The organism is Thermus caldifontis, assembly GCF_003336745.1.
Classification (GTDB): Bacteria; Deinococcota; Deinococci; order Deinococcales; family Thermaceae; genus Thermus; species Thermus caldifontis.
On sequence record NZ_QGMX01000002.1, the window covers coordinates 54,534 to 108,457 of the forward strand.

At 64.3% G+C, this 53,924-nt stretch carries 54 protein-coding genes, 3 tRNA genes and 1 pseudogene (2 of these 58 cut by a window edge); 14 read left to right on the forward strand and 44 right to left on the reverse strand.

The annotated features are described in order from the left end of the window. From DK874_RS04020 to DK874_RS04045, 6 genes are all read right to left on the reverse strand, one after another. Window positions 1-66, reverse strand: the beginning of a protein-coding gene (locus DK874_RS04020) for a CBS and ACT domain-containing protein (RefSeq protein WP_114312754.1). It extends 561 nt beyond the left edge of the window; the window shows 66 of its 627 coding nt (coding positions 1-66); it begins with the start codon at window positions 64-66; the stop codon falls past the left edge of the window. Window positions 67-114: 48 nt separating this feature from the next. Further along, on the reverse strand, window positions 115-1,098 hold the full coding sequence (locus tag DK874_RS04025) for an ABC transporter ATP-binding protein (protein WP_114312755.1): 984 nt from the start codon (window positions 1,096-1,098) through the stop codon (window positions 115-117). Continuing rightward, on the reverse strand, window positions 1,095-2,114 hold the full coding sequence (locus tag DK874_RS04030) for an ABC transporter ATP-binding protein (RefSeq protein WP_114312756.1): 1,020 nt from the start codon (window positions 2,112-2,114) through the stop codon (window positions 1,095-1,097). The genes DK874_RS04025 and DK874_RS04030 overlap by 4 nt, the downstream gene beginning before the upstream one ends. Before the next feature lie 72 nt (window positions 2,115-2,186). Then, window positions 2,187-3,542 carry an ABC transporter permease gene (locus DK874_RS04035; RefSeq protein WP_114312757.1) on the reverse strand — a complete coding sequence of 452 codons (1,356 nt, stop codon included), beginning with the start codon at window positions 3,540-3,542 and terminating at the stop codon, window positions 2,187-2,189. 8 nt (window positions 3,543-3,550) lie between these two features. Beyond that, window positions 3,551-4,534 (reverse strand): ABC transporter permease, encoded by a 984-nt coding sequence (locus DK874_RS04040; protein WP_162798715.1) that lies wholly within the window; start codon window positions 4,532-4,534, stop codon window positions 3,551-3,553. A gap of 56 nt (window positions 4,535-4,590) precedes the next feature. Continuing rightward, window positions 4,591-6,342, reverse strand: coding sequence for an ABC transporter substrate-binding protein (locus tag DK874_RS04045; protein WP_114312759.1), 1,752 nt, complete (start codon window positions 6,340-6,342; stop codon window positions 4,591-4,593). 122 nt (window positions 6,343-6,464) lie between these two features. On the opposite strand from DK874_RS04045, the gene DK874_RS04050 reads away from it, so the two are divergent. The 4 genes from DK874_RS04050 (at window position 6,465) to DK874_RS04065 (ending at window position 10,279) form a co-directional block, all read left to right on the forward strand. After that, window positions 6,465-7,496 (forward strand): zinc-binding dehydrogenase, encoded by a 1,032-nt coding sequence (locus DK874_RS04050; protein ID WP_114313001.1) that lies wholly within the window; start codon window positions 6,465-6,467, stop codon window positions 7,494-7,496. Window positions 7,497-7,630: 134 nt separating this feature from the next. After that, window positions 7,631-8,638: an NAD(P)/FAD-dependent oxidoreductase gene (locus DK874_RS04055; protein WP_114312760.1), complete on the forward strand. Its 1,008-nt coding sequence runs from the start codon at window positions 7,631-7,633 to the stop codon at window positions 8,636-8,638. A 69-nt stretch (window positions 8,639-8,707) separates the two neighbouring features. After that, a complete protein-coding gene (locus tag DK874_RS04060; RefSeq protein WP_114312761.1) occupies window positions 8,708-9,256 on the forward strand; it encodes a LabA-like NYN domain-containing protein in 549 nt (182 codons plus the stop codon). Window positions 9,257-9,259: 3 nt separating this feature from the next. Then, the gene (locus DK874_RS04065; RefSeq protein WP_114312762.1) at window positions 9,260-10,279 is read left to right on the forward strand and encodes a hypothetical protein; all 1,020 of its coding nucleotides are present in this window, start codon (window positions 9,260-9,262) and stop codon (window positions 10,277-10,279) included. Here DK874_RS04065 and DK874_RS04070 read toward each other — a convergent pair. Both DK874_RS04070 and DK874_RS04075 read right to left on the reverse strand, forming a co-directional pair. Continuing rightward, entirely contained in the window at window positions 10,276-10,809 is a 534-nt protein-coding gene (locus tag DK874_RS04070; protein WP_114312763.1) for a ribonuclease FAU-1 family protein, read from the reverse strand. The genes DK874_RS04065 and DK874_RS04070 overlap by 4 nt on opposite strands. Window positions 10,810-10,839: 30 nt before the next feature. After that, window positions 10,840-11,031, reverse strand: coding sequence for a YgaP family membrane protein (locus DK874_RS04075; protein ID WP_114312764.1), 192 nt, complete (start codon window positions 11,029-11,031; stop codon window positions 10,840-10,842). Between the two features lie 86 nt (window positions 11,032-11,117). Between DK874_RS04075 and DK874_RS04080 the strand changes: the two genes are divergently transcribed. Continuing rightward, window positions 11,118-11,194, forward strand: a tRNA-Ile gene (locus DK874_RS04080). Between the two features lie 81 nt (window positions 11,195-11,275). Further along, entirely contained in the window at window positions 11,276-11,605 is a 330-nt protein-coding gene (locus tag DK874_RS04085; protein ID WP_114312765.1) for a tRNA-binding protein, read from the forward strand. Here DK874_RS04085 and DK874_RS04090 read toward each other — a convergent pair. After that, complete coding sequence (locus DK874_RS04090) at window positions 11,602-12,633, reverse strand: SIS domain-containing protein (protein WP_205387557.1); 1,032 nt, start codon at window positions 12,631-12,633, stop codon at window positions 11,602-11,604. The two genes, DK874_RS04085 and DK874_RS04090, sit on opposite strands and share 4 nt — an antisense overlap. 74 nt (window positions 12,634-12,707) lie before the next feature. Between DK874_RS04090 and uvrA the strand changes: the two genes are divergently transcribed. After that, complete coding sequence (gene uvrA / locus DK874_RS04095; RefSeq protein ID WP_114312766.1) at window positions 12,708-15,566, forward strand: excinuclease ABC subunit UvrA; 2,859 nt, start codon at window positions 12,708-12,710, stop codon at window positions 15,564-15,566. Here uvrA and DK874_RS04100 read toward each other — a convergent pair. The 9 genes and pseudogenes from DK874_RS04100 to DK874_RS04140 all read right to left on the reverse strand — a co-directional run bounded on the left by DK874_RS04100 (window position 15,563) and on the right by DK874_RS04140 (window position 23,611). Continuing rightward, on the reverse strand, window positions 15,563-16,201 hold the full coding sequence (locus DK874_RS04100; RefSeq protein WP_114312767.1) for a TetR/AcrR family transcriptional regulator: 639 nt from the start codon (window positions 16,199-16,201) through the stop codon (window positions 15,563-15,565). The two genes, uvrA and DK874_RS04100, sit on opposite strands and share 4 nt — an antisense overlap. Before the next feature lie 25 nt (window positions 16,202-16,226). Beyond that, entirely contained in the window at window positions 16,227-16,721 is a 495-nt protein-coding gene (locus DK874_RS04105) for a hypothetical protein (protein ID WP_114312768.1), read from the reverse strand. 9 nt (window positions 16,722-16,730) lie between these two features. Next, window positions 16,731-17,297 (reverse strand): annotated as a pseudogene (locus tag DK874_RS04110) (FAD-dependent oxidoreductase); the annotation flags it as partial. 10 nt (window positions 17,298-17,307) lie between these two features. Continuing rightward, entirely contained in the window at window positions 17,308-18,162 is an 855-nt protein-coding gene (locus tag DK874_RS04115; protein WP_114312769.1) for an NAD(P)H-dependent flavin oxidoreductase, read from the reverse strand. A gap of 19 nt (window positions 18,163-18,181) precedes the next feature. Next, window positions 18,182-19,585: a glycosyltransferase family 2 protein gene (locus DK874_RS04120; RefSeq protein ID WP_114312770.1), complete on the reverse strand. Its 1,404-nt coding sequence runs from the start codon at window positions 19,583-19,585 to the stop codon at window positions 18,182-18,184. Next, window positions 19,582-20,721 carry a HEAT repeat domain-containing protein gene (locus DK874_RS04125; protein WP_114312771.1) on the reverse strand — a complete coding sequence of 380 codons (1,140 nt, stop codon included), beginning with the start codon at window positions 20,719-20,721 and terminating at the stop codon, window positions 19,582-19,584. Before DK874_RS04125 ends, DK874_RS04120 begins: the two co-directional genes overlap by 4 nt. Further along, window positions 20,705-21,067, reverse strand: a complete 363-nt coding sequence (locus tag DK874_RS04130) for a response regulator transcription factor (protein ID WP_240307603.1) — start codon at window positions 21,065-21,067, stop codon at window positions 20,705-20,707. The genes DK874_RS04125 and DK874_RS04130 overlap by 17 nt, the downstream gene beginning before the upstream one ends. A 9-nt stretch (window positions 21,068-21,076) precedes the next feature. Further along, window positions 21,077-23,251: an ATP-binding protein gene (locus DK874_RS04135; RefSeq protein WP_114312772.1), complete on the reverse strand. Its 2,175-nt coding sequence runs from the start codon at window positions 23,249-23,251 to the stop codon at window positions 21,077-21,079. Between the two features lie 42 nt (window positions 23,252-23,293). Beyond that, window positions 23,294-23,611, reverse strand: a complete 318-nt coding sequence (locus DK874_RS04140; protein ID WP_114312773.1) for a cupin domain-containing protein — start codon at window positions 23,609-23,611, stop codon at window positions 23,294-23,296. Between the two features lie 57 nt (window positions 23,612-23,668). Between DK874_RS04140 and DK874_RS04145 the strand changes: the two genes are divergently transcribed. Next, window positions 23,669-23,745, forward strand: a tRNA-Pro gene (locus tag DK874_RS04145). A gap of 70 nt (window positions 23,746-23,815) precedes the next feature. Here the strand turns inward: DK874_RS04145 and fba are convergent. The 7 genes from fba to glpX form a co-directional block, all read right to left on the reverse strand. Next, window positions 23,816-24,739, reverse strand: a complete 924-nt coding sequence (fba, locus tag DK874_RS04150; RefSeq protein ID WP_114312774.1) for a class II fructose-1,6-bisphosphate aldolase — start codon at window positions 24,737-24,739, stop codon at window positions 23,816-23,818. Then, on the reverse strand, window positions 24,720-25,388 hold the full coding sequence (gene rpe, locus DK874_RS04155; RefSeq protein WP_114312775.1) for a ribulose-phosphate 3-epimerase: 669 nt from the start codon (window positions 25,386-25,388) through the stop codon (window positions 24,720-24,722). Before rpe ends, fba begins: the two co-directional genes overlap by 20 nt. A gap of 9 nt (window positions 25,389-25,397) precedes the next feature. Continuing rightward, window positions 25,398-26,363, reverse strand: coding sequence for a phosphoribulokinase (locus DK874_RS04160; protein ID WP_114312776.1), 966 nt, complete (start codon window positions 26,361-26,363; stop codon window positions 25,398-25,400). Beyond that, window positions 26,353-27,249: a CbbX protein gene (gene cbbX, locus DK874_RS04165; RefSeq protein WP_114312777.1), complete on the reverse strand. Its 897-nt coding sequence runs from the start codon at window positions 27,247-27,249 to the stop codon at window positions 26,353-26,355. Before cbbX ends, DK874_RS04160 begins: the two co-directional genes overlap by 11 nt. A gap of 63 nt (window positions 27,250-27,312) precedes the next feature. Next, complete coding sequence (locus tag DK874_RS04170) at window positions 27,313-27,738, reverse strand: ribulose bisphosphate carboxylase small subunit (RefSeq protein ID WP_114312778.1); 426 nt, start codon at window positions 27,736-27,738, stop codon at window positions 27,313-27,315. An 18-nt stretch (window positions 27,739-27,756) separates the two neighbouring features. Further along, window positions 27,757-29,196 carry a ribulose-bisphosphate carboxylase large subunit gene (locus tag DK874_RS04175; RefSeq protein ID WP_114312779.1) on the reverse strand — a complete coding sequence of 480 codons (1,440 nt, stop codon included), beginning with the start codon at window positions 29,194-29,196 and terminating at the stop codon, window positions 27,757-27,759. Between the two features lie 14 nt (window positions 29,197-29,210). After that, a complete protein-coding gene (gene glpX, locus DK874_RS04180; protein WP_114312780.1) occupies window positions 29,211-30,185 on the reverse strand; it encodes a class II fructose-bisphosphatase in 975 nt (324 codons plus the stop codon). 70 nt (window positions 30,186-30,255) lie between these two features. On the opposite strand from glpX, the gene DK874_RS04185 reads away from it, so the two are divergent. Beyond that, window positions 30,256-31,161, forward strand: a complete 906-nt coding sequence (locus tag DK874_RS04185) for a LysR family transcriptional regulator (protein WP_114312781.1) — start codon at window positions 30,256-30,258, stop codon at window positions 31,159-31,161. Here DK874_RS04185 and DK874_RS04190 read toward each other — a convergent pair. Genes DK874_RS04190 through tkt form a run of 8 tightly spaced genes read right to left on the reverse strand, consistent with a single transcriptional unit; the run spans window position 31,139 to window position 36,615 of the window. Continuing rightward, window positions 31,139-31,579 (reverse strand): phosphate-starvation-inducible PsiE family protein, encoded by a 441-nt coding sequence (locus DK874_RS04190; RefSeq protein ID WP_114312782.1) that lies wholly within the window; start codon window positions 31,577-31,579, stop codon window positions 31,139-31,141. The genes DK874_RS04185 and DK874_RS04190 overlap by 23 nt on opposite strands. Window positions 31,580-31,583: 4 nt before the next feature. Continuing rightward, window positions 31,584-31,853, reverse strand: coding sequence for a hypothetical protein (locus DK874_RS04195; protein WP_114312783.1), 270 nt, complete (start codon window positions 31,851-31,853; stop codon window positions 31,584-31,586). Window positions 31,854-31,862: 9 nt separating this feature from the next. After that, a complete protein-coding gene (locus tag DK874_RS04200; RefSeq protein ID WP_114312784.1) occupies window positions 31,863-32,135 on the reverse strand; it encodes an annexin VII in 273 nt (90 codons plus the stop codon). After that, window positions 32,123-32,431, reverse strand: coding sequence for a Dabb family protein (locus DK874_RS04205; protein ID WP_114312785.1), 309 nt, complete (start codon window positions 32,429-32,431; stop codon window positions 32,123-32,125). Before DK874_RS04205 ends, DK874_RS04200 begins: the two co-directional genes overlap by 13 nt. After that, window positions 32,416-33,171, reverse strand: a complete 756-nt coding sequence (locus tag DK874_RS04210; RefSeq protein WP_114312786.1) for an HAD-IA family hydrolase — start codon at window positions 33,169-33,171, stop codon at window positions 32,416-32,418. The genes DK874_RS04205 and DK874_RS04210 overlap by 16 nt, the downstream gene beginning before the upstream one ends. Next, on the reverse strand, window positions 33,156-33,965 hold the full coding sequence (locus DK874_RS04215; RefSeq protein WP_114312787.1) for a class II fructose-bisphosphate aldolase: 810 nt from the start codon (window positions 33,963-33,965) through the stop codon (window positions 33,156-33,158). Before DK874_RS04215 ends, DK874_RS04210 begins: the two co-directional genes overlap by 16 nt. A gap of 8 nt (window positions 33,966-33,973) precedes the next feature. After that, on the reverse strand, window positions 33,974-34,663 hold the full coding sequence (locus DK874_RS04220; protein ID WP_114312788.1) for a 2-phosphosulfolactate phosphatase: 690 nt from the start codon (window positions 34,661-34,663) through the stop codon (window positions 33,974-33,976). After that, window positions 34,660-36,615, reverse strand: a complete 1,956-nt coding sequence (gene tkt, locus DK874_RS04225) for a transketolase (RefSeq protein WP_114312789.1) — start codon at window positions 36,613-36,615, stop codon at window positions 34,660-34,662. Before tkt ends, DK874_RS04220 begins: the two co-directional genes overlap by 4 nt. A gap of 196 nt (window positions 36,616-36,811) precedes the next feature. On the opposite strand from tkt, the gene DK874_RS04230 reads away from it, so the two are divergent. Then, a tRNA-Arg gene (locus tag DK874_RS04230) sits at window positions 36,812-36,888 on the forward strand. A gap of 51 nt (window positions 36,889-36,939) precedes the next feature. Here the strand turns inward: DK874_RS04230 and DK874_RS04235 are convergent. From DK874_RS04235 to proS, 5 genes are all read right to left on the reverse strand, one after another. Continuing rightward, window positions 36,940-38,505 carry a DEAD/DEAH box helicase gene (locus DK874_RS04235; protein ID WP_114312790.1) on the reverse strand — a complete coding sequence of 522 codons (1,566 nt, stop codon included), beginning with the start codon at window positions 38,503-38,505 and terminating at the stop codon, window positions 36,940-36,942. Window positions 38,506-38,581: 76 nt separating this feature from the next. Next, window positions 38,582-39,796: a molybdopterin molybdotransferase MoeA gene (locus tag DK874_RS04240; RefSeq protein WP_114312791.1), complete on the reverse strand. Its 1,215-nt coding sequence runs from the start codon at window positions 39,794-39,796 to the stop codon at window positions 38,582-38,584. A gap of 29 nt (window positions 39,797-39,825) precedes the next feature. Next, window positions 39,826-40,980, reverse strand: coding sequence for an MFS transporter (locus tag DK874_RS04245; RefSeq protein ID WP_114312792.1), 1,155 nt, complete (start codon window positions 40,978-40,980; stop codon window positions 39,826-39,828). 45 nt (window positions 40,981-41,025) lie between these two features. Then, entirely contained in the window at window positions 41,026-41,682 is a 657-nt protein-coding gene (gene nth, locus DK874_RS04250) for an endonuclease III (RefSeq protein ID WP_114312793.1), read from the reverse strand. 15 nt (window positions 41,683-41,697) lie between these two features. Next, window positions 41,698-43,131 carry a proline--tRNA ligase gene (gene proS / locus DK874_RS04255; protein ID WP_114312794.1) on the reverse strand — a complete coding sequence of 478 codons (1,434 nt, stop codon included), beginning with the start codon at window positions 43,129-43,131 and terminating at the stop codon, window positions 41,698-41,700. 69 nt (window positions 43,132-43,200) lie between these two features. On the opposite strand from proS, the gene DK874_RS04260 reads away from it, so the two are divergent. The 3 genes from DK874_RS04260 (at window position 43,201) to DK874_RS04270 (ending at window position 46,560) form a co-directional block, all read left to right on the forward strand. Next, on the forward strand, window positions 43,201-44,715 hold the full coding sequence (locus tag DK874_RS04260) for a S8 family serine peptidase (protein ID WP_114313004.1): 1,515 nt from the start codon (window positions 43,201-43,203) through the stop codon (window positions 44,713-44,715). A gap of 63 nt (window positions 44,716-44,778) precedes the next feature. Beyond that, complete coding sequence (locus DK874_RS04265; protein ID WP_114312795.1) at window positions 44,779-45,999, forward strand: 2,3-bisphosphoglycerate-independent phosphoglycerate mutase; 1,221 nt, start codon at window positions 44,779-44,781, stop codon at window positions 45,997-45,999. A 21-nt stretch (window positions 46,000-46,020) separates the two neighbouring features. After that, window positions 46,021-46,560: a Uma2 family endonuclease gene (locus tag DK874_RS04270; RefSeq protein ID WP_114312796.1), complete on the forward strand. Its 540-nt coding sequence runs from the start codon at window positions 46,021-46,023 to the stop codon at window positions 46,558-46,560. Here the strand turns inward: DK874_RS04270 and DK874_RS04275 are convergent. The 6 genes from DK874_RS04275 to aroA are packed head-to-tail and all read right to left on the reverse strand — an operon-like array spanning window position 46,557 to window position 51,324. Next, window positions 46,557-47,534, reverse strand: coding sequence for a DHH family phosphoesterase (locus DK874_RS04275; protein ID WP_114312797.1), 978 nt, complete (start codon window positions 47,532-47,534; stop codon window positions 46,557-46,559). The genes DK874_RS04270 and DK874_RS04275 overlap by 4 nt on opposite strands. Window positions 47,535-47,560: 26 nt before the next feature. Further along, on the reverse strand, window positions 47,561-48,265 hold the full coding sequence (gene tmpR / locus DK874_RS04280) for a bifunctional dihydropteridine reductase/dihydrofolate reductase TmpR (RefSeq protein ID WP_114312798.1): 705 nt from the start codon (window positions 48,263-48,265) through the stop codon (window positions 47,561-47,563). Continuing rightward, window positions 48,262-48,672 carry an NUDIX domain-containing protein gene (locus DK874_RS04285; RefSeq protein WP_114312799.1) on the reverse strand — a complete coding sequence of 137 codons (411 nt, stop codon included), beginning with the start codon at window positions 48,670-48,672 and terminating at the stop codon, window positions 48,262-48,264. Before DK874_RS04285 ends, tmpR begins: the two co-directional genes overlap by 4 nt. Continuing rightward, window positions 48,636-49,409 carry a CDP-alcohol phosphatidyltransferase family protein gene (locus DK874_RS04290; protein WP_114312800.1) on the reverse strand — a complete coding sequence of 258 codons (774 nt, stop codon included), beginning with the start codon at window positions 49,407-49,409 and terminating at the stop codon, window positions 48,636-48,638. The genes DK874_RS04285 and DK874_RS04290 overlap by 37 nt, the downstream gene beginning before the upstream one ends. Before the next feature lie 2 nt (window positions 49,410-49,411). Then, on the reverse strand, window positions 49,412-50,050 hold the full coding sequence (gene cmk, locus DK874_RS04295) for a (d)CMP kinase (RefSeq protein ID WP_114312801.1): 639 nt from the start codon (window positions 50,048-50,050) through the stop codon (window positions 49,412-49,414). Further along, entirely contained in the window at window positions 50,035-51,324 is a 1,290-nt protein-coding gene (gene aroA / locus DK874_RS04300) for a 3-phosphoshikimate 1-carboxyvinyltransferase (protein ID WP_114313005.1), read from the reverse strand. Before aroA ends, cmk begins: the two co-directional genes overlap by 16 nt. Before the next feature lie 67 nt (window positions 51,325-51,391). On the opposite strand from aroA, the gene DK874_RS04305 reads away from it, so the two are divergent. Next, a protein-coding gene (locus DK874_RS04305; RefSeq protein ID WP_114312802.1) for an AfsR/SARP family transcriptional regulator crosses the window boundary here: on the forward strand, window positions 51,392-53,924 show its 5' portion. Its footprint extends 83 nt past the window's final position; the window shows 2,533 of its 2,616 coding nt (coding positions 1-2,533); its start codon is at window positions 51,392-51,394; its stop codon lies off the right edge, out of view.

Sequence of the window (53,924 nt, forward strand, 5' to 3'; positions counted from 1 at the left end):
CTCCTCGAGGGTCACCCTGGGCTCCACCGTGATCACGGGGAAGCGCATCACATCCTTGACCAGCATGGAAAGAGTATACCCCGGCGGGATCCGCCGGGGCCTTCGCCCAAAAACCTACAGGATATCGTCCCGGATACAGGCCTTGAAGTGGCCCGGGGCCACCTCCTTAAGCTCGGGAACCACCTGAGCGCACTCGGGTATGGCGTAGCGGCACCGGGTGCGGAAGACGCAGCCCGAGGGGGGGTTGATGGGGGAGGGAATGTCTCCCTGAAGGACGATCCTCTCCCGCTTTACCGTGGGGTCGGGGATGGGCACCGCCGAGAGCAAGGCCTCGGTGTAGGGGTGCTTGGGGTTCCGGTAAAGCTCCCTCGAGGAGGCGATCTCCATCACCTTGCCCAGGTACATCACCGCCACCCGGTCGGAGATGTACTCCACCACCGCCAGGTCGTGGGCGATGAACAGCATGGTGAGGCCCAGCTCCTCCTTGAGGTCCTGGAGTAGGTTCACCACCTGGGCCTGGATGGACACGTCCAGGGCGGAAACCGGCTCATCGGCCACAATGAACTCCGGGGCCACCGCCAGGGCGCGGGCGATGCCGATCCTTTGCCGTTGCCCACCGGAAAACTCATGGGGGTAGCGGCGCATGTGGTCCGGGGAAAGCCCCACCAGCTTTAAGAGCTCCGCCACCCTCTCCGTGCGCTCCTGGGGCGTCTTGCCCAGGCCGTGGATGATGAGGGGCTCGGCGATGATATCCCCCACGGTCATGCGGGGGTTCAAGGAGCTAAAGGGGTCCTGGAAAATGATCTGCATCCGCCGGCGGTAAGGGCGGAGCTTGTCCTTGGGCAGGTCGGTGATGTCCTGGCCGTCAAAGAGGATCCGCCCCCCCGTGGGCTCAATGAGGCGGAGCAGGGTGCGGCCCACCGTGGTCTTGCCGCTTCCCGACTCCCCCACCAGGCCCAAGACCTCCCCCTTCTTGATGGCAAAGGAAACCCCATCCACCGCCTTGACATTTCCCACCACCCGGGAGAGGATCCCACCCCGGATGGGGAAGTGCTTTTTCAGATCCTGGATCTCCAGGAGGACATGGTTTTCCCTCATGCCCGCACCTCCCGGATCTCCCGCCAGCGCAGGCACCGCACCTGGCGGCCGTCACCCGTGTCCTCCAAGGGAGGGACCTCCCGGTCGCAAAGGCCCTCCACATAATGCTTGCACCGCGGGTGGAAGGCGCACCCCGGGGGGAGGTACAAGGGGTTGGGTACGTTGCCGGGGATGGCCTCGAGGCGCTCCCTATGCTCCGCCGCCAGGTCCAAGCGGGGCACGGAGTGCAAAAGCCCCCGGGTGTAGGGGTGCAAGGGGTCCTTAAAGAGGGGTACCACGTCCGCCTCCTCCACCGCCCGCCCCGCGTACATCACCACCACCCGGTCCGCCATCTCCGCCACCACTCCCAGGTTGTGGGTGATGAAGAGGATGCTCATGCCGATCTCCTCCTGGAGCTTCTTCATCAGCTCCAGGATCTGGGCCTGAATGGTCACGTCCAAAGCCGTGGTGGGCTCGTCCGCAATGAGAAGGGAGGGATTACAGGAAAGGGCCATGGCGATCATCACCCGCTGCCGCATACCCCCAGACATCTGGTGGGGATAGTTGGCAAGCCGCTTCTTGGGCTCAGGAATCCCCACCAGCTCCAGCATGTGGGCGGCAAGCTCCATGGCCTCCTTGCGGCCTTTGCCCTGGTGGAGCATGATGGCCTCGGCGATCTGGTCCCCCACCGTGTACACGGGGTTTAAGGAGGTCATGGGCTCCTGGAAGATCATGGCGATGTCGTTGCCCCTAATCCTCCGCATCTCCGCCTCAGAAAGCCTGGCCAGGTCCCGCACCTCCCCGTCCTTGCCGCGGAAGAGGATCTCCCCACCCACGATCCTTCCCGGGGGCGTGGGGATGAGCCGCATGATGGAAAGAGCCGTTACGCTCTTCCCCGAACCCGATTCCCCCACCACCGCCAGGGTTTCCCCTTTGTCCACATGGAAGGAAACCCCGTCCACCGCCTTCACCACCCCATCATCGGTGAAGAAGTGGACCCTAAGGTCTCTCACCTCCAGTAGCCGTTTTTCGTCCATGCGCACTCCTTCGGGCAGAACCCTCTAGACACCTCACCCGTTATACGCCATACCCAGTCAAAAGAGAAGGGGCTACCGCCTCCGCCTGGGGTCGAAAGCATCCCGCAAACCATCCCCCACGAAGTTCCAGGCCATGATGGAAACAAAGATGAAAAACCCCGGCCAAAGCACCCAGGGGCGGTCCACAAAACTGGCAAACCCCCCCTGCTGTGCCGCTTGCAGGAGAAGCCCCCAGCTGGTGTAAGGCTCCGTGACCCCTAGCCCCAGGAAGGAGAGCCCGCTTTCCCCCAGGATGAAGCCAGGGATGGCCAAGGAGAGGCTGACGATGATGTAGCTGGCGGTGGCCGGCAACACGTGACGGGCAATGATCCGGGTATCGGAAGCCCCCAAGGCCCTTGCCGCCTGCACATAGTCCATCTCCCGCACGGAAAGCACGATCCCCCGCACCACCCGGGCCAAGCCCCCCCAGCCGATGAACCCCAATAGGCCCACCACCAGGTAGAAGGTGAAAAGCGGGTCAACGTTGGTGGGGAAAACCGCCCGCAAGGAGATGAGAAGGAAAAGGGTGGGGATAGCGGCGATGATCTCCACCAGGCGCATGATCAGGTTATCCGGGTCAAGGAGAAGGGGGCGGAAAGGCAGGGTCCGGGCAAGGAAAAAGGCAAACCATAAAGCGGCCAATGCCGCCAAGATCTGGAGAACCCCAAGGCCGGTAAGGGCGTAGTAGGCCCACGCTAGGTACAAGGCCCCAAAGGCCAGCCCGCCCCAGACGGCCCAGGAAAGAGGCCCCCAAACCAAGCCCCACCCGCGCCATGCCCGAAGGGGCAAGGAAAGGGCAAAAGGCCGGCCAGAAAAGTACCCGGCAATCCCTCCCAGCACCAGACCCAAAACAAAGGAGACCAGGGCGGAAAGGATGCCAATGGTCAGGGAAACCTGCCCCCCATAGACCAGGCGGCTATAGAGGTCACGGCCAAAGTTATCCGTGCCCATCAAGAAGATGTGGCCTGGGGGATCCACCCCGAAAAGGCGCAAATCGGAGCGGAACACCCTGAGGATGGTGTAGGGTTGGTCAGGGGTGCGCACGAAAAACCGCAGGTAGAACTTGCCCTGGGAAGGATCCTCCTCGTAGCGGGGCTGAAGGGAAACGGGGTCTATGCTGCGCTTGGTGGCATAGACAAAGGGCCGGCTAAGCTTTCCCGTCTCCGGATCCACAAAATGGATGGGGGTGGGCGGGTGGTGCCCCTTAGGGGGGTAAAGCTCGTAATAGTTGGGATCGTAAGGGGTAAAGAAGCCGGCAAAAAGGGCAAAGGTGTAGAGCACCAGGAGGATCCTGAGACCCCAAACCGCCAGCGGGTGCTTGCGGAACTGGCGCAAGGCCACCTGGGTGAGGCTTTGCGATTGGTGGGTTTTGGCAGCAGATGCCCGCATAGAGCCCTCTACTCGTAACGAATCCTGGGGTCCACCCAGGTCAAAAGGAGGTCGGAAAGCAGATTGCCCACCATCAGGAGGACGAGACCTATGGTGAGGAAGCCGGCCACCATGTAAAGGTCTTGCTGCTGCAATGAGTCCAGAAGGAGCGGGGTGATCCCAGGCCAGGCCATGACCACCTCCACCAGCCCCGCCCCTGAAATCAGCCCAGGCAAAATGCCCCCTATGTTGGCCACAAAGGGGATGACGGCGTTCCTAAGGGCATGCTTGTAGACCACCACCCGCTCCGCCAAGCCCTTGGCCCGTGCAGTGCGGATGTAATCCTGGGAGAGCACCTCCAGCATCTGCCCCCGCATGACCCGGGAAAAACCCGCGATGTCGCTGGTGGTTACCACGATGATGGGAATCACCGCATGCCAAGCGATATCCAGGATCTTTTTCCAGGGGTCAAACTGCTCAAAGCCGCTGCTGGTCATGCCCGACACCGGGAACACCATCACCCCCGTGCGGAAGTAGACCTGAAGGATCAGGTACATGAAGATCAGGGCCAGGAAAAAGTTGGGGATGGCCAAGCCGATGTAGGCCAGAAAGGAGATCACCCGGTCCCCCAGGGAATATTGGCGCAAGGCGCCATAGATTCCCACGGGAATGGCCACCAGGAAAAGGAGGAGGGTGGAGGGCACCACGATAGCCATGGAGTTAACCACCCGGGGCCAGACGATATCCAGCACCGGGGCCTGGTAGGCAAAGGAGTAGCCCAGATTGAGGTGCAAAAGGTTATGCATCCACAGGAGGTACTGCTCATGGATGGGCCGGTCCAGGCCAAACTGGGCCCTTAGGCGGGCGATGGTCTCCGGGGTCACCTTGGGGTCCAGCTCCAGCTGGGTCAGGTAGTCCCCAGGAGCCAACTGGATGATGAGGAAGGCCAAAAAGGTGGCCCCAAAAAAGGTGGGCACCAGGTAGAGGATGCGGCGAAGGATGTATGCGGTCATGGCTTCCCAAAGCATCCCCGGGGCCCAAGGACCCCGGGGATATCCCAGAACCTAACTCATTTCTTGATGAAGGTCAGCTCCAGTTCCCGCTGGCCCCAGATGCTGCTGATGATGGCATCGGGGTGCTCCCCACCCAGGCGGTTGTTCCAGGCGGGGTGGTAGTTGGGGCCGGCGATGTAGATGACGGGAAGAAGCTGGGCCTCAATCTCCTGCATGCGGTAACCGATCTCCACCCGCTTCTTGAAGTCAAGCTCGGTACGGCCGCGGGAGTATAGGGCGTCCAGCTGGGTCTCCCTGGGGTCCAGGCACTGGCCCGACTTGTTCCACATGTGGAGGTTGCCCTTGCAGGGCACCACGTTAGAGCCAAACGGCCAGTCCAGACCACCACCAGTAAGGCCAATGATGATGGCGTCAAAGGGCCGGTCGGGCCCAGAGGAAAGGAGCTGGCCCACCAGGGTGTTGAAGTCAATGGCCGTGAAGTTCACCTTCACCCCCACCTTCTTGGCCTCGTCCACGATCAGTTTGGCGATCTGCTCCCGCTGGACGTTGCCGGCGTTGGTGGAGAGGTTGAACTCCAACCTCCTTCCCTTGGAGTCCACCAGGTAGCCTTCCTTATCCTTCTTGGTGAAGCCCAACTCCGCCAGAAGCTTGGCCGCCTGTTGCAGGTTGTACTCGTACTTGGGCACCTTGGGGTTCACCCACTGGGTGAGCACCGGGTAGACGCTGCTGTACATGGGGGTGCCCAGGCCGCCATAGACGATGTCGATCACCGCTTGACGGTTGACGATGTGGCTCATGGCCCGGCGGAACTTATCCGAGCGGAAGAGGCTTTGCTTGAAGGGGTCCGAGGCCTTGTTCCAGTTGAAGACCATGAACTGGCTGCTGGCCACCGGGGAAGCATTGAGCTTGATGGTGGCGTCCAAGCGACCCTGTTGGATAGCCTGCCGGATCTGGGAGATGTGGTCCACGGTGGCAGGGGCCATCACGTCAATGTTTCCCGCCAGGAACTCCGCCAGCTGGGCGTTGGTGTCCTTGACGATCTTAATCTCGTACCGGTCCAGGTAGGGCAGGGGATTCCCCGCCTCGTCCTTGTTCCACTCTCCGAAGGCCGGGTTGCGCTTGAGGACCAGGCGCTCGCCCGGGCGGTAGCTTTCAATGAGCCAGGGCCCACCGGAAACGACGTTTTCCGGCTTCTCGTTCAGGGTCCACATCTTCTTGATGCCCTCGGCCCCATCCTTCTGGTAGACGGGCCCGAAGATGTGGTCCGGCCAAGGGGTAAAGCTGGCTACAGCAAAAGCTTCGGCGTCGGTTTTGGGGTAGATGAAGCGGATGGTGTAGTCGTCTATTTTCTTCAGGGTGATGGGCTTGCCATCAATGAAGAAGCTATCGTAGCTGTTGGACCCCACCGCCTTATCGGTGTGGATGCGCCAGGTGGTGATCCAGTCGTCGGCGGTGATGGGCTTGCCATCGGACCACTTCATGCCCTTGCGGATTTTGAAGGTGATCTCCAGCTTGTTGGGGCTGATGGTCCAGGACTCCGCCATGTAGGGGATCCATTCCCCGGTGGTGGGGTCCCGCATGACCAGGCCCCTGCCCCCGGATATGAGATCTGGAACGTTCCCCGCCTCTGCGGTGATAAAGGGGTTAAAGGTGCGGTAGTCGGAGATAACCGCCGCCCGAAGGGTACCGCCCCGCTTGACCTCAGACGGTTTGGCCACCGTCCACTTCTGGGGCCAGACAAAGGGCTGGGCGCTGGCCACACCCCCAAGCACCAGGGCACCCACTAAAACAGCCAAGAATCTTCTCATAGGTCTTACCTCCTTGTCCTACGCTGGACAGGTTACCCGCTTCTTCTGGACTCTGTCAAGGGTGGCCGTACCTTGACCCCGGCTCCCCTTCATGAAAGAATCCCCCTCATAAGGAGGCCATGATGAAGGCGGTGGTCATGGAAGCTCGAGGTGGCCCAGAGGTCCTAAAAGTAGCCGAGATGCCTACCCCTGAGCCCGGCCCCAAAGAGGTGCGGATCCGGGTAAAGGCCGCAGCCCTCAACCACCTGGACATCTGGGTCCGCAAGGGGGTGGCGAGCCCTAAGCTCCCCCTACCCCACATCCTGGGAGCCGATGCCTCGGGGGTGGTGGACGCGGTGGGGCCCGGGGTAACGGGCTTTGCCCCCGGGGACGAGGTGGTGGTCAACCCTGGCCTTTCCTGTAGCCACTGCGAAAGGTGCCTGGCCGGGGAGGATAACCTTTGCGCCAAGTACGAGATCCTGGGCGAGCACCGCTTTGGAGCCTACGCCGAGTACCTGGTGGTACCGGAGGTCAACCTTCTTAAAAAACCGCAAAACCTTTCCTTTGAAGAGGCTGCGGCCATCCCCCTCACCTTCCTCACCGCCTGGCAGATGGTGGTGGATAAACTCCAGGTGCGGCCCGGGGAGGATGTTTTGGTCATGGCCGCAGGTAGCGGGGTCAGCGTGGCCGCCATCCAGATCGCCAAGCTCTTCGGGGCCCGGGTCATCGCCACCGCAGGTTCGGAGGAAAAGCTGAGGAAGGCCAAGGAGCTGGGAGCCGACGAAACCGTGAACTACACCCATCCCGACTGGCCCAAGGAGGTGCGCCGTCTAACCGGCGGGAAAGGCGCTGACAAGGTGGTGGACCACACGGGAGCCCTTTACTTTGAAGGGGTGATCCGGGCCACGGCCAATGGGGGTAGGATCGCCATCGCCGGGGCCTCCTCGGGCTATGAGGGCACCCTTCCTTTCGCCCACGTCTTCTTCCGGCAGCTTTCCATCCTGGGCTCCACCATGGGCTCCAAAAGCCGCCTCTTCCCTATCTTGCGCTTTGTGGAGCAAGGCAAGCTCCGGCCCGTGGTGGGGCAGGTGCTTCCCTTAGAGGAGGCGGCGGAGGGGCACCGGCTTCTTGAGGAACGGCGCATCTTTGGCAAAGTGGTGCTCCAGATGGGTTAGCCAAGGCGGAACCGAGGTCCCGCCTTAGGACCATAGGAAGAAGGTTATAGGATGGACCTAAGACCTTTGTCCCTTGCCGAAAGCCGCCCCCAAAGGGGTTTCTGTAAGGGTAGAATGCGGAGCGAGGTGAGGCCATGGAGCACACCGATGTGATCATCATCGGCGCAGGACCCGCTGGGCTTTTTGCGGGTTTTTATGTGGGCATGCGGGGGCTTTCCTTCCGCTTCATCGACCCCTTGCCCGAACCCGGAGGACAGCTCTCCGCCCTCTATCCAGAAAAGTACATCTACGACGTAGCTGGCTTTCCCAAGGTGTACGCCAAGGACCTAGTCAAGGGCCTGGTGGAACAGGTGGCCCCTTTTAACCCCATCTACAGCCTAGGGGAGCGGGCGGAAACCCTGGAAAAGGACGGGGAGCTCTTCAGGGTGACCACCTCCTCCGGCAACACCTACAGCGCTAAGGCCATCATCATCGCTGCCGGCGTAGGGGCCTTTGAACCCAGGCGCCTGGGGGCTCCCGGGGAGAAGGAGCTGGAAGGCAAGGGCGTCTACTATGCGGTGAAGAACAAGGCGGAGTTCCAGAACAGGCGGGTCCTGATCGTGGGGGGTGGGGATAGCGCCGTGGACTGGGCCTTGAACCTTCTGGGCACCGCCCGGGAGATCACCCTGATCCACCGGAGGCCCCAGTTCCGGGCCCACGAGGCCAGCGTGAAAGAGCTTCTCAAAGCGCATGAGGAAGGGCGTCTTACCGTGCTCACCCCCTACGAGGTACGGCGGATCGAAGGGGATACCCAGGTGCGCAAGGCGGTGATTTTCCACAATGGGACCCAGGAGGAAAAGGAGCTGGAGGTGGATGCGGTCCTGATCCTGGCGGGTTACCTCACCAAGCTGGGGCCCTTGGCCAACTGGGGGCTGGAACTGGAAAAGAACAAGATCAAGGTGGACACCACCATGGCCACCAGCATCCCTGGGGTCTACGCCTGCGGGGATATCGTCACCTATCCGGGGAAACTCCCCCTCATTGTGCTGGGCTTCGGGGAAGCCGCCATCGCTGCCAACCACGCCGCCGCCTACGCCAACCCCACCCTTAAGGTTAACCCCGGCCACTCCTCGGAAAAGGCCGAGGAGAAAACCCCCGCCTAAGGACCCCTCCTCCCCTGTTCCGGGTCCCGGGCTACCCCGGGACCTTTCTTTGTCCTAAGATGGGGGCATATGCGGGTTGCCCTTTTCATTGACGGCTCCTACATGTACCTGGCCACCAAACGGCTGGGTTGGAACGTGGACCACCGCCGGGTCCTCACCCAGTTCGCCACCCCCGAGCAGCTCTACAACGCCTTTTACTACGTTCCCATCACCGACCCTGAGGACGAGCGCCAGCAGCGCTTCATTGACGCCCTGGTCTTCATGGGCTACACGGTGCGAAGCCGCCTGGTGCGGGGGGACGCCCGGTTTGAAGCCATGATGGCCACGGATCTCCTCACCACCGCTCCCCGCTGGGACCGGGCCATCGTGGCCAGCGGTTCGGGAGACCTGGCCCATACCTTCGCCGCCCTTAGGGCCTTGGGAAAGGAGATCCATCTTCTGGGCGTCCACGAGCTGGCCGACCTCGAGCTCCGCAACCAGGCGGACCGCTTCCTCAACCTCCCCGAGTGGCGGGAGGTCTTGGAGAGAACCCTGGGGGGACGCCGCACCTACGCCGGCTATCCGGTGGAGGCCACGGTGGAGGTCCCGCCCGCTCCCGTGGACGACCCCCAGCCCTAGCCCATGCCCCTGGGGCCCTGGCTTGTGCTGGCCTTGGCGGGCCTGCTCTTCCTGTTGCCCCCCATTCCCCCTTCCGCACCTCCCTCCCCTAGCCTACGGGACCTCCTTCCCTACCCCCCACGGCAACGGGAAGCCTTGGTGGGCCTTCACCTGGCGTTAAAGGCCAGCCTGCATCAGCTTCTGGGAAAAGAGGCGGCCCGGGCCTATGACCGGCTAATGCGCCTCGAGCTCAAAAACCAGCGCCTGGGCAAGCGCTCCGCCTTTCCGGACGCGAAGGCCGCTCTCCTGGCGGCCCAACGCTGGGTGGAGGCCATCGGCCAGGCCCGACGAGGCCATAGGGTGAGCCTGGAGGGGCTGCCCACCGCTCCCCACCACGTCCTTCCCCATGCCCGAGAGATCCGCACCGCCGCCTCGGCCCTCGGCATCCCTTACGGGGTGCTGGCCGCCATCGTGGACAACGAGCAGTACGGGGGGGATAAGGCCTTGGGGCTTTCCCGCGGGGTGCGGGAAGCGGCGGATACCTTGGCCCAGAGTTTGGCGGAGGCCCAGGGCCACACCCCCTTAAGCCGCACCCTGGGCCTGGCCCAGATGAGCTGGGAGGATGCCTTAAAGCAAGGGGATCGCCTGCGGCTTTTTGGGGCCTGGGACCCTGTCCGGGCCTTTCCCCGGAGCGAGGCCGAGGCCAGGCAGGCCCTGGAGGACCCCTACCTAAACCTCCTCTTCACCGCAAGCCGCCTCCGGGGCTACTTTAACGCCCTTTTAGGCCTCCCCCCTAAGGACACCCGCCCCCTGGAGGATCCCTGGCTCTACTACCTTGGTCCCGCCTGGCACAACTACCCCCTTAGGGCCCAGAACCTGGAAACCTGGGAGGATAGCTTCCACGGTTTCTTCAAAGGCCTCCTTTACCAGGTGGTGCTGGCGGGTAGGTGGCACCTGGAAGGCCGCACCCTTACCCCCCTCAAAGCCTGGGGGCCTGGGAATCAGGACCCCAAACCCAGCCCCCTACCCAGCCTTACCCCCTAGACCCGCTCCAACCACGGAAGGGGTTCCCCCGGAGGCAAAACCGGCCAGCGGCCTTCTTCCATGTGGCGGAAGATGGCCAACACCGCCTTTTCCGCCTCTTCCACCCAAGCCTTGGGATAAAGGGAGCGCTTGGCCAAAAACTCCTCCCGGTCAAAGACCTCACAGGTGTGGTCGGCCCGGCACTTCACATCCAGCTCGAGGTCATACTGGCAAAAGCCCCGTCCCGTCCACTCCGCTGGGGTTTGCACGTTCCAGTAGTACTCCAAAACCCGCCCCTCCCGCACGTCCGGCCCCCCGGAGTACCAGGCCCCTGGGAAAAAGGCCACGTAGGCGTCGTGGTCCAGCACCACCCTCCTACCCTTGGCCACATGGTGGAAGGTTCCCCCTTGGGGCAAAAGGGTGAGGACCCCCTCGGGGCGCACCTCCACCACCCGGGCCTCCCAGAAGTAATGCAGGCTATCGCCCGGGAACTTGTAAAACTCCACCCGCACGAGCTCCCCGGGAGCAACCGGCCAGGGCAAGGCCCCCATGCAAAGCGCCCAACGGGCCCTGCGCCCCGCTTACTTCTTGGTGCTGATACCCAGGACCTTGTAAAGGGCGCAGAAGCCGGTAATCGCCGTGAAGAGGAGGACCACCGCCACAACGCCCAGGATCCAGTTCCAAGGGGATGCCGACTGGAAGGCGAAGTAGAAGAGGACGAGGGCCAGGATAAACCGGATCGCCCTATCGGTGGTGCTTTCGTTCACCGTCATGGCTCACCTCCGCTTCCACCCTACACCTCTGGGCCCCGGATATCTAGCCCTACCCCACCGGCTATGCTAAGATGGCTTTCTGGCAGGGGCCGTTAGCTCAATCGGTCAGAGCGGCCGGCTCATAACCGGTTGGTTGCAGGTTCAAGTCCTGCACGGCCCACCAGCTCCAAGACGGCAAAACCCCCGCCCCCTTGTAGGGGCGGGGAAGTTTTTAGCATGGTAACCCTTCTGGCAGAATCAAAGCATGGACGCTCTGGAGGCCTTCCAAGCCCTAGATTTGCGCGTGGGCCGTATTCTTAAGGCCGAACCCCACGAGAAAGCCCGCAAGCCCAGCTACAAGCTTTGGATAGACCTGGGCCCTTTGGGCATCAAGTCAAGCTCCGCTCAGATCACCGAGCTCTACCGCCCGGAAGACCTAGTGGGCCGGCTGGTGGTGTGCGCGGTGAACCTAGGTACCCGCCTCATTGCCGGGTTTCCCTCGGAGGTCCTGGTCCTGGGGGCCAAGGATGGGGAGGGCCGGGTGGTCCTCCTCACCGTGGAGCGTGAGGTGCCCCTGGGGGAAAAGGTCTTCTAGCGGGTCCGGGTCACCTTGGTGAGGTGCCGGGGCCGGTCCGGGTCCAGGCCTCGAGCCCGGGCCAGGGCCTCCGCCTTGGGGTAGAAGGCCTGGGCCAGGAGCAGAGGGGTGGTTTCGGGCTCAGAGGCCACAGGAAGCGCCAGGGGGGAATCCGCCAGGGCTAGGACGTCGGGTTCAGGGGAGAGGACGAGAAGATGGGCCCCTTTAGCCCTTAGCCCCTCCAGGATGGCAAGAAGGGTATCCGAGGCCTCATCCTTCTGCACCAGAGCCAGCACCGGGAAACCAGGCTCCAAAAGGGCCTGGGGCCCATGGAGGAACTCCGCCGCCGAAAGCCCCTCCGCATGAAGCCCCGCCACCTCCTTGAGCTTCAAGGCCGCCTCGAGGGCCACGGGATAGGTGAACCCCCGCCCCAGGACGAAAAGGTTTTCCCCATCCTCCAGGTAATCCAGCTCCCCCGAGGTTTCCAAGGCCCGGTGCAAGGCCTCGGGTAAGGTGGGAAGGACTTGGCGCAGGCGGGATTCCTCCACCAGGTGGGCCAGGAGGTGTAAGGTGGCAGCCAGCATGGCGAGAAAGCTCTTGGTGGCGGCCACCGCCTTCTCCTCCCCGGCATGGAGGGGAAGGACCACCTCTGCCATTCGGGCCAGGGGGCTCTCCTCCCGGTTCACCAGGGCCACCGTGAGGACACCCTGCGCCCGATAGGCGGCCACGGTCTCCAGGAGATCCGGGCTCTCCCCGCTTTGGCTGTAGGCCAGAAGGAGCGAGGGAACGGGTACCCGGGGCCGGGCCCGGTAGAGGGTGAGGACGGAAGGGGCCAAGGAGAGGACCGGCCATTCCAGGCGGGCCTCGAGGAGGTACTTGGCAAAAAGGGCCGCATGGTCGGAACTGCCCCGGGCCACGGTAAGGGTAAGGCTCGGGGGGCGCTTCCTCAGGAAGCGGGCCAGGCTCCGCACCTCAGCCTCGTTCTCCCTAAGGAGGCGCTCTATGACCTTAGGAGCTTCCTCCGCCTCGGCGCGCATCCAAGAGGCCATGGGTCCACTATAGGCCAGGGGAAGTTCCCCTGGCCACCTGGTCCTTGCCAAAGGGTAGTGGTATACTTCCACGGATGGACCGCATCGTCATCCGGGGGGCACGGGAGCACAACCTCAAGAACATCAGCCTGGAGCTCCCGCGGGGCAAGTTCATCGTCATCACCGGGGTTTCCGGCTCGGGCAAGAGCACCCTGGCCTTTGACACCATCTACGCGGAAGGGCAACGGCGCTACGTGGAAAGCCTCTCCAGCTACGCCCGCCAGTTCTTGGGGGTCATGGACAAGCCTGAGGTGGAAAGCATCGAGGGCCTTTCCCCTGCCATCTCCATCGACCAGAAAACCACCAGCCACAACCCCCGCTCCACCGTGGGCACGGTGACGGAGATCCACGACTACCTCCGCCTCCTCTATGCCCGCATCGGCACCGCCTACTGCCCCGAGTGTGGCCGCCCCATTGAGAAGCAGTCCGCCAGCGAGATCACCGACCGCCTCCTGCAAAAGCCCCCGGGCACCCGGGCCATCCTCATGGCGCCCGTGGTGCGGGGAAGGAAGGGGGAATACCGCAAGCTTTTCGGGCAACTTCTGAAGGAAGGCTACGCCCGGGTGCGGGTGGACGGGGTCATCTACCTCCTGGAGGAGGCCCAGAACCTCAACCTGGAAAAGTACGAGAAGCACGACATCGACCTGGTGGTGGACCGGGTGGTCCTTAAGGAGGAGGAACGCCCCCGCATCGCCGAGGCGGTGGAGCTTGCCCTTCTTAGGGGCGAGGGGCTTTTGCGGGTCCTTTACCCGGACGGTGGCCAAGAGGAGCTTTACTCGGAAAAGTTCGCCTGCCCCGAGCATGGGAGCGTCCTGGAGGAGTTGGAGCCCCGCATCTTCTCCTTCAACGCCCCCTACGGGGCCTGCCCCGCCTGCTCGGGCCTGGGATACAAACAGGAGTTTCACCCTGAGCTCATCGTGAATCCCGAGCTCTCCCTGGCCGAGGGGGCCATCCTGCCTTGGGCCCGGGGTAGGGACACGGGGCGAAGCTACCTCTGGGACCGGCTTCGGGCCCTGGCGGAGCACCTGGGCTTTGACCTCAAAACCCCCTTCAAGGACCTGCCGGAGGAGGCCAAACAGGCGGTGCTCTATGGCCTCCCCGAGCCCTTTGAGGTGGTCTTCCGCCGGGGAGGGAAGGAAACCTTCCGGGTAGAGGTCCACTACGAAGGGGTCATCCCCTGGTTGCATAAGCGCTACCAGGAGGCGGAATCTGAAGGGGTCAAGGAGGCGCTGGAAGGCTTCATGTCGCAAAAGCCCTGCCCGGTGTGCAGCGGCACCCGCTACAAGAAGGAGGTGCTCTCCGTAAGGGTGGCGGACAAAAACATCGCCGAGGTTTCGGCCCTGCCGGTTCGCGAGGCCCTGGAGTTTTTCCGGGACCTCGAGGCCCATCTCCCCCCCTTCCAGGCCCAGATCGCCCGCCCCATCCTGCGGGAAATCGTGGAAAGGCTGGGGTTTTTGGTGGGGGTAGGGCTGGACTACCTCACCCTGGACCGAGCCGCCAACACCCTCTCCGGAGGGGAGGCCCAAAGGATCCGCCTGGCCACCCAGGTGGGAAGCGGCCTCACCGGAGTGCTCTACGTGCTGGACGAGCCCAGCATCGGCCTGCATCCCAAGGACAACCAGCGCCTCATCGCCACCCTAAAGCGCCTCCAGGGCCTCGGCAACACCCTGATCGTGGTGGAGCACGACGAGGAGACCATGCGGGCCGCGGACTGGATCGTGGACATGGGGCCAGGGGCCGGCATCCACGGGGGGGAGGTGGTGGCCCAGGGCCCCTTGGAGGAGATCCTCAAAAGCCCCCAAAGCCTCACCGGGGCCTACCTAAGGGGAGAGAAGCGGATCCCCGTGCCTAAGGAGCGCCGTAAGGGCAACGGCAAGTGGCTGGTCCTAAGGGGAGCCCGGGAGCACAACCTGAAAAACATCACCCTGAAAATCCCCTTGGGCCGCTTCGTGGCGGTGACGGGGCCCTCGGGCTCGGGCAAGAGCACCCTGATCCACGATGTCCTCTACGCCGCCTTGGCGCAAAGGCTCATGCGGGCCAAGACCACCCCTGGGGCCTTTGACGCCCTGGAGGGCCTCGAGCACCTGGACAAGGTCATCGAAATAGACCAGTCCCCCATCGGCCGCACCCCCCGCTCCAACCCCGCCACCTACACCGGGATCTTTGACGAGATCCGCGACCTCTTCGCCAAGACCCCCGAGGCCAGGAAACGGGGCTACGGCCCAGGCCGCTTCTCCTTCAACGTCAAAGGGGGGCGGTGTGAGGCCTGCGGGGGCGACGGCACGGTGAAGATCGAGATGCTCTTCCTGCCCGACCTCTACGTGCCCTGCGAGGTGTGTAAGGGCAAGCGCTACAACAAGGAGACCCTGGAGGTAAAGCTCAGGGGCAAGAGCATCGCCGACGTCCTGGACATGACCGCCGAGGAAGCCCTGGAATTTTTCCAGAATGTCCCCACCATCGCCCGCAAGCTCCAGCTCATGGTGGACGTGGGCCTGGGGTACATGCGCTTAGGCCAGCCCTCCCCCACCCTTTCAGGGGGGGAGGCCCAGAGGATCAAGCTGGCCACGGAGCTGGGCCGCAAGGCCACGGGCCGCACCCTCTACATCCTGGACGAGCCCACCACCGGCCTTCACTTTGACGACGTGGCCAAGCTCCTGGACGTGCTCCACCGCCTGGTGGACGCCGGCAACACCGTGGTGGTCATCGAGCACAACTTGGACGTGGTGAAGACCGCCGACTGGGTCATTGACCTGGGCCCCGAGGGAGGGGACCGGGGAGGGGAGATCGTGGCCGAGGGCACCCCGGAAGAGGTAGCCCTTTCGGGAAGCCCCACGGGGCTCTTCCTGGCCATGATCCCCGAGATCGCCGAGAGGCTGAAGGTGGCCGCGGACTAAGCCTTGGCCTTGGCGGATTTCCTGGAAACCTGGGCAGGTTGGCTGCGGGCTAGGATCCCCTCCAGGGCCAAGGATAAGGATTTTTCCACCTCCTCCCTGAAGTCCCGGTTAGGGGTATAGGCCGCCCAGCGCAAGGCGGCCAGGAAGTAAAGGTCCGCCAAGGTGCGGCCCATGCGCTCCAGGGAAAGGTCCTGGCGCACCACCCCCTTCTCCTTTAGGGGCTTCAGCACCTCAGCGATTAGGTCCCCCAAAGGCAGGGCCATGAAGGCCGCCTTGGCCCGGATGGGGTCGGGGTTTAACAGCTCGTAAAGAAGAGGCAGAAGAAGGTCCTTCTCCGCTTGGGTAAAACCCGCAAGCCTCTGGAATAGGAAGCGCAGAAGGGCTAGGGGGTCTTCCCCTTGGGCCAGCCGACGCCTAACCTCCTCCCGAAGGTCAGCCAACAGGAGGCTTCCGTACTCCAGGAGCACCGCCTCCTTGTAGGGGTAGTAGTTGAAGAAGGTACCCCGGGACACGTGGGCGGCCTTGGCGATATCCGTGGCCGTAGTCCCTTGGAAACCCTGCTGGCGAAAGAGGGCCATGGCCGCCTGGAAGATGCGCTCCCGGCGGCGCTTTTTCTGGTACTCCCTTACGGTCATGGAAGTAGTGTACCCCCGCCCAAACTTAAAGTTCAATCACCTTTTGCGCCCAGTCCGCTAAGGCCTGGAGGAGGGCCAAGCCCCCCAGGGTGGAATACACCTTCGCCTCCCGGTGGAAGGAGCCCTCCTCCACCTGGTACCCCTGCCTGGCCAGGGACCGGGCCACCTCCCCCGGGGCCACCACCCGGGTGGGAAGCCTCCCCACCTCCGCCAGGAAAAGGTGGGCGTTAAAGCCTAAAAACACCGCCTCCAAACCCTCCCAGATCTCCTCCAAAAAGGCCAGGTAGGTGGGGTCTTGGGCCATGCGGCCAGGCCTCCTAGCCCCGGGAATGAAGAGGGCCCTAGGAGGGGGGGCTGCGGGAAAGGCGTAGGTGGGGGTCCAGACGGAACCCGCCAGGGCTGGAGTTCCCTTCCGCCCCTTGGCCACGGTGTAGGCGGGGTATTCCAGGCGCCGGGCAGCCTCCAGGGCTAAGGCCGCCTCCAGCTCGGAAAACTCGGGGAGGAGGAGGATGGCCAGCACGTTAATCCATTATGGCAGAAGCCGGTACAAAATCACCGCGGCCTCCCCCCGGGTCACGGGATCGCTACCCGCAAGCCTGTCCTCCCCCAAGGCCTGCAGGATCTGGTTCAGCACGGACCTCCTCGAGGGCCTCTGCAGCTCTTCCCGGAAAAGTTCCCGGGCCTTCAACACCACCCTGAGGCGCTCCTCGGGCCCCTTCACCCGATAGTAGTGCTCCAGGTTAGCCAAAAAGTCCCCCAGGAGAATGGGTTCGGAAAGGCCCAGGGAACCCTTTAGGTAATAGGGGCCAGCGAACAGCCCCCGCCTCAAGAGGGCCACCGCCTCCCGGTACCCTAGCCTTTCCGCCTCCACCCGCCCCCCCTCAGGGGAGGAGAGCCTGGCCCCCCTTTGGCCAAGCCACTTGCGCAGGGCCTCGAGGCCCTGCCCACTCCCGGCAAGCTGATGAAAATCGGCCAGGGGCACCTTGGCAAGCCCTGCCTGAGGGGCCTTGCGCAAGAGGGCCGCCGCCACCCCTGCCGCCTCTCCCAACGCCATCTGCAGGGGAACCACCCGGGCGGAGAAGGCGGCCACGCTGTCCAGTCGCCATTTATGGAAGGTTGGCCTTGGCCTCCTGATACTCCTCCACCAGCCGGGCCACCACTTCCTTGGCGGAAGGAAGGTCCCGGATGAAAGCCACCCCGTGCCCGGCGGAGTAGACCTCCTTCCAGGCCTTACCCCCACCCTGGCGGAAGCGCTCCAAGGATTCCCGGAGGAAGTTGGCGGGCACCCCGGTGACCTCGGGGGTGTACTGGATATCCTCAGGGGTAGCCCGTAAAAGGGCTTCCTTGTACTCTAAAGGGGCTTCGGACTCCACGGTGGCGATGAAGCGGGTGCCGATGTAGGCCCCATCCCCCAGGGCCAAAGCAGCCAGCAGCTGCCTGCCGGTGGCGATGCCGCCGGCGATGAGCACGGGCACCCCCAGCTCTTCCCTAAGCCAAGGCCCTAAGACAAAGGGGCTTACCATCCCCGCATGCCCTCCAGCCCCCGCGGCCACGGCCACCAGGGCATCGGCCCCCGCCTCCACGGCCTTTTTCCCGTGCCTTAGGCCCACCACATCGCACCAGACCACGCCGCCATAGGCCTTCACCCGCTCCACCACCCGGGTGGGATCCCCCAAGGAAGTGACCACCAGGGGTACCCGGCGCTCGGCCACCGCTTCCAGGTCCTCCTCGAGGCGGGGGTTGTCCTTGAGGATCAGGTTCACCCCAAAGGGAAGGTCCTGGGGAAAGCCCTGCAAAAACTCCCGGAAGGCGGCATGGGTGCGGAAGTTGAGGCTGGGGATGACCCCGATGGCCCCGGCCTCGGCCACCGCCTGAAGAAGCCTGGCCCCCGAGACCAAGAACATGGGGGCGGCCACGATGGGGTAACGGATGCCCAACATGCGGGTGATGGCGGTTTCCATGAGGAGGATTATACCCGGTTCAAGACTCCAACCCCTTCCGCCGCATCTCCCCCCAGACCCCCCGCTTGCGCCACACCTGGAAGGTGGCGAGAAAGCGCTCCCACGCCAGCACCTGCCGGTAGCCTAGGCCCTCGAGGATCGCCAGAAGAAGAAGCACCAAGCGGTCCCTGAGCCGGGGATAGCGCTGGAGGAGCAAGGTCTCCATGCCTACCGCCAGCTGGGAAAGAAGCACCCCATAGGCCAGGGCTAGGAGAAAGAAGAGGAAGGCAAACTCCGCATTGAAGAGGCCCAGAAGGTAGAAAATAGCGAAAAGCACATACCCCAAAACCTCCACCACCGGGGCCAGGGCCTCAAAGAAGAAGAAATAGGGCATGGCCACCAGGCCCAAACGCCCGTACCGGGGGTTGAAGAGCATCATGCGGTGCATCCAGAGCACCTCCCAAAGACCCCGGTGCCAACGGTTCCGCTGCCTCCTTAAGGTGGCCCAGTCCGCAGGCACCTCGGTGTAGCAGATGGGATCCGGCGTGTAAAGGATGCGGTACTCCCGCCCTTCCTCCCGGGCCCGGCGGTGGAGGCGCACCACCAGCTCCATATCCTCCCCCACCGTGTCCGTGCGGTACCCCCCAATCCGTAGAGCCTCCTCCCGGCGGAAGAGGCCAAAGGCCCCCGAAATGATCAGCAAAGCCCCCATGGCGCTCCACCCCGCCCGGCCCATGAAAAAAGCCCGGGCATACTCCACTATTTGCATCTTCTCTAGGAAACCCCGGGGAAGGTGGAGGGTTTCCACCACCCCCTCCCGCACCACCGCCCCGTTGAGCGGTCGAATGGTACCCCCCACGGCCAAGACCCTCTCGTCCTCCAAGAAGAGACGGCTCGCTCGCAGAAGGGCCTGGGCGTCCAAAAGGCTATCCGCATCCACGGCGCAGAAGAGGGGATACCGGGCCAGGTTGAGCCCGGCGTTCAAAGCGTCGGCCTTACCCCCATTTTCCTTGTCCACCACGATAAGGTTTGGATAAACCAGGGAACGGTATACGGCCCGAACGGGCTTGCTGGGAAGGGCCCGGCGGTACACCCATTCCACCTCCACCAGGCGGAAGGCCTCCTTGAGCACCTCCAGGGTCCGGTCCTTGGGCCCATCCGCCACCACGATCACCTCAAACTCCGGGTAGTGGAGGCCCAAAAAAGAGCGCACCGAATGGGCGATGGTCTTCTCCTCGTTGTAGGTGGGCACCAGAATGGACACGGGCAGGTAGGCCTCGCGCTCCAAGAGGTCCTTTAGGGCAAGCTCGGAAAGCTCACGGGCATAGCGGGCCACCATCCCCAGGCCAAAGAAGGCGAAGAGGGTATAAAAGAAGTTCAAAAGGGCGAAATACCACAGGATCACCACCTGGTAAAAGAACAAGAAATCCAAAAGGAGGTTCACGCCGCTTCCCGTAAGACCTGCTGGGCCATGGCCCGGCCAAAGGGATCGGGGTGGCGTTCCGCAGCCTGGGCCAGAAAGCCCTTGTTCATCTGCAAAAGCCCTTCGGCCGCCGCCCGGCGCACGTAAAAAGAAGGGTCGGAAAGCGCCTTCCACAAGGCTCGCTGGGCCAGCTCGTTCCCCAAAAGGGCCAGGAGCCGGGCGGCATGGACCCGCAAGAACTCCCGTTCATCCTTTAAAGCCGCCAGCAAAAGCCCCTCGTAGCCCTGGGGTGGGTAGCGCAGGCGGTAAAGGGCACGCAGGGCCGCCGCCTTAAGCTCGGGATCCGCCTGGTCCAAGAAGGGAAGGACCCTTTCTCCCAAGGGCACCAGCTTAAGCCGGCCTATGGCCTCCAGGGCCGCCCACAGCTCCTCCCTTCCCCCCCGGGAAAGGAAAGCCTCCACCACAGGTGCCGCCCGCTCCTCCAGGAGGAGGAGCACCTCCAGGAGGGCCCCGCGGGGTAGACCCGCCTGGAGAAGGGCCTCCGCCAGACGTCCAAGCCCCTCCCCCTGGGCCACCCGGGCCCCAGCCCGGGCCGCCGCCAGGCGCAGGACCGAATCCGGGTGGCTCAGGTAAGGGAGAATAGCCTCCAGGGTCTCCGGTAAGCGGGCTTGGGCCAGGGCCTCGAGGGCCTCAAGCCGCAGGGGCCGAGAGGCAAAGCGGGTCTTCAGGATGCGGGGCCAAGGGGGATTGGCCTGGCGCAGCCATTCCGCTATCCGTTCGGAAAACTCCCCCTTGAGCATCTCCCTTAGACTCAGAAGGGCCTCGAGGGCCGGGCGGGGCCAAGGGGGGGGCGGGGGCGGCTCTCCGCCAAAGAGGGCTTGGGTGAACCGGGTCAGCCAGTCCTCATAAGCCCTTCGGTCCCGAAGCTCCTTGCTGGCGGTGTAGGCGTGGTAGAGAAGGATGTAAGCGGAAAGGCAACTTAAGGCCAGTCCCGTAAGGGCCAGCGCCTGGAAAAGGGCGCGGTAGGCCACCGGGTAACCGAACAGGTTAAAAAGCCGTCCGGAAAAAGCCACCACCAGACCCCCCAGGGCCAAGGCCTCGAGGAAGACCACCAGAAAGACCAAAAGGGCATAAAGCCGTTCACCGCGCCGCCACATAGTGCTCCAAGCGCCTTATGAGGTCGCTGGGGCTAAAGGGCTTGGTGAGGTACTCCTGGGCCCCTAGGGCCTGGGCCTCCTTCAGGCTCCGCTCCTGCTTAAGGCCGGAAAGAACCAGCACAGGGGTGGTCTTGTGGAGCTCTTTGCGCAAGTAGCGAAGGAGATCCAAACCAGACCCCCCCGGCAGGTTGATGTCCAGAACGATGGCATCCCAATCCCCGTTCAGTGCCGCTTTGGCTGAAGGGTAGTCCCGGGCCAGGTGGGGCTCGTACCCCTCCCGCCTTAGGGCCAGCTCTAAAACTTTGGCCACCGTGGGGTCATCTTCCACCACCAGAATCCGGGCCACGTCTTTATCTTAAGGGAGCGTCTGAGGAAGCCTTTGCAGCAGGGCCTTCACCTCAGGATCCGGGTTTCGCCTAACCTCCTCCTCAAGAAGCCCCCTCGCCTCGGGCACCTTCCCTTGCTCCAACAAGGCCTTGGCCAGGGTGAAGCGGGCCAGGGGGTAGCTGGGTTCCACCGCCAGCACCTGCCGAGCGAGGAGCTCCGCCTCCTTGGCCCGGCCCAGGGCCAGGACCACCTCGGAAAGCCCCCAGCGGGCATCCAGGTTCCCCGGATCCTCCCCAAGCACCTTCCGGTAGCTCTCCTCCGCCTCCCCGTAACGCTTCATTTGGTAAAGGAGCCTGGCGTAGCGCACCCGGATGTCGGGGCTGTCCAAAAGGGCCAGGGCCTTCTCGTAAAGGGGCTTAGCCTCGCCATGGCGGCCTTGGAGGTAAAGGGCAAAGGCCAGCTCGCCCAAGGCCTCCGCATCATCCGGGAAAGCGGACAGCGCCTGGCGCAAAAAGGCTTCTGCCCCAGCTGGGTCCTGGGGAAGCCTCTTCCTACCCTCGTAAAAGCTTTTCCGTTCCCGGAAGGGCACGGGGTCCGAGGGGTAGCCCTCGAGGCCCGCCTCATCCAAGGCCATGGCCCGCACCTGGCTCAGGCGGTCCGCCTGGGGCAGGTAGCGGAACACGTTACCCTCCACCCTGGCGGAAAGGACCACGGCATCCCCGCTGCGAACCTCCACCCGGAAGGCCCGGGTCCCCTCAGGGCCCAAGAGGCGGAAGACCACCTCGCCCTCAGGCCCCGGCGCCGGGCGCACCAGGGGAGCAGGAAGAAGCTTCCGCCTAACCCCCGTTCCCAGCACCGCTCCTTCCCCAGCAGGAAGCCTTTCCTGCCCCAAGGCCACCTTTCCCCGGTAAAGGGAAAGGCGGGCTCCTTCATCCCGGGAAAGGCGCAGGTGGGTCCCCGTGGGCCGCACCTGGCCCTCGGGGGTGGAAAGGGCCAAGGGCACAGGGGCCTCCCGCACCGCCTCCACCCCTCCCCTTTGCAAACGCACCTGCACCCTTTCCCCCCCTCCCCAAAGGCTCCGCCAGCGCCGGGCCTCCCCCTGGGCCTCAGGGCTAAAGGCCAGCTCCATCCCAGGAAGCCGCACCACCTCCCCGGCCGGCACCCCGCCGAAGGCCTTTGAACCCAAGGGGGCGGGGAAGATGGGCAAGCGGGCTAAGGCGATCAGGGCCACCATCAGGAGAAGCAGCCTTCCCACCGGGGCCCTTTGGCCCGGCTTGGGCCTGGGCAGAAGGAGAAAGAAGGTGCTCCCCAGGCCCAGGCGGCTCCTCAGGCGTACCTCGCCCCCATGGGCCTCGAGGACCCGCTTCACCAGGGCAAGCCCAAGTCCCGTCCCCTCCACCTCCCCCCGGGTGGAGGCCCGGTAGAAGGGTTCAAAGACCCTTTCCTGCTCCGCCTCGGGGATCCCGGGGCCGGTATCGGAAACGGCGATGCCGTACCGGTCCCGACCCAGAAGGAGGCGCACCGCCACCCGCCCCCCTTCCGGGGTGTATTTCACCGCGTTGTTGAGGACGTTCAGCACTGCTTGATAGAGCCATTCCTTATCTCCGTATACCCAGGCCTCCCGTTTCGGCAGGACCAAGCGGAGCCGGATTCCCTTCCTCCGGGCCAAAGGCCGCACCTCCTCCGAGGCCTGGAGAAGAAGGGCCTTAAGGTCCACCCGTTCGCTTTTAAGCCGCACCCCCTGGCCCAGGCGCAGGTACTCCTGGGCCTTTTGCAAGAGTTCTTGGATGCGACGGGCGCTCCTTTCGGCGATGGAAAGGAGTTCCTTGGCCTCTTCCGGAAGGTCCCCGGTTTCCAGGGCAAGCTCCAAGGCCCCCAAAACGCTCATCAAGGGGTTTTTGATCTCATGGAGCAAAAGGCGAAGAAGCCTAGCGCTCTCCTCCTGGCTCTTTAAAAGAGCAAGCTCCCGCTCCCGTAGCTCCCACACCTCGCGGAAGGCCCGAAAGAGGAGGCGCAAAGCCTCCTGGGTTGCCGGGGGCGGGGGCGGCCCTTCCCAGTAAAGGGCCATATCCCCTTCTTCCCAAAGCTTTTCTCCCCGTAAAGGACCCTCGGGAAGCACCTCCCCCCGGAAAAGGAGCCGCACGGGATACCGGCGGAGAAGCTCCGCCATGAACCCCAGGTCGGTGGGGGGAGCCTTTACCATCCCTACTAGGCTATTCTAGCCCTTTGAAAAGGATGTGAAAGCCTAGGGCTTGGGAGCCATCACCACCAGGAGAAGGGCGGGGTTTGCCGACTCGTTGCGCACGCCATGGGCCTCCCCTGAGCGAGCGATGGCCGCCATCCCCGGGACCAAAAGGGCTTCCTCCTCCCCGATGCGCACCACCACCTCCCCCTCCAAAACGTAGTACACCTTGTCGGAACCCTCGTGGGTGTGCACCTTTTGCGCCTGTCCCGGAAGCAGGGCATAAAGATCAAAAAACATCCTCTCTGACTCAAAAACCGGAATTTTGGCCATCTTTTCCGGGTTATACCGCACCAAGCTCCGCAGGTCTTTAATCTCCATGGCCCCAAGTCTACTTGACGAAAGCCCAAGCGGGGCACTACACTAACCTTTGCGCGCCGGGGAGTAGCGCAGCCTGGTAGCGCACACGCTTGGGGTGCGTGTGGTCGTCGGTTCAAATCCGGCCTCCCCGACCAAAAGCCCCCGCCCAAACGGGCGGGGGTTGTCTTTGGGGCTCCTACCCTGGCCGTGCCAGGGTGGGGTGGGTTATGCCCGGCCCACCGTGCCCATCAGCTCAAACTTCTCCCGGATCACCTGCTTCAGGTAGTCCCGGCCCTTGCCGATGATCTTGCGGGGGTCAAACTCCTTGGGATTGCCCACCACCACTTCCCGGATGCCCAGGGTCATGGCCAGGCGCAGGTCGGTGTCGATGTTGATCTTGGCGATGCCGTTGGGAATGGCCTTACGGATATCCTCATCGTGGATACCCGTAGCCTCCTTCAGCTCGGCCCCCGTGGCCAAGAGCCTCTCCTTAAGCCAGGTGGGTACCCCGCTGGCCCCGTGGAGCACCAGGGGGATAGGCACCCGCTTGCTGATCTCCTCCAGGCGCTTGTGGTCAATGTAGGGCCGGCCCTTCCCCTTGTAGGCCCCGTGGCTGGTGCCGATGGCGATGGCCAGGTAATCGATCCCCGTTTCCGCCACGAAGCGCTCCGCCTCCTCGGGGTCGGTGAGGAAGGCCTCGGCCTCGGAGACCTGGATGTTGTCCTCAATGCCCTGAAGCCGGCCCAGCTCCGCCTCCACGCTCACCCCCACCGCATGGGCCGCCTCCACCACCTTCTTGGTCTCGGCCACGTTCTCCTCAAAGGGATGGTGGCTGGCATCGATCATCACGCTGGTGAAGCCCGCCCTCAGGGCCTGCATCACCATCTTGAAGTCGGCCCCGTGGTCCAGGTGCAGGACCACGGGCACCTTGGTGCGGCTGGCCATATCCTTCACCAGGTTGGCCAGGTTCTCCATCCCCGCATACTTCCGGGCCCCGTCGGAAACCTGAATGAAGACGGGAGCCCGTAGTTCATCGGCTACCTCCAGGATAGCCTGGGTGATCTCCAGGTTGTTGGTGTTAAAGCTGGGAACCGCATAGCCCTCCCGCCGTGCCTTATCCAGAACCTCTTTACCGATCACCAAGGGCATACAGCACCTCCTTTAGCTCCTTTAGGTTATCAGCCACGGGCCGCTTGTTGAAAAGGGCGCTTCCCGCCACGGCCACGTCCGCACCCGCCCGGTACACCTCGGCCACGGTTTCCCGGTTCACCCCCCCATCCACCTCCAACAAGCAGGCCGGGTTCAACCGGTCCCGCATGGCCTTGAGGCGGCGAAGCCTCTCGGTGGCGGTGGGGATGTACCTTTGCCCCCCAAACCCCGGGTTCACGCTCATGAGCAGGGCCAGGTCCAGCTCGGGCAACAAGGGCTCGAACGCCTCGAGGGGGGTGGCGGGGTTGATGGCAAGCCCCGCCTTTTTCCCCAGCTCCTTCACCTTCTGCACCGCCCGGTGGGCGTGGGGAGTGGCCTCAAAGTGAACGGTGATGACATCGGCCCCTGCCCGGGCGAAGTCCTCCAGGTACCTTTCGGGCTGCACGATCATGAGGTGCACATCCAAGGGCAAGGAGGTGACCCGCCGCACCGCCTCCACCAGAAGGGGCCCGAAGGTAAGGTTGGGAACGAACACCCCATCCATCACGTCCAGGTGGATCCAGTCCACCCCCGCCGCCTCGGCCTCCTCGATTTGTTCCTTGAGCCTCGCCAGGTCCGCCGTGAGAATGGAGGGCGCAAACTTCAGCATCCTTTCCCCCTAGGCCACCCGCAGGTGCCCCCGCTCGATGGCCAGCTCCCGCATCTTAACCAGGTAGTAGGCGATGATGAGCTGGGTCAGGGCCAGGGGGTTGCTTTGGCCAGTCTTATCCAGGAAGGTGCCCACCAGGCTGGGGTCAAAGTGCTCCGCGTGATGGCCCAGGTGGTCCCAGATGATGCGCTCAAAGGCCAGGGCCTGCTCGGGGGTCACGTTTCCCGTGATGTCCAGGATGTCCGCCTCCTTCCGGGTCTCCAGGCGGATCAGGGCCTCGTCCTCGTAGGCGGAGTGGAGCACCTCGGAAAGGTCCAGACGGGGCAGGGTGTGCTTTAGGGCGATGCGCACGTTCAGGGTGCTGGGGTTTTCCGGATTGTAGCCAGGGGGGCGGTAGAAGCGCACCACGATGTCGGCGTGCTCCTTCTGGGGCCAGATGAAGGCCCGGGAGTCGGGCATGCGCCTTTCGATGTCGGCGATGACCTCCTCCGGGGTGTAGCCCCGCTTGGCCACATCCCGCTTCACCTTCCACTCCCGCCTGAGCTCCTCTTCGGGATCCAGGTAGACGGTGAGGTGGTAACGGCTTCTGAGGGCGGGGGAAAAGAGGGTTAGGAGCCCCTCGAGGATCACCACCCGGGGCACCAGCCGCCCATTGTCCTCCACCGCCCGGGGAGCAGGGATGTAGACCGGGGGGTCAAAGGTGCCCGTGGAATGGTTGTAGACGGGCTTCAGGATGGGTTCTCCTTCGGAAAGCAGCCTAACGTGCTGCTCCATGATGTCCATGTAGTTGCACTCGGGGTTCAAGGGGGTGATGCCCAGCTCCTTGCGCTGCTTGCGGTCGTACTTGTGGTAGTCGTCCACGCAGATGTTGGTGGTCCGCTCCTCGCCAAGAAGCCGGGCGATCCCTGCGGAGATGGTGGTCTTCCCCGCCCCCGAGTCACCGGCAATGCCTAACATGAAAGGCCTATGGGGCATCTTCCTCCTCCTTTTCCTCCTCCCTAAAAACCGAGCTGGCGTAGATGTCGTCGGCGGTGATGGTCATGAGGTCCTCTGCGGTCACCGGCCCCGCCTTCTGGTAAAGCCGGTAGGCCTGCCTAAGCTTGAAGCGGTCCAGGGCATTGCGCACGCTTCGGGCATAGGCGAAGTTGGGAAGCCGCATGCGCCTTTCCAAATACTCCAGGAAGGCCCTTTCCGCCTCTTCGGTGAAGCGGTAGCCCTGCTTTTCCAGCATGAGCTTGCCGATCTGGAAGAGCTCCTCGGCGCTATAGGGGGGAAACTCAATGTGGTGGGCGATGCGGGAGCGCATCCCCGGGTTCAGGGCGAAGAACTCCTCCATGCGGTCCTTGTAGCCGGCCAGGATCACCACCAGGTCCTCCCGCTGGTTCTCCATGACCTGGAGGAGGATCTCGATGGTTTCCTGGCCGTAGTCCCGCTCATTTTCCGCCCGGTAGAGGCTGTAGGCCTCGTCAATGAAGAGCACCCCCCCCATGGCCCGCTTCAGGACCTCCTTGGTCTTGGGGGCAGTGTGGCCGATGTACTGACCCACCAGGTCGTCGCGGCTGGCCACCACCAGGTGGTCGCGGCGGATGTAGCCCAGCTTGTGCAGGATGGTGGCCATGCGCATGGCTACGGTGGTCTTCCCCGTGCCCGGAGGACCCACGAAGGCCATGTGCAGGGTGGGGCGGTCAGCGGTAAGCCCCAGCTCCCGGCGGAGCTTGTCCACGGAGAGATAGGCGGCGATTTCCCGGATCCGCTGCTTGACAGGCCGAAGGCCCACCAGCTCCCGATCCAGGGTTTCCAGCACCGCCTCGATCTCGGGGTTTTTTACCACCGCCAGGTTTGGGCCTTGGGAATCCAGCATGGGCCTCCTTTAGGTTTTTCCAAGGGGCCCCGGGTGAACCAGGACCCCTTGGGGCTAAGGGTGCTACTCCGTGTAACGCTCGCCCTCTGGCCTCATGGTGGCGTAGGCCTCGAGGGTGTACTTGAGCCTGCGGCCATCGCTCCAAAGCTGCCGGTGCAGGCGGAAGCCGGGCTCCTTCTTGGGCCGATGAGCGATGAAGGAAACCCTTTGCGCCTGCCACATGGGAGAAGGGTCGTAGCCGTTGATCTTGATGTAGTGGTTGGGGAAGGCCTCGCGGCACTTCTGGAACTCGTACATGGCCGCCGCCGCATCCTCCAGATCAAACATGGGCAGGCCCCACATGTTCCAGTAAACGTTGTAGGGGCTAGGGTCATCGGCGTACTCAATGGAAACCGCCCAGCCGTTTTTGATGATGTACTCAATCTGGGCCCGGATTTCCTCGTCGGTAAGGTCGGGCAGGTAGGAGAAGGTACCTTGGGTGATCCGCATCGTTCTCAACTCCTTTCCTTAGCTGCTAGGGGTAGGCACCACATCCGGGGTGTCGGTGGAGGCGAAGTCAAAGGTGACGCTGCCCCAGGTCTCCAAAGCCGCTGCCAAAGCCGGGGAAGACTGGGCCGCCTTCTTCAGGATCTCGGGGCCTTCCGCCAGGATGTCCCGGCCCTCGTTGCGGGCCTTCACCATGGCCTCCAGGGCCACCCGGTTGGCGGTAGCCCCCGCCTGGATGCCCATGGGGTGGCCGAAGGTGCCACCGCCGAACTGCAAGACCACATCGTCCCCGAAAAGGGAGAGGAGAAGGTGCATCTGGCCGGCGTGAATCCCACCGGAGGCCACGGGCATGACCGGCGCTAGATAGCCCCAGTCCTGGTCAAAGTAGATGCCCTTCACGGGGTCCGCCTTTACGTACTGTTCCCTGAGGATGTCGTAGTAGCCCCGCACCAGGTTGGGGTCCCCCTCCAGCTTGCCCACGGCGGTGCCCGCGTGGAGGTGGTCCACCCCCAGCATGCGGAGCCACTTGGCCACCACGCGGAAATTCACCCCGTGGTTCTTCTGGCGGGTGAAGGTGGAGTGGCTGGCCCGGTGCATGTGCAGGAGCATGCCGTTTTTGTGGCACCAGTTGGAAACGGACTGCAAGGCGGTGTAGCCCATGGTGAGGTCCACCATGACCACGATGGCGCCGATCTCCTTGGCAAACTCCAGGCGCTCGTAGACATCCTCCATGGTGGCGGCGGTCACGTTCATGTAGTGGCCCTTGCGCTCGCCCGTGACCTGTTCCGCCTTCATCACCGCCTCCTGGGCGTAAAGGAACCGGTCCCGCCAGCGCTGGAAGGGCTGGGAGTTGGTGTTCTCGTCGTCCTTGGTGAAGTCCAGGCCCCCCGCCAAGGCCTCGTAGACCACCCGGCCATAGTTCTTGCCGGAAAGGCCCAGCTTAGGCTTCACCGTGGCCCCAAGGAGGGGGCGGCCATACTTGTTCAGCATGTCGCGTTCCACAGGGATCCCATGGGGCGGGCCCTTGAAGGTCTTGAGGTAGGCCACGGGGATGCGGAGGTCCTCGAGGCGCAGGGCCTTAAGGGCCTTGAAGCCGAAGACGTTCCCGATGATGGAGGAGGTCATGTTGGCGATGGAGCCTTCCTCAAAGAGGGCCAGGTCGTAGGCGATCCAGGCGAAGAACTGCTCGGGGTTCCCCGGCACCGGCTCCACCCGGAAGGCCTTGGCCTGATAGCGGTCCAGGCTGGTGAGGCGGTCGGTCCAGACCACCGTCCAGGTGGCGGTAGAAGACTCCCCAGCCACCGCTGCCGCCGCTTCCTCGGGCTCAATCCCCGGCTGCGGGGTCACGCGGAAAAGGGCAATGGTGTCCGTATCCTTGGGCTCGTAGTCGGGCTGCCAGTAGCCCATCTGCTTGTACTCCACCACCCCGCCCTTCTTGTAGATGGCCTTTTTATCCGTCATGCTTCCCTCCTGTTCTAGTAGGCCACGGGGCTGATGCCCCGAAGCTTCTCAAGCTGGTGCCAAGCCTCCACCTTCCTCAGGGTGCGGGTGGCCCCGCGGATCACCAGGCTCTCCGTCCAGGCCCGGCTCTCCCCGTAGCGCACCCCCCTCAGGAAGGGACCGTCGGTGATGCCGGTGGCGGCAAAGTGGGTATCCTCGGCCGAACAGAGCTCGTCCAAGGTGTACACCCGGTCCAGGTCGTAGCCGGCATGCACCACGTTCCAGCGCTCCTCCTCGCTTTGGGGGTCCAGGCGCATCTGCATCCCTCCCCCCAGGGCCCGCACCGCCACCGCGGCGATCACCCCTTCCGGAGTGCCCCCGGTGCCCATGAGGACGTCAATGCCGGTGTCGGGTAAAACGGCGGCCAAGGCCCCGCCCACATCCCCATCGGTCTGGAGGCTGATGCGGGCCCCTGCTAGGCGGATCTCCTCAATGAGCCTGGCATGACGGGGTTTATCCAGGACAAACACCGTGAGCTCCCGCACCTCCTTCTTCAAGGCGCGGGCGATCTCCTTGAGGTTGTCGGCCACCGAGGCCTTCAGGTCAATGGCCCCCTTGGCCTCGGGACCCACCACCAGCTTGGCGGCGTAAAAGGCAGGCCCGGGGTTGAAAAGGGTACCCTCGGGAGCCGCAGCGATCACGCTGATGGCCCCCGGCCGGCCCAGGGCCAAAAGCCTGGTGCCCTCCACCGGGTCCACCGCCAGGTCCCAAAGGGGGCCTTCCCCCTGGCCCAGCACCTCGCCGTTATAAAGCATGGGGGCCTGGTCCTTCTCCCCTTCCCCGATCACCACCCGGCCGCGGAAGTCCAGGCTGTTCAGCAGAAGGCGCATGGCCTCCACCGCCGCCCGGTCCCCTCCTTCCTTATCGCCCCGGCCCACATAGCGGGCGGAGGCCAAGGCGGCGGCCTCCGTGGCCCGCATCAGGTCCAGGCCCAGGTTGCGCGTGGGCATAGCCATGCGCTTACCTTAAAGGGGGGGTTTTATTATTGCAATCATATGTTTCCGGCTATAGCATAAGTCCATGCTCATATCTAAAAACGCTAAACTGCCCAACCCCGCCGCATTACGGGTTTTTGTCACGGTGGTGGAGGAAGGAGGCGTGGGCCGGGCCGCCTTGGCCCTGGGCATCACCCAGCCCGCGGTGAGCCAGTACCTGCGGGCCTTGGAGGAGCAGGTAGGCCACCCCCTCTTTGAGCGCCAGGGACGGCATCTGGTGCTTTCCCGGGTAGGGGAAGCCCTTCTGCCCGAGGCCAGGCGGGTGGTCCAAGCCCTGGAGGAGTTCCAGCGGGTCTCCCAGGCCATGGGCCGGCTGGAGCTGGGGGAGGTCACCTTAGGAGCGGCCACCACCATGGCCACCTATGTGCTTCCCCTTTTTCTCAAGAACTTCCATGAGGCCCACCCGGGGGTACGGGTCCACGTGGAAAGCGGCTCCTCCGAACGCCTGGCGGAACGCCTGCGCATGGGCGAGGTGGAGTTCGCCATCCTGGAAGGGGTGGAGCACTGGGAGGGCTACGAACGCCACCTTTTCTATGAGGACGAACTGGTCCTCATCGTGCCTCCCGAGCACCCTTGGGCGGGGCGGGAGACCATACCCCCGGAGTGGCTCAGGGAGGAAACCCTCATCGTGCGCAAGCCCGGCTCCATGACCTGGCGGGCCCTAGAAAGGGCCTTTGAGCAGGTGGGCCTGGAGCTGAACCCCACCTTCTACACGGACAACAACGAGGTTACCAAGCGCCTGGTGCTGGCGGGGGCTGGGGTGGGGATCGTAAGCCGGGTGGTGGTCCAGCCCAACCTGAAGGTGGGGAACCTGCGCGCCTTAAGGCTATCCGAGCCCGTGGGGGAGATCCGCCGCTACTTCTGGCTGGTGCACCCCAAGAGCGTGGCCAACCCCGCAGCCCAGGCCCTCATCGCCCTGCTGCGTTCGTAGTAAGGCGCATGGCCAGGGCGAGGGCCACCACCATAAGGGAAAGGAGGCCAAGCTCCGCCAAGACCGCCATGAAGGCGGGATCCGCCAGGTCAAACTTCTCCACTGCCTCTGCCGTGAGGACCAGGATGCGGCGGATGGCAGCGATAAGGCCGATGACCAGAAAGGGGGTGGCCTCGAGGCTCCCTTCCCTGGCAAAACGAAGGAGGGTGTAGAGGATCTCCGCCAGCATCAAGGCCAAAAGCACCCGGTCCAAGAGGCCGAGGGCCACCTCCCCGTAATCCCCCGCCATCAGGTGGTGCACCCCCTCCACCAGGGTGGAAAGAAGGAGGACCGCCGCCCCTCCGGCGATGAGAAAGCCGGCGAAAAGGTAGATGACCGTTTCCGTTGTCTGGAGAATCTGGTAAGCGTCCCGCTTCACCGTTTTAGTCTACATCGTTTAGGTAGGTGAAATCCCCTTGCTCCTCCAAAAACTTCTGCATCTCGTACGGGGAACGGATCCCCTCCTCGGAAGGGAAAGGTCCTTCCATCCAGTGGGGAGGGGCCTCCGGGGGCGGGGCCTGGAAGCCATAGAGGTAGTAGAGGGCCCAGTACCCGTGGGCGTCCTTGAGGACCACCGCATCCCCGTAGCCGTCCTCCAGCACCTTCACCGCTTGCTTCCTGGCCTCCTGGTAGGGCATCTCGGAGTAGTCCATACCCACCTCCTACTTGGACTCGTTGATGAAGAGGGTGTAACCATTATCCTCCAGCCAACGGGCTTGGTCGTAGGGGTCGCGAAACCCCTCTGGGGAAGGCCTAGGTCCTTCCACCCAGTCGGGGGTTTCCTCGGGGTCAGGGGCCTTGCGCCCGTACCAGCCGTAGAAGTAGTAGAGGGCATAGTACCCGCCCTCGCCTTCCACAACCAAACCCTCTCCCAGCCCGTCCACCAAAATCTTAAGGGCCCTGCTCTCCGCTTCCCGGTGGGTTAGGTGCCGCATGGTACCTCCGTCAGCACAAGATAGTCGGTGGTGATGCGGTCTTTGGCCATGGGGCGGAAGACCCGGTTGGCGAACTCCACGTGCAGGGGATGGTCCCGGTAGAACTCCACCACCTCCGGCCCCTCAAAGAGGATGGAAAGCCAGTAGCGGTAGCGGGCCTCCGGGGAAAGGGCCTCCCCATAGCGCAGGCCGCAGACCCCAGGAATCTGAAGCAGAACCTCCCGCGCCTGCTTCACCATGCGGCGCACATCCTCTGGGCTGGCCTCGGCGTTGAACACGATCAGGTGTTCCACCATCCTCTTACCTCCTGAAGATACCCCAGATCCACCACCACCTTTTCCCCGGCCCTTGGACCTTGGAGCACAGGGGCTGGGTTCCCCGGCTCCCCCAGGTGGGGAAGAAGGGCGCTGGCCTCCCGGTAGTCCTGGTCCAGGGTGTAGAGGCTTGGGGTAATAAGGACAGGAAAACCCGCCCCCAGGGCACTCAGGAGGCCATTGCGGGAATCCTCCACCACCAACCCCTCCTGGGGTTTTAGGCCCAAGCGCTCCTGGGCCAAGAGGTAGATGCTGGGATCCGGTTTTTTCCCTGGCACCACATCCCCCGCCAGGACCAAAGAAAACCACCCCCTAAGCCCCGCGCCCTCCAAGAAGGCCTCGGCGTTTTCCGGGCTGGTGGTGGTGCAAAGGACCAGGTCTACCCCCGCTTCCCGGGCCTCGGCCAGGACCCGCCGCACCCCCGGCCGAAGCGTAACCCCTTCCTCCCGCAAAAGCTTCAGGTAAAGGTTCGTCTTGTACCGGTGGACCTCGGCGATCTCCTCCCAGGTGAGGTTGGGCGCTTTAGGGGTTTCCTCCAAGGCCCGCTTAAGGCGCTCCTTGCCTCCCGTGGTCCAAAGGAGGCGGGCGTAGGTCTCCTGGTCCCAGTAAAGGGGAAGGCCAAAGTGGGCAAAGGCCCGGTTGAAGGCCTCCCGGTGGAGCTCCTCGGTTTCCGCCAGGGTGCCGTCCAGGTCCCAAAGAAGGGCCTTCAGCTTCCCCACCATAGGCGCATCCGGGCCATGGCCAAATCCTTTAGGCCCTCCTTCATGGCCGCCATGAGGCCCAGATAATCCTCGGCCTCCACCCCTCTAAGCGTCCGGGCCGCCTCGAGGGCCAGGTCGGCATACAGGTTGATCTTGCGGATCCCCCGGTCCACCAAGGCCCGGTAATCCTCGGGGCTTAGGCCCGAGGCCCCATGCAGGACCAGGGGAACGGGAAGGCGGCTCAGCTCCTCCAAAAGGGGCAGGTTGAGGCGCACCGGCCCTTTGTGGAGGCCGTGGCGGGTGCCGATGGAAACCGCCAGGGCATCCACCCCGGTTTCCTCCAGGTAGCGCTGGGCCTCCAAGGGATCGGTGTAGGCTATGGGCTCGTGGGAGGCCTCCCCATGGTAGCTTCCCGGTACCGCCCCCACCTCGCCCTCCACCGTGGCCCCATAGGCCCGGGCCACCTCCACCGCCAGGCGGGTCAGGCGGATGTTCCCCTCGAGGGGCAGGTGGCTTCCGTCCAACATCACGCTGGTGAAGCCCAGCTTTAGAGCCCGCACCACCTCCTTAAGGCTCTCCCCATGGTCCAGGTGCAGGGCCACGGGCACCTTGGCCCCATCGGCCAGATGGACAAGCCCTGGGGCTAAGGCCTCCAAGGGCGGCCCCCCGAGATGCGGGGCCACGCTTAGGACCACGGGAAGCCCCAGGGTTTCCGCTCCTTCCAGGATGGCCTCGGCCCACTCCAGGCCCACCACGTCAAAGGCCCCCACCGCCCGGCCCTTTTCCGGTAGAACCTCCCGCAAGGTGGCCAGCATTCCTCCTCCTATAGCCCAAACACCATGCCTTCCCCCCGCATCCCCAGGAAGCGGGGGACCACCCTATGGGCGTCCACCCGGGCGCACTCGGCCACATCCTCCCCAAGCCCCACCGCCACCAAGGCCTTGGCCGCCTCGCTGGCCGTGAGCACCGGCAAAGGCCGGTTCTCCGCCAGAAAGAGGGCCAGATGGGCCATTTCTCCCAGAGGAGTACATCCCAGGGCCTGCAACCGCCTTCCGATGACCCCAGCCGTGTAAAGGTCATCCAGGGCCATGTTGCCCTCCTTGCCCGCACAGACGATGGCCACTTCCCCACCTGAGCCTGCCGCCACCTCCGCCACCGCCTGGGCATTTTGCAAGGAACCCAGAAGGATATGCCTGGCCCCAATGGCGGCATGGGCCGCCCGGGTGCCGTTGGTGGTGGCCATGACCACCGTTTTGCCCGCCACCCCGTCCACTTCCCGGGGGGAGTTGCCCAGGTCAAACCCCTCTGGGGGAAGCCCCCCCACCTCCCCGGCCAGAACCTCCCCCTCCTGGCGCAGGGTCCGGGCGGCCTCTATGCCCGGGGCCAGGACCAAGGCCTTGGCCCCCGCCCTTAGGTAAAGGGCCGCGGTGGTGGTGGCCCGGATCACGTCCACCACGATGGCCGTACCCTCATAGGCACCAGGGCGAGGCAGGGGGTCAACCCAAAACCTCATAGGAGTTCTTCCAACGCCCCTGCCACCCTCTCCGGGGTAAAGCCCAGCTTCTCGTAGACCTCGGGGTAGGGGGCGCTGGCCCCAAAGCGGTCCAGGCCCACCACCTTTTGCGCGTACCGCTCCCAACCCAGGCTAACCCCAGCCTCCACCGCCACCGTGGGCAGGCCCGGGGGCAGAACGCTTTGCCGGTACGCTTCCGGCTGGGCGGCAAAGAGTTCAAAGGAAGGCAAACTCACCACCCGCACCCGACGGCCCTTTTCCGCCAACAGGGCCTTGGCCTTTAACGCCAGGTGCACCTCGCTTCCCGTGGCCACGATCACCCCTTCGGGGTTCTCCACATCCTCGAGGACGTACCCACCCCTGAGGGCCCCCTTGGCCTTTTCCGGGGAAAGGAGGGGCACCGCCTGCCGGGTGAGGATTAAGGCCGTAGGACCCTCCTTACGCCTTAAGGCCACCTGCCAGGCGTAGAAGGTCTCGTAGGCATCGGCGGGGCGGATCACCCAGAGGTTGGGCATGGCCCGGAGGCTCATCAGGTGTTCCACCGGCTGGTGGGTGGGGCCGTCCTCGCCCAGGGCGATGGTGTCGTGGGTGAAAACGAAGACCGTGGGGGTGCCCATGAGGGCCGCCAAGCGGATAGCCGGGCGCATGTAGTCGGAGAAAACTAGGAAAGTGCCCCCATACGCCCTATAGCCCCCATGAAGGTTAAGGCCGTTGAGGATGGCCCCCATGCCGTGCTCCCGCACCCCGTAGTGGATGTAGCGCCCGGTGGGATTTTGCGGGGAGAAATCCGCCATGCCCTGGGCTTGGGTGTTATTGGAGGGGGTAAGGTCGGCGCTGCCGCCAAGGAGCTCGGGCATGTGGGGAGCGATGGCATCCAGGGCTTTGCCGCTGGCCGCCCGGGTGGCCACGGGCTTGTCAAAGGCTGGGGGCTCTTGGGGAAGGGAAGGGAGCTCGCCCTTAAGGCGGCGCACAAGCTCCTGGTAAAGGTCGGGGTAAGCCTGGGCATAGGCCTCCATGCGCTGTTCCCAGGCTTCCTGCCATGCCCTTCCCCTCTCCCGCATGTCCATGTGCCGGTAGACTTCCTCGGGCACCTCAAAGGGCGGATAGGGCCAGCCCAGATTCCTCCGGGTAGCCTCCACCGCCTCCGGGCCCAAGGGCTCGCCGTGGGCCTTGTGGGAGTCCTGCTTGGGGGAACCGTATCCAATATGGCTGCGGACAGCGATAAGGGAAGGCCTTTCGTCCAGCTGGGCCAAACGGATGGCCTGGCGGAGGGCCTCGAGGTCGTTGGCATCCTCCACCCTTTGGGTGTGCCAGCCGTAGGCCCGGTAGCGGGCTAGCACATCCTCGGTGAAAGCCAGGTCCGTGGAGCCGTCAATGGAGATATGGTTGTCGTCCCAGAAAACTATGAGCTTGGATAGCTTCCAGGTCCCTGCCAAGGAGCTGGCCTCGCCGGAGATCCCCTCCATCAGGTCCCCATCCGAGGCCAAGACATAGGTGTAATGGTCCACCACCTCGTGCCCGGGACGGTTGAACTCCGCGGCCAGTTTCCTCTCCGCCAAGGCCATGCCCACAGCGGTGGATATGCCCTGGCCCAAGGGCCCCGTGGTCACCTCTACCCCGGGGGTGTGGCCGTACTCGGGGTGGCCCGGGGTCTTAGAGCCCCACTGGCGGAAGCGCTTGATCTCATCCAGGGAAAGGTCATAGCCCGTGAGGTGCAAAACGGCATACAGGAGCATGGACCCGTGCCCAGCGGAAAGCACAAAGCGGTCCCGGTTGGGCCAGGAGGGGTCCAAGGGGTTATGGCGCATGACCTCGCGGTAGAGGAGGTAGGCCAGGGGAGCCATGGCCATGGGCATACCGGGGTGGCCGCTTTTGGCCTTCTCCACGGCGTCTATGGCCAAAAACCGGATGGCGTTCACCGAAAGGCTGGTAAGGTCCTTGGTCTCGGTCATGTTGCCTCCAGGGTACGCCTCCGTGAAGGAGGGCACAAGCGGAGCCAGGACCCGCTTCTATAAGCTTACTGTTATCGTTCTACCCGTTGCACTGGGGGATAGCTATAAAGCCGCCGGGCCATCCCCGCCTTCAGGCGCCCAGCAGGCACGCCGCTTGCCTTGGCCCAAGAAGGCTGCTAGAATCCTCTAGGTGTGGGCGCCCGTAGCTCAGCAGGATAGAGCGGGGGCTTCCTAAGCCCTAGGCCGGGGGTTCGAATCCCTCCGGGCGCACCAAGAAAGGCCCGCCCCCCTAAGGGGGGCGGGTTCCTTCTTGCCGGGTGAAGGCTAGAGGCGGCCGCTACGGCGACCTCGAGGCGATCCCCCACGGGCAGAGACACCCACATGGGCTTCGGGCGACACCTCCACCCGCTTGGCCCGCTCCAGTTTTACACCCTGAACCTCCGAAAGCCTAGGCAGGTCCTGGGGGCGGAGGTCCACATAGAAGCCCTCCTCACCCTGGGCGATCTTCCCCACCTCGAGGCCCGCCTCCTTCAGGAGGGCCACCAGCCGGGGCAGGCTGAGCCTGGGCCCCGTGGCCTTAAAGGTCAGCCAGCCCTCCTCGCCCGTGAGAAGGCTCTTCTCCTTGGGTGCCCCACCTAGAAGAAGGGCCATGAGGGCCGCCACCACCTCCACCCGCCCCTCGGCAAAAAGACGGCTGGCGAAGTCCTGGTACAGCTTGTAGTCCCGTTCCGGCACCCGGGCCAGACGGGCCAGGAGGTGGTGCCATTTGGCCTCGAGGACCTCCTCGGGGGTGGGGGGATTCACCCGCTTGAAGGTGCGGCCCACCGCCCTTTCCAGCTCGGAAAGCTCTCTTTTCTCCCGAGGCCCGTAGAGGATCACCACCTCACCCCCCCGCCCCGCCCGCCCCGTACGCCCCGAGCGGTGCTGGTAGGTTTCCGGCTTGTCGGGAAGGCGGTAGTGCACCACCAGGTCCACCTCGGGGATATCCAGGCCCCTGGCCGCCACATCCGTGGCCAGCAGTACCTTCACCTCCCCTTCCCGGAAGGCCTTCATGACCCTCTCCCGGTCGCTTTGGGAAAGGTCCCCGTGGATGGCCCGGGCGGCATGGCCCAGGCGGAGGAGCCCCGTGGCCACCTCCTCGGTTTCCGCCTTGGTGCGGGTGAAGACGATGGCCCGCTTGGGGGCTTTTACAAAAAGGATGTCGGAAACGAGGGCAAGCCGATCCCCAGGAGCGGGGATAGCCTCCTCCTGGTAGGTGACCCCCTCCTCCCGCACCACATTGATGACCACAGGGCTTTTCATGTACCGCTCCGCCAGCTTCCTGGCCCAAGAGGGCAGGGTGGCGGAGAAAAGGAGGGTCTGGCGCTCCTGGGGCGTGGCCGAGAGGATGGCCTCCACCTCCTCCTCAAACCCCATGGAAAGCATCTCGTCCGCCTCGTCCAAAACGGCGATCCGCACCTGGGAAAGGTCCAAAACCCCTTGCCTCAAGTAGTCCAGGGCCCGCCCAGGGGTGGCCACCACCACATCGGCCCCCCGGCCCAGCTCCTCCTTCTGTTTGCCGTAGCCGGTGCCCCCGTACACGGTGACCACCTTGAGGTGGGGGGCCACCGCCGAAAGCTCCGAGGCCACCTGCAAGGCCAGCTCCCGGGTGGGCGTGAGCACCAAGGCCCGGGGAGTGCGACCCCGTTCCTTGGAGGCCTCCAGGGCCTGGGCAATGGGCAGGGCGAAGGCCAGGGTCTTGCCGGTGCCCGTGCGGGCCTGGCCGATGAGGTCCTTGCCCTCGAGGGCCAAGGGCAACGCCGCCGCCTGGATGGGGGTAGGGGCAGTGATACCCCGGCGCAAAAGGGCTTCCTTGATCTCGTCCTTCAGGGGAAAATCTTTGAACTCCATTCTCTCTCACTTCCCGGGCCCCACCCGCGCCCGAAAAGGAGGGGTAAAGCCCGTAAAACCCTCTAAGTTTAGTGAACTAGAGCACAAAAGTCAAGGGAATGACCTCCACCATCTCCCCCCCCTGGGCATCCTGGCCTGGGGAAAGGGCAACCAAGGCATTGCCCACGGCCATGGAGCGCAAGACCCCGCTGGACTGGTTCCCCGTGCTGCGCACCACCAGCTCCCCCTCAAAAGAAAGTACCCCACGGCGGAAGGCCTTCCTATCCTGGGCCCCCTTAAAGGGGGTGAGGGCCTTGGCCCTCAAGGAGCGGTAGGGAGGGTCGGTGCGGCGCTGGAGCTGGAAGAGGAAGGGCCTGCCGTAGAGGAAAAAAGAGACCATGCTGGAAACCGGGTTTCCCGGAAGCCCCAAGACAGGGATGCCCCGCAGGCGGGCCAGGAGGAGAGGCTTTCCCGGTTGTTGTTGCACCTTCCAGAACACCACCTCCCCCGCCTTCTCCAAAACCTGGCGCACCACATCGTACTCCCCCATGGACACCCCCCCGGAGGTGAGGAGGAGGTCCAAAGGCCCTGCCGCCTCCAGCCTTTGCAAAACCTTATCGGGCTGGTCCTCCACCTTGCCCAAAAGCACCGGCTCGCCCCCAGCTTCTTGCACCAGGCCGAGAAGGCCATAGGCGTTGGAGTTGTACACCCCGCCAAAGGGCAGGGGTTCTCCCGGCTCCACCACCTCATCCCCCGTGGAGAGAATCCCCACCCGAGGACGCCGGAAGACCTTAAGGCGCGGATACCCCATGGCCGCCGCCAGGCCCAGCCTCCCCGGGGTGAGGAGGTCCCCCCGCCGCAGGTACACCTCCCCCTTTTTCAGGTCATCCCCCTGGGGGCGGATGTCCTTAGGGCTCGCGGGAGCCAAGAGGAGGACATATTCCCCCCCCCTACGGGTATCCTCCACCCGGATGACGGCATCCGCCCCCTCGGGAATGGGGGCTCCGGTGTAAACGGCCACCGCCTCCCCTTGGCCAACCCTTCCGGCAAAGGGCCTTCCCGCCGGGGATTCCCCGATAACCCGAAGGCGCACCGGGTTCTCTGGGCTCGCCCCCAGGGTATCCTCTTGCCGGCAGGCATAGCCGTCCACGGCGGTATCGTCCTGGTCAGGGTGGTTCACCAAGGAGGCCAAGTCCTGCGCCAAAACCCGGCCATACGCCTCCCTTAGGGGAACCTCTTCCACGGAAAGCTCCCCTTGGGCCTCCCTCAAAACCAACGTTAAGGCTTCCTCCACGCTAATGCCCGTGCGCATAGGCCCAGTCTAGGGCAGACCGCCCCGCTTCAGGAAGTGCGTTCCTCATACGCCCTCCGAAGCCCCCCCAGGGCCCAGGGCCAAAGGGCAATCCCCAGGGCGTACAGGCCCAGGGTGGTGGCGAAGAGGTAGTTGAAGGCCCCAAGGCCCAACGCCTCCTGCAGCGCACCGGAAAGGGCGCTCCCCAGGGAAAAGAGCAAGCTCCAAAGGGCCGCTTCTACCAGGAAGAAACCGGGGCGTTCCCCCTCCTCCAGGTAATCCATCACCAAGGCGGCATAGACCGGCCCAGCAGCATTCATAAGGGCCCCGCGGATGAGGAGGGCAAAGGTGACCAAGGGAAGCCAAGGGACCCAGGCCAAAATGGCCAAAAAGGGTAGGGATAGGGCCTGGACGGCCACGATGGCCCCCAGCTTCCCCATGCGGCTCACCAAAAGGGGCTGAAGGAGCATGGCCCCTCCCGTGGCCAGGGCGGAGAGAGCAAAGATGAAGCCCGTGGTGCCGTAGCTAAGGCCGAACTTTTCCCGCATATATAGGTTCAAGAAGGGGATCACCAGCCCGGCCCCAAAACCGATGACCGCCTGGGGTACAAAAAGGCGAAGCCAAAGGCCAAACCGCCCCGAAAGCCTTGGGGGTGTCCCCTGGCCCTCGGCAAGCCCAAGGAGAAAGGGCAGGGCCAGGAGGAAAAAGGGCAGGGCGAAGAGCAGCACCCACCGGGCCCCCACCCATTCGGAAAGGAACCCGGCAAGGAGGGTGGAGAAAAACCCCGAGGCCGTGGTCAAGGCCGCTTGTAGGCTGAAAAGGGAAACCCACCTCCTCGCCGGCACCAACCGGGCCATAAGGGGAGCCCCCGCCCCCTGCACCAAGGCCCCGGCCAAGCCATACCCCGCCAAGGAGGGGAATACCCCAAGGCCAAGCCCCAAAAACAGCCCGCTCCCCATCGCTAAGGCCAAGGCCAAGAGCAGGCTTTTGCGGTAGCCCAGACGGGGGATGAGGTAGGCCAGGGGCAGGGCGAAAACCACCCCCACCAGGAGCAAAAGGGCTTGGGCAAACCCGATGGCCTGGCGGCTATAGCCCAGGACCTCGAGGTGGAAGTTGAGAAAGAAATAGACCAGATTGGCCCCGAAGGACCACAGGAAGCTGGCGAGAACAAGCCGGTACTCTGCTGTACTCAGTACTTTCTTCATTACAGACCTCTCCCCAGAGGGGCAAACCCGGGCTACAGCCCCCAACTACCCTTCCTGCCGGCTGGGGCAATAGACCGCCAAGGGGCAGTCCCCACAGCGAGGCTTCCGGGCCAGGCACACGTACCGCCCGTGGAGCACCAGGGCGTGGTGGACGAATACCCAGTCCTCCTTGGGAAACAGGGCCTCGAGGTCCTTGCCAATCCCCTCGGGGCTTTTGGCCTGGGAGAGGCATAGCCTTCTCGCCAAGCGGGCCACGTGGGTGTCCACGGCAATGCCCGGCACGCCAAAAGCCGCCCCCAGCACCACGGTGGCCGTCTTCCAGCCCACCCCCGGTAGCGCCATCAAGGCCTCTTTTTCCCTGGGTACCTCCCCCCTATGCGCCTCCACCAGCCTTCTGGCTAAGGCCACCAGGTTCTTGGCCTTGGTGCGGTAAAGGCCGATGCGCTTTATATAGGGCTCCACCTCTTCCGGCGAAGCCTGGGCTAAGGCCTGGGCGTTGGGAAAGCGGGCAAAGAGGGCCGGGGTGGCCTCGTTTACGCTTTTGTCCGTGGCCTGGGCGGAAAGCACCGTAGCCACAAGGAGCTGAAAAGGGCTATTGTGCTTTAGCTCCGTTTTGGCTCCAGGGTAAGCCTCCTTTAGGGCCTCCAAGATGGCCAAGGCCCGCGCTTGCTTCGCCTTTAGCCCTTCCTTAGGGCAACCCACGGGATCTCTCCAGGGTTAATAGGCCTTAGCGAAGAACACCCGCTTGCCGTAGGCGCTTTCCCGCCCACAGCGCACACAAACCCCCTGTTCCGGCTCGGCCTCAAAGGGCACGCAACGGGTGGTGGCGGTGGTCTCCTCCTGGATGGCCTTCTCGCAGGCCCGGTCCCCGCAGTGGAAGGCCAAGGCGAAGCCTTCCTGCACCGCCTCCTTGAACTCCTCGTAGGTGTCCACCTTGCGGGTGCGGGCCTCCCGGAATTCCAGGGCCCGCTGGTAAAGGGCCTGGTGGAAGGCATCCAGCCTCCCGGGGAGCAAGGCGGGAAGGGCTTCTAAAGCAAGCCGCTCCTTCCCCCCCAGGCGGCTAGCCAACACAGCCTCGCCCGCCTCGAGGTCCTTGGGCCCAAGCTCGATGCGGAAGGGCACCCCCTTAAGCTCCCATTCGTGGAACTTGTACCCCGGGGTGTACTGGTCCCGGTCGTCCAGGTGCACGCGAAGCCCTGCCGCAAGAAGGCGCCGTTTCAGATCAAAAGCCGCCTCCAGGACCCTATCCCGGCTTTCCTCCCGGTAGATGGGCACGATCGCCACCTGGATGGGGGCCAGGCGGGGGGGCAGGATGAGCCCTTGGTCGTCCCCATGGGTCATGATGATGGCCCCGATGAAGCGCCAAGAAAGCCCCCAGCTGGTGGTGTGCACGTACTTCACCTGGAGGTCCTTGTCCTGGAACTTGATGTCAAAGGCCCGGGCGAAGTTCTCCCCCAGGTAGTGGCTGGTGCCCGACTGCAGGGCCTTGCCATCCCGCATCAGGGCCTCGATGGTGGTGGTATAGACCGCCCCGGCAAACTTCTCCTTCTCCGTCTTCATCCCCTCCACCACGGGGATGGCCGCGTACTCCCGGGCCAGCTTGGCGTAGATGGAAAGCATTCTGCGCACCTCCTCCTCGGCCTCCTCCCTTGTGGCGTGGGCGGTGTGCCCCTCCTGCCACAAGAACTCGCTGGTGCGCAGGAACGGCCGGGTGCGAAGCTCCCAGCGGACCACGTTCCCCCACTGGTTGAGAAGCTGGGGAAGGTCCCGGTAGCTTTTGATCCACTTGGACCACATGTAGCCGATCACGGTCTCCGAGGTGGGGCGCACCGCCAAAGGCTCCTCCAGCTCCTCGCCGCCCGCATGGGTGACCACCGCGAGCTCGGGGGAAAACCCTTCCACGTGCTCGGCCTCCTTTTGCAGGAAGCTCATGGGGATGAAGAGGGGGAAGTAGGCGTTTTGGTGGCCGGTTTCCTTAAACATGCGGTCCAAGGCCCCCTGGATGTTTTCCCAAAGGGCGTAGCCATAGGGACGCACCACGATGGTGCCCCGCACCGGCCCGTAGTCGGCCAGCTCCGCTTTTTGGATGACCTCGAGGTACCACTCGCTGAAATCTTGGCTTTGCGGGGTTAGGCCCTTCTCCTTCGCCATACCCGTTCATCTTACTTGCCCGATCTCGGCTAGGGGAATAGAATGCGGGGGCAAGACCGGAGGTGGCCCATGCGCAAGATGGTTAGCTTTGTATTTTTGGCTCTCTTGGCCCTAGGGCTTTTCTCCTGCACCCAGCAAGGGCCCATGGGTTCTGGCCTTTCCGTTCAAGGAGTGGCACCTAAGGAGCGGTACCTGGTGGTTTTCAAGAGCGAAACCCTACCCCCCAACGCCCAGGCCCTGGCCCAAAGCGCTGGCGCCCGGGTGGTCAAGGTCCTGGAGCCCATCGGGGCCCTCACGGTGGTGGCGGACCGGGCCGCGGTAAATCGCCTGGCCCGGAACCCCCAGGTCTTGGCGGTGGGGCCCGAGCGGTACTACTCCTTGCCCAAGACGGAGCGCCTCCTCTTCCAGGAGGAAACCTATGGCGCACCCACGGCAGCCGACAACCTCTACAAGTACCAGTGGGACATCAGGCGGATCGGCGCCCCTGAGGTGTGGCGGAGGGTGCCCCTCGAGGTCCAGGCCCGGGCCACGGTGGCGGTGCTGGACACCGGGGTCATGGACAACCACCCGGACCTGGTGGGCCAGATCACGGATTTCGTAGCCACCAACTACTGCTACGAAACCGGAGGTCCCAATCAGGTCCCCAGCTACCCCAAGTACACCCTCTGGATTGACTTTGACCACTTTGACCCCGATAACCTTTGCACCCCTGCCCCCACGGTCCTCTACGAAGCCCATGGCACCCACGTATCTGGCACCGTGGCCGCCGCCTTTGGTGGAGGCCGGGTGGTGGGGGTGGCCCCCGGGCTCAGGCTTGCCACCTACAAGGTCTTTGACCGCATCCACTTCACCGAGGGCGGCCAAGAGTACGACGATGTCGGTGCCTTTGACGGCCCCATCTTTGCGGCCATCATTGACGCCGCCCAGAAGGGCTACGACGTCATCAACATGAGCCTGGGCGGCACCCTGGATACCCGCAACAAGGACGACGTGGCGGCCATGGTGGCCTGGGACCGGGTGATGAAGTACGCTAACCGCATGGGCACGGTGATCGTGGCCTCAGCGGGGAATAGCGCCGAAAACGCCAATGGCTACATCGTTCACATCCCCTCTGACCTCCCCACGGTGGTTTCCGTCTCCGCCACCGGTACCGCCACCCCCCTTTGGCGGTACCCCTACCCCACCAACGAGACCCTAAACGCCGTGCCCGGCCAGGACATCCTGGCCTTCTACTCCAACTACGGGGCCGCCGTGGACCTTTCCGCCCCCGGGGGCGACTGCGGCCTGGACGAGAATGGCCAAAGCTGGTGCTTCCGGCCCAGCCACCAGCGCCCCCCTGGCTGGCGTTACCACCTGATCCTTTCCACCATCATCGTCAACGAAAACCTTCCCGCCTACGCCTGGTATGCCGGTACCTCTATGGCCAGCCCCCATGTGGCCGCGGTGGCCGGTTTGGTGAAGGCCCTCCACAAGGACTGGACCCCTGGCCAGGTGCGGGCCCACCTGAAGGCCACCGCAGAGGACATAGGGAGCCGGCAACTCTTTGGCCACGGCCTGGTGAATGCCGATCAGGCCACGCGCTAAGGCGAACAAGCGGGAAAACCCCCGGTTTCCCGGGGGTTTTTCCTTGGCCGTTAAAATGGCCCCATGGACCTCTTTTCCGTCTTCCAAGAGCTTCGGCAAGAGGGCAAGGCCAAAATCCTCCTGGTGGTCCTGGACGGAGTGGGGGGGCTTCCCCTGGAGCCCGGAGGGCCCACGGAACTGGAGGCCGCCAAGACCCCCAACCTGGATCGCCTGGCGGAGGCAAGCGCCCTAGGCCTCCTCACCCCCGTCTACCCTGGGCTTACCCCCGGCTCCGGCCCCGGGCATTTGGCCCTTTTCGGCTATGACCCTTTCCGCTACCTGGTGGGCCGGGGGGCCTTAAGCGCCCTGGGGCTTGGCGTGGACTTCCGGGATGGGGATGTGGCCCTAAGGGGCAACTTCGCCACCCTAAGCCCCGAAGGCCAGGTCCTGGACCGCCGGGCAGGCCGTCCCAGCACCGAGGAAAACCGGCGGGTAGTGGCCAAGCTCCAAGAGGCCATCCCTCGGGTGGAGGATGTGGAGGTTCGCTTCTATACGGAGAGTGAGCACCGGTTTCTGGTGGTCCTGAGGGGGGAAGGCCTAGGGGATGGGGTCACGGACACCGACCCCCAGAAGGCGGGGCTTCCCCCCCTTAAGGCGGAGGCCTTGGATGAGGCCTCGAGGAAAACCGCCCGCATGGTGAACCTCCTTTCGGAGCGCATCCGGGAGGTGCTCAAGGACGAGCCCAGGATCAACGGGGCCCTTTTCCGAGGGGCCTCCAGAAGGCCCTCCTTCCCCAGCCTGGCGGAGGTCTTTGGCCTGAGGGCGGCGGCCATCGCCAGCTACCCCATGTACAAGGGCCTGGCCAGCCTGGTGGGCATGGAGGTCCTGCCCGTGGAGGGGGAAGGGGACGCCCACGAGGGGAAGCTTAAAGCCCTTAAGGAAAACTGGGAGCGGTACGACTTCTTCTACCTCCACTTCAAGAAAACCGACGCCAAGGGGGAGGATGGGGACTTCTTGGGCAAGGTGGCGGAGATCGAACGCTTTGACGCCCTCCTTCCAGAAATCCTAGCCCTAGGGCCAGACGTCCTGGCCATCACCGGGGACCACTCCACCCCCGCCCTCCTCAAGGCCCATTCCTGGCACCCGGTGCCCCTCCTCCTCAAGGCCCCTTACCTACGCCAGGACGCCGCCCAACGCTTCACGGAAAACGAGGCTTCCAAGGGAAGCCTGGGGCACTTACGGGGCGTGGAGCTCATGCCCCTTCTTCTCGCCCATGCGGGGAGGCTCCTTAAGTACGGGGCCTAGCTCCTGGTAAACTGGGGTAACATGGTGCGCCACCGGATCCGCAGGGAGGAGTTTGAAGCCCTCCTCAGGGAGGCGCCGGAAGGGGTGCGGCTTGAGCTCCTAGACGGGGAGGTTTACGAAATGGCCCCCATCGGCAGCGGACATGCGGGGCTGGTATCCTACCTGGCCAAGGCTTTGGAAAGGCTCTACGGGGACCGGGCCATCGTCTCGGTGCAGAACCCCATCCTCCTCAACCCCTACTCGGTTCCTCAACCGGACATCGCCCTCCTAAAGCCCCGCGAGGACTTCTACATCCAGTCCTTCCCCGAGCCAAAGGACATCCTCCTGGTGGTAGAGGTGGCGTATACCACCAGGGACTCAGACGGAAGGAAGCTGGCCCTTTACGCCCAAGAAGGCATCCGGGAAAGCTGGCTGGTGGACGGGGAAACCAGCCTACTGGAAGTCTACCGGGAGCCCCGGGGAGGCCTTTACCGTCTGAAGCGCCTGGTGGAACCGGGAGAGGAGGTGGCCCCCGAAGGCCTAGGGACCCCCTCCCTCGTGTGGCGCCCCCCTAGGCCCTAAAGGTACCCCGCCCGCCGGAGCTCCTCCGCCACCGCCTCCAGGACCATCTCGTAGGCCCGGTCCAGGTCCACCTCCTCGAGGGTGGCCCCAGCGGCGGGCACATGCCCCCCGCCCCCAAGCCTTACGGCGATGTTTTGGGCGGAAACCCCACCCCGGGAGCGGATGGACACCTTCACCCCTTCCCCTCGCTTGCGCAGAAAGACGGAAACCACACTTCCCTCCACGTAGCGGATGAGGCCCACGAAGTCGTCGGAGTCCTCCTCCTCCCGCTTGGCGTCCTCAGGAAGATGGGCGGTGACGAGAAGCCCGCCAAAGTGGAAGGCCACGGTGGAGAGCACCTGACCCATGAGGCGGAAGTAGGAGGGCGGGCGGAATTGGAGCCTATCGGTGAGCTCGGCCAGTTTCACCCCGTACCCCACCAACTCCGCCGCCACCCGCAGGACCTCGGGGGTGGTGTTGGCGAAGCGGAAGTTGCCGGTGTCGGTGAGGATACCGGTGAGCACGGGGGTGGCGATCTCCGCCGTCCACTCCACCCCCAACAGGTCGATGAGGTCCTTCACCATCTGGGCGGTGGCCGCCTTGGAGGGGTCCACCACCGCAATGTGGCCAAAGCGGGGATTGGTCCCGTGGTGGTCAATGTTGATGACGAACCCCTCCACCGGCACCCCCACCACCCGGCTGGGCTCGGCGCTGTCCAAGGCCACCAAGGTGGCCCCCACGGGAAGCCTCTCCAGAGGGTCCGAGTACTCCTCCTCCTTGGGCAGAAAGCGGAGGAACCTGGGGGGTTCGGCCACCCAGTGGGCCTCCTTCCCCAGGGCCTTGAGGGCCCGGTATAGCCCCAAGGAGCTACCGATGGCATCCCCATCGGGGTCCACGTGGGTGGCAATGTAGATGGGGCCTTCTACCGCCTTTAAGACCTCGGCCACCAGGCGCATCTTTTCCCAGTACTTGGGGTCGGGAGCGTTGCCGTCCATAGCCCCTAACCTACCATGCCCCCGTATTAGAGGTTCCACCCCCCGGCCACCTCGAGGACCTGCCCCGTCACGTAGGGCTCCCGCACGAAGAAGAGCACCGCCCGGGCGATCTCCTCAAGCAAGGCCAGCCGGGCCATGGGGATCTCCTGAAGGGGCTTGGACACGGAGTTCTCCGCCACCCCCGGGGCCACCACGTTGGCGGTGATGCCCGCTTGGGCGAAGCGCTTGGCGATGGCCTTGGTGTAGAGGATCACCCCGGTTTTGGCGATGGCGTAGGGGGTGATGTGGGGCCGGGAAAGGAGGTTCTGGGCCCCCGCATAGCCCAGGTTCACGATCCGGCCGTACCCCTGGGCCACCATGAGGGGAAGGACCTTCTGGGTGAGGAGGAAGGTGCTGGTGAGGTTGGAGTCCAGAATCCATTGCCACTCCTTTAGGGAAACCTCCTCTATGGGCTTATAGAGATAGTCCCCCACGTTGTTCACCAAAACGCCAACCCCCCCCAGGTGGTAGCGCACCTCCTCCACCAAGGCCTGGACCTCCTCCTCCCGGGTGAGGTCGGCCCGCACCTTGATGGCCTTGACCCCCAGGGCCTCCGCCTCGAGGCGGGCGGCCTCCGCTAAGCCCTCCGAAGTGCGGTAGTGGACCGCCACATGAAAGCCTTCCCGGGCCAGGGCCAGGAGGATGGCCCGGCCAATCCCCTTGGCGCTTCCGGTGACCAAGGCAACCCTCATCTCCCCTCCAGGTAGGTTTCCAGCAAAACCCGGGTGAAGCTATTCAGGGAAAGGGAAAAGCCCTCTTCCGGCCTTACCCAGGCCCACTCCAGGATCTCCTCGCCGGGCCGCACCTCCCCTTCCCCCAGGGCAAAGTAGTTGAAAAGGAGCATGTGGGTGGGCTTGTGGAACTCCGGGCTAAAGATGGCCTCCTGCACCAGGACCAGGCGCACCGCCTTAAGGCCAAGCCCCACCTCTTCCCAAAACTCCCGCCTGAGGGCCGCCTCCAAGGACTCCCCCCATTCCACCTTCCCCCCAGGCACCCCCCATAAGCCCCGCCACTTCCCCGTGCGCACCAACAGCACCCTTCCTTCTTGTTCCACCAACGCCCCTACCGTGGGGATGGGATGGCGCGGATGATTCTCCATAAATACCAAAGGACAAGATACAGGCCCTGGAGAAGGACGAAGGTAAGGTAGGGCCCAGGGGCCTGGAAAACCAGGAAGACCCCGAGGAAGAAAAGCTGCGTGGTGAGGCCCAGGTTCACCACCCCCGCCAAGGCCCCTTCGTCCCAAAAGCGCTGGGGGAGAAGGCAAAAGCGGCGGCAAAAAACGTGCTCCAGGGCCCGGATGGCCCGGTCCTGGGGCAGGAAGAGAAGACGGTAGACCCCCCGCAAGAAGGCGAGAAGGGGGGTGGGGGGATCCTCTGGGTTCCCGGGCAAGGGAAGGCCCCGGGCCTCCCGATAGAGCCGTTCCAGGTTGAAGTCAAAGGACTGGGCCAGGGTAAAGACCAAGAAGGCTAACCCGGCAGCCCACCAAGCCTCCGTACGTGCCCCCAAGGCCAGAAAGAGGAAAAGGTTGCCCAGCAGGTCCAGCTCTGTGTCCAAATAACGGCCAAGCTCGGATACCTCTCCCCTGAGGCGGGCCAGCTGGCCATCGGCGTTGTCCAAAACGGTCTTTAACTGGAGGAGCAAGGCCGCCAAAAGGTCCTGGCCCCAGAGGATGCCCAAGGAGGCCAGGAGGACCAAAAGGGTGTGGAAGAGGACCAGGTGATGGGGCCTGATGGGGGTAGGAAGGACCAGGCGCACCACCAGATGGGCCAGGGGGCGGAAGAGGAGGATGTTCAAGAACTCGTGGACAGGCCTTTCCTTGGCTCCGGGAACCATGCTCAATCGCGGATGTGGGAGAGCACGCGGGCCACCACCTCCTCGAGGCCCATCTCGCTGGTATCGATCACAATGGCCTCGGGGGCAGGAAGGCTTTGCGCAAGGTCCAGCTCATCCCGGCGAAGGAGGTCTTCCAGCACCTCCCCGTAATCCTGAGGGCGCTCGGCAGCGCGCCTTTTAGCCCGCACCTCGGGGCGGGCCGTGAGGTAGAACTTGTGGGGGGCCTCAGGGAAAACCACCCGGCCCATATCCCGCCCCTCGGCCACGAAGGGCGGTGGGACTTCCTTAAGCCTTTCGTTGACCCAAGAGCGCACCCCAGGATGCCGGGCCACGGAGGAAACCACCCGGTCCACCTCCGGGGTGTGGAGGCGGGGGGTGAGGTCCTCCAGCCCCGAAGGCCCTGCCACCACCACCCGGTTCCCCTCCGGCTTGGGGAAAAGGCGGATGGACAAGCCTTTGAGAAGCCGCAAAACCCCTTCCTCATCCCCCGGCTCCACCCCACCCCTCAGGGCCAGGTGGGCGGCCGCCCGGTAGAGGAGGCCGCTGCTTAAATAGGGCACCCCCAAGGCCTCCGCCACCCTTTTCGCCACGGAGCTTTTCCCCGAGGCGGAAGGCCCATCTATGGTCACGATGCCCCGCATAGCCGCTTCAGGTCCTGGAAAAAGCCGGGATAGGAGATCTCCGCCCAGTGGGGCTCGTGGATCCTCACCCCCACCCTAAGGCCCGCCACGGCAAAGGCCATGGCGATCCGGTGGTCATGGAAGGGCTCCACTTCTCCCGGCTGCACCCCACCCCCTTGGATCCTAAGCCAGTCCGGCCCTTCCTCCACCCCCACCCCCAGGGCCCTAAGGTTCTGGGCAATGGCGGCGATCCGGTCCGACTCCTTCACCCGTAGCTCGGAAAGGCCCGGAATGTAGGTCTCCCCTTCCGCCCAGGCAGCGGCGGCCGCCAGGACAGGCACCTCATCCACCATCAGGGGGATCAACCCAGGGTCCACGGAAACCCCCTTCAGGGAGCTATACCGGGCCCGGATCCAGCCCACAGGCTCCCCCGCCTCGCCCTCCACCACCTGCCATTCCAAATCCCCCCCCATCTCCCGGAGCACCTCTAAAAGCCCTGTGCGGGTGGGGTTTAGCCCTACCCCCTCCACCGTGACCTCCGAACCCGGAACCACGAGGGCCGCCACCAGGAAAAAGGCCGCGGAGGAGAAATCCCCGGGCACGGTAAGGTCCTTGGCGGGGAAGGGCTCGGCCCTTTGGGTGCGGATGCGCTGCCCCTCGGTTTCCAAAGGCAGGCCGAAGTGGCGGAAGAGCCTTTCCGTGTGGTCCCGGGTGGGGATGGGCTCCACCACCTCCGTGACGCCCTCGGCAAAAAGCCCTGCCAGGAGAAGGGCGCTTTTCACCTGGGCGCTGGGTACAGGAAGGGTATAGGAAATCCCCCTTAGGCTCCCACCCCGCACCGCCAAAGGCGCCTTCTTCCCCCCTTCCCTTCCGTCTATGGAGGCCCCCATGGCCCGGAGAGGCTCCACCACCCGGCCCATGGGGCGGCGGCGCAAAGAGGCATCCCCCGTTAGCACGGCAAAAAGCCCCTCTTGTCCCGCCAGGATGCCCAGAAGAAGCCGCATGAGGGTGCCGGCGTTGCCGCAGTCCACCACGTCCTCAGGCTCCTTCAAGCGAAGCCCCCGCCCCCGCACCCGGAAGTGGGGGCCCTCCTCCAGGACCTCCGCCCCCAAAGCCTGCATGGCCCGGGCGGTGGAGAGGGTGTCTCCCGCCTTCAAAGGGTAAAAAAGCCTTCCTTCCCCTTCGCTTAGGGCCAGAAGCATGAGGCCCCTATGGGTCACGGACTTGTCCCCAGGAACGCGCAAGCGTCCCCGCAAGGGGCCCCAGGGGCCTAGGTCCAGGTAGGGCCGGTCCATGCCCCCCAGTCTGAAAGGCAGGTGGGCTTTGGTCAAGGCCGGAACCTGGCTAAAATGGAGGACAAGCATGGCCCTGACCTGGCAAAGCCCGGTCTACCTGGAGCGCCCCCGGCTTTTGGACCTCCTGCCCCAGGAACCGGGCTTTGCCGTGTGGCTCGAGGCCCCAGCGGGCTATGGCAAGAGCGTTCTGGCCGGGCAGCTGGCCGCCCGGTTAGGCTTCCGAACCCTTTGGACCAGCGCCCTTTTGGGGGAACCCAAAGGGCTTCTGGCCAAGGCCTTGGGCCTGCCCGAGAAGGTGCCTTGGGGAGCGGTGGTGGAGGCCCTTAGGGCCGAACCCACCCTGGTGGTCCTGGAGGATCTGAGCGGCCAGGAGGAGCTTTCCCCTCTCCTGCGCACCCTTCCCGCCCTGGTGGTCCTGGCCAGCCGCAAGCCCCTCCCCTACCCTGAACTTCCCAAGCTCCTGGCCGAGGGAAGGCTCGTCCACCTAAAGGCTTCCCATCTGGCCTTTACCCTCGAGGAGGCCGAGGCCCTTTTCGCCGGCAAAGAAGGCTTTGCGGAGGCCCACCGGGCCACGGGGGGCTGGCCCCTTCCCCTTTTCCTCTCCGCCCTCACGGGAAGCCCCCCCGAGCCCATGGCCCTCCTGCAGGGCTTAAGGGAAAGCCTCTCGCCCGAGGAGCTCCAAGAAGGCCTCCTCCTCTCCGCCCTCCCCTACCTGCCCCTTTCCCAGGCCCGCCCAGAAACGGAAAGCCTCTTTCAAAAAGGCCTGCTAAGGCGCTTGCCCGTGGGCTACACCCTACACCCCCTCCTCAAGGAGATGGCCAAGGGAAGCCTCCTCGAGGAGGTGCAGCAGGCGGTACGCCAGGCCGGAAAGAGGCTTCCCCCTGCCCTCTTGGCCGAGGCCTACTGGGAAGCAGGCCTGAAGGCGGAGCTTCTGGAGCTCCTGGACCAACCCATCACCCTCCCCCTCCCCGCAGAAAGGCTCCTGGAGTGGGAAGGCCTCCTCCGTCAGGGAGGCCCCAGAGCCCACTTGCGGCTGGGGGAGGCCTTGGCCCAGTGCGGGAGAAGGGAGGGGCTGGCCCTTTTAGAGGGACTGGCGGACTCGGAAGAACCGGGAATAGCCCTTACCGCGCTAGGCCACCTGGCCTACTTCCTCTCAGAAAACCTCCTGGAGAAGGAACTGCCCCGGGCCCGGGCCTGTCTGGAAAGGGGCCTAGAATTGCTCCCTCGGGTGAACCCGGAGCTGGCCGGCCGTTTCTTGAACGACGTGGCCCGGGTACCCTTTGAGGAAGGCCGGCCCGAGGAGGCGGCGAGGCTTCTGGAAGAAGCCCTCCGCTACTTGCCCCCGGAAAGCCCCTACAGGATTGCCCCCCTCAGCAACCTGGCCCTCCTGCGCTTTGAGCTAAAGGGGGCCTTTCGGGAAAGGATAGAGGTCCTCGAGGAGGCCATGGGGCTTATGGAGCGGCATATGCCCCAAAACGTCCCCGGCCACCTCCGGGACCTGGGCCGGCTTTACCTCCTCCTCGGGGAAAAGGTGAGGGCGCGGGGCTACTTGGAAAAGGCCAGCCAAACCCCCGGCCACCCCCTGGCCTCCTTGGAGGCCAAGATGCTCCTGGCCCACATGGAAAGGGACCCCGAAACCCTCGCCCGCCTGGTGGCCCAGGCGGAACTTTGGGAAAACCCCTATTTGGTGGAAAGGGGAAGGGCCCTTCTGGCGGAGCTAAGGGAGGAACCAAGCCTCCTCCAGGGCCTTTCCGGCTTCTTCCCCAGCCTCACCCGGGCCCTTTTGCAAAAGGACGCTAGCCTCCTACCCCCTTACCCCGGCAACCTGGAGGAAAAGCTCCTTTGGCACGCAACCCGCTACCGTATCCTGGGGGAGGAGAGGGACCTCACAGCCCTTCTCACCCTAACCGACGCCAAAGAAGGCATCCTCCCTGGCCTTCTTCCCCTGGAAGCCCTGCCCCAAAGGCGCCCCCAGCTTTCCCGGGCCTACCCCCTTTTGGAAGTGCTGCGCTCAGGCTGGAAGGAGGCCATCGCCCTTAGGCTTCCCGAGATCCCTCCTCTAAAGGTGCGGGTCCTGGGGCGCTTCCAGGTGGAAAACCCCTTGGGGCCCGTGGAGCTTAGGGGCAAAGCCAAGGAGGTTCTTGCCCTCTTGCTCTTGGGTCTACCCAAAGAAGAGGTGGCCTATACCCTCTGGCCCGACCTTTCGGAGGAAGCTGCCCTAAACAACCTGTACGTGTGGCTTGCCCGCATCCGGAAGCTCCTGGAGCCCTGGGGAATTCCCACCTACCTGGGGGAAGTGGGGCTGGTGCGGGTGGCCTCCGACCTCAAGGACCTGGAAGAAGCCCTGGAACGGGAGGATGCGGAGGGGGTCCTTCGCCTTTACCAAGAGCCCCTCTTCCCCGGCCTGGACCATCCCGTTGTGGACCGGAAGCGGGAGGAGGTTTTCCACCGGGTGCGGACCCTTTTCCTGAAGAAGGGGGAACCCCGCTTCCTGGAGCGCCTTCTGGAGCTGGACCCCCTGGACGAGGAAGCCCTCCTCCCCTTGGTGGAAACCTGCCTATCCCGGGGGCAACGGGCCCGGGCCAAGAGGCTTTTGGAGC

What these genes read in the sequence shown, in the direction of transcription:
- DK874_RS04135 (WP_114312772.1), bottom strand. Translation starts at nt 23,251, where the DNA reads ATGGTAAAGGCTCCCCCCACCGACCTGGGGTTCATGGCGGAGCTTCTC.
- rpe (WP_114312775.1), bottom strand. Translation starts at nt 25,388, where the DNA reads ATGCTGAAGTTTGCGCCCTCCATTCTCACGGCGGACCTGGCGAGGCTC.
- DK874_RS04210 (WP_114312786.1), bottom strand. Translation starts at nt 33,171, where the DNA reads ATGGTGGGGAAGCTGAAGGCCCTTCTTTGGGACCTGGACGGCACCCTG.
- DK874_RS04285 (WP_114312799.1), bottom strand. Translation starts at nt 48,672, where the DNA reads ATGGAGAATCATCCGCGCCATCCCATCCCCACGGTAGGGGCGTTGGTG.
- DK874_RS04055 (WP_114312760.1), top strand. Translation starts at nt 7,631, where the DNA reads ATGGAGCACACCGATGTGATCATCATCGGCGCAGGACCCGCTGGGCTT.
- DK874_RS04030 (WP_114312756.1), bottom strand. Translation starts at nt 2,114, where the DNA reads ATGGACGAAAAACGGCTACTGGAGGTGAGAGACCTTAGGGTCCACTTC.
- aroA (WP_114313005.1), bottom strand. Translation starts at nt 51,324, where the DNA reads ATGGACCGGCCCTACCTGGACCTAGGCCCCTGGGGCCCCTTGCGGGGA.
- DK874_RS04170 (WP_114312778.1), bottom strand. Translation starts at nt 27,738, where the DNA reads ATGCGGATCACCCAAGGTACCTTCTCCTACCTGCCCGACCTTACCGAC.
- DK874_RS04290 (WP_114312800.1), bottom strand. Translation starts at nt 49,409, where the DNA reads ATGGTTCCCGGAGCCAAGGAAAGGCCTGTCCACGAGTTCTTGAACATC.
- DK874_RS04200 (WP_114312784.1), bottom strand. Translation starts at nt 32,135, where the DNA reads ATGCGGCACCTAACCCACCGGGAAGCGGAGAGCAGGGCCCTTAAGATT.
- DK874_RS04220 (WP_114312788.1), bottom strand. Translation starts at nt 34,663, where the DNA reads ATGAGGTTTTGGGTTGACCCCCTGCCTCGCCCTGGTGCCTATGAGGGT.
- DK874_RS04240 (WP_114312791.1), bottom strand. Translation starts at nt 39,796, where the DNA reads ATGCGCACGGGCATTAGCGTGGAGGAAGCCTTAACGTTGGTTTTGAGG.
- DK874_RS04125 (WP_114312771.1), bottom strand. Translation starts at nt 20,721, where the DNA reads ATGTGGCGGCGCGGTGAACGGCTTTATGCCCTTTTGGTCTTTCTGGTG.
- DK874_RS04040 (WP_162798715.1), bottom strand. Translation starts at nt 4,534, where the DNA reads ATGACCGCATACATCCTTCGCCGCATCCTCTACCTGGTGCCCACCTTT.
- DK874_RS04085 (WP_114312765.1), top strand. Translation starts at nt 11,276, where the DNA reads ATGGACGCTCTGGAGGCCTTCCAAGCCCTAGATTTGCGCGTGGGCCGT.
- DK874_RS04235 (WP_114312790.1), bottom strand. Translation starts at nt 38,505, where the DNA reads ATGGAGTTCAAAGATTTTCCCCTGAAGGACGAGATCAAGGAAGCCCTT.
- tkt (WP_114312789.1), bottom strand. Translation starts at nt 36,615, where the DNA reads ATGACCGAGACCAAGGACCTTACCAGCCTTTCGGTGAACGCCATCCGG.
- DK874_RS04025 (WP_114312755.1), bottom strand. Translation starts at nt 1,098, where the DNA reads ATGAGGGAAAACCATGTCCTCCTGGAGATCCAGGATCTGAAAAAGCAC.
- DK874_RS04275 (WP_114312797.1), bottom strand. Translation starts at nt 47,534, where the DNA reads ATGGACGGCAACGCTCCCGACCCCAAGTACTGGGAAAAGATGCGCCTG.
- DK874_RS04045 (WP_114312759.1), bottom strand. Translation starts at nt 6,342, where the DNA reads ATGAGAAGATTCTTGGCTGTTTTAGTGGGTGCCCTGGTGCTTGGGGGT.
- DK874_RS04260 (WP_114313004.1), top strand. Translation starts at nt 43,201, where the DNA reads ATGCGCAAGATGGTTAGCTTTGTATTTTTGGCTCTCTTGGCCCTAGGG.
- cbbX (WP_114312777.1), bottom strand. Translation starts at nt 27,249, where the DNA reads ATGCTGGATTCCCAAGGCCCAAACCTGGCGGTGGTAAAAAACCCCGAG.
- DK874_RS04215 (WP_114312787.1), bottom strand. Translation starts at nt 33,965, where the DNA reads ATGCTGGCCACCTTGCGGGAGGTTCTACCGGAAAAGGGCCGGGCGGTG.
- DK874_RS04265 (WP_114312795.1), top strand. Translation starts at nt 44,779, where the DNA reads ATGGACCTCTTTTCCGTCTTCCAAGAGCTTCGGCAAGAGGGCAAGGCC.
- proS (WP_114312794.1), bottom strand. Translation starts at nt 43,131, where the DNA reads ATGGCGAAGGAGAAGGGCCTAACCCCGCAAAGCCAAGATTTCAGCGAG.
- glpX (WP_114312780.1), bottom strand. Translation starts at nt 30,185, where the DNA reads ATGCCCACGCGCAACCTGGGCCTGGACCTGATGCGGGCCACGGAGGCC.
- DK874_RS04050 (WP_114313001.1), top strand. Translation starts at nt 6,465, where the DNA reads ATGAAGGCGGTGGTCATGGAAGCTCGAGGTGGCCCAGAGGTCCTAAAA.
- DK874_RS04270 (WP_114312796.1), top strand. Translation starts at nt 46,021, where the DNA reads ATGGTGCGCCACCGGATCCGCAGGGAGGAGTTTGAAGCCCTCCTCAGG.
- DK874_RS04090 (WP_205387557.1), bottom strand. Translation starts at nt 12,633, where the DNA reads ATGGCCTCTTGGATGCGCGCCGAGGCGGAGGAAGCTCCTAAGGTCATA.
- DK874_RS04065 (WP_114312762.1), top strand. Translation starts at nt 9,260, where the DNA reads ATGCCCCTGGGGCCCTGGCTTGTGCTGGCCTTGGCGGGCCTGCTCTTC.
- tmpR (WP_114312798.1), bottom strand. Translation starts at nt 48,265, where the DNA reads ATGAGGGTTGCCTTGGTCACCGGAAGCGCCAAGGGGATTGGCCGGGCC.
- DK874_RS04100 (WP_114312767.1), bottom strand. Translation starts at nt 16,201, where the DNA reads ATGACCGTAAGGGAGTACCAGAAAAAGCGCCGCCGGGAGCGCATCTTC.
- DK874_RS04185 (WP_114312781.1), top strand. Translation starts at nt 30,256, where the DNA reads ATGCTCATATCTAAAAACGCTAAACTGCCCAACCCCGCCGCATTACGG.
- DK874_RS04070 (WP_114312763.1), bottom strand. Translation starts at nt 10,809, where the DNA reads ATGGGGGCCTTGCCCTGGCCGGTTGCTCCCGGGGAGCTCGTGCGGGTG.
- DK874_RS04140 (WP_114312773.1), bottom strand. Translation starts at nt 23,611, where the DNA reads ATGGAGATTAAAGACCTGCGGAGCTTGGTGCGGTATAACCCGGAAAAG.
- uvrA (WP_114312766.1), top strand. Translation starts at nt 12,708, where the DNA reads ATGGACCGCATCGTCATCCGGGGGGCACGGGAGCACAACCTCAAGAAC.
- DK874_RS04175 (WP_114312779.1), bottom strand. Translation starts at nt 29,196, where the DNA reads ATGACGGATAAAAAGGCCATCTACAAGAAGGGCGGGGTGGTGGAGTAC.
- DK874_RS04075 (WP_114312764.1), bottom strand. Translation starts at nt 11,031, where the DNA reads ATGACGGTGAACGAAAGCACCACCGATAGGGCGATCCGGTTTATCCTG.
- DK874_RS04035 (WP_114312757.1), bottom strand. Translation starts at nt 3,542, where the DNA reads ATGCGGGCATCTGCTGCCAAAACCCACCAATCGCAAAGCCTCACCCAG.
- DK874_RS04060 (WP_114312761.1), top strand. Translation starts at nt 8,708, where the DNA reads ATGCGGGTTGCCCTTTTCATTGACGGCTCCTACATGTACCTGGCCACC.
- DK874_RS04115 (WP_114312769.1), bottom strand. Translation starts at nt 18,162, where the DNA reads ATGGAAACCGCCATCACCCGCATGTTGGGCATCCGTTACCCCATCGTG.
- DK874_RS04160 (WP_114312776.1), bottom strand. Translation starts at nt 26,363, where the DNA reads ATGCCCCATAGGCCTTTCATGTTAGGCATTGCCGGTGACTCGGGGGCG.
- DK874_RS04245 (WP_114312792.1), bottom strand. Translation starts at nt 40,980, where the DNA reads ATGAAGAAAGTACTGAGTACAGCAGAGTACCGGCTTGTTCTCGCCAGC.
- cmk (WP_114312801.1), bottom strand. Translation starts at nt 50,050, where the DNA reads ATGCGGGGCATCGTGACCATAGATGGGCCTTCCGCCTCGGGGAAAAGC.
- DK874_RS04205 (WP_114312785.1), bottom strand. Translation starts at nt 32,431, where the DNA reads ATGGTGGAACACCTGATCGTGTTCAACGCCGAGGCCAGCCCAGAGGAT.
- fba (WP_114312774.1), bottom strand. Translation starts at nt 24,739, where the DNA reads ATGCCCTTGGTGATCGGTAAAGAGGTTCTGGATAAGGCACGGCGGGAG.
- DK874_RS04195 (WP_114312783.1), bottom strand. Translation starts at nt 31,853, where the DNA reads ATGGACTACTCCGAGATGCCCTACCAGGAGGCCAGGAAGCAAGCGGTG.